59 protein-coding genes (2 of these 59 cut by a window edge) are annotated in these 55,304 nt (G+C 57.7%); 35 read left to right on the top strand and 24 right to left on the bottom strand.

Going from position 1 to position 55,304, the window contains the following annotated elements:
- The 6 genes from purL to grxD all read left to right on the top strand — a co-directional run.
- Window positions 1-917 carry the 3' portion of a phosphoribosylformylglycinamidine synthase subunit PurL gene (gene purL / locus Q0932_RS12285; RefSeq protein ID WP_299353181.1) on the top strand. 1,249 nt of this gene lie to the left of the window's left edge, so only the last 917 of its 2,166 coding nucleotides appear in the window; the start codon falls outside the window, past its left edge; it ends in the stop codon at window positions 915-917.
- A 163-nt stretch (window positions 918-1,080) separates the two neighbouring features.
- Complete coding sequence (locus tag Q0932_RS12280) at window positions 1,081-1,737, top strand: ureidoglycolate lyase (protein ID WP_299353178.1); 657 nt, start codon at window positions 1,081-1,083, stop codon at window positions 1,735-1,737.
- Window positions 1,734-2,216 carry a GNAT family N-acetyltransferase gene (locus Q0932_RS12275; protein WP_299353175.1) on the top strand — a complete coding sequence of 161 codons (483 nt, stop codon included), beginning with the start codon at window positions 1,734-1,736 and terminating at the stop codon, window positions 2,214-2,216. Before Q0932_RS12280 ends, Q0932_RS12275 begins: the two co-directional genes overlap by 4 nt.
- 79 nt (window positions 2,217-2,295) lie before the next feature.
- Window positions 2,296-2,520: a BolA/IbaG family iron-sulfur metabolism protein gene (locus Q0932_RS12270; protein WP_299353172.1), complete on the top strand. Its 225-nt coding sequence runs from the start codon at window positions 2,296-2,298 to the stop codon at window positions 2,518-2,520.
- A complete protein-coding gene (locus tag Q0932_RS12265; protein WP_299353169.1) occupies window positions 2,520-2,750 on the top strand; it encodes a hypothetical protein in 231 nt (76 codons plus the stop codon). Before Q0932_RS12270 ends, Q0932_RS12265 begins: the two co-directional genes overlap by 1 nt.
- Window positions 2,747-3,109 (top strand): Grx4 family monothiol glutaredoxin, encoded by a 363-nt coding sequence (gene grxD, locus Q0932_RS12260; protein ID WP_299353166.1) that lies wholly within the window; start codon window positions 2,747-2,749, stop codon window positions 3,107-3,109. The genes Q0932_RS12265 and grxD overlap by 4 nt, the downstream gene beginning before the upstream one ends.
- A gap of 68 nt (window positions 3,110-3,177) precedes the next feature.
- Here the strand turns inward: grxD and Q0932_RS12255 are convergent, their stop codons facing one another.
- Both Q0932_RS12255 and Q0932_RS12250 read right to left on the bottom strand, forming a co-directional pair.
- Complete coding sequence (locus tag Q0932_RS12255) at window positions 3,178-3,561, bottom strand: cell division protein ZapA (RefSeq protein ID WP_299353163.1); 384 nt, start codon at window positions 3,559-3,561, stop codon at window positions 3,178-3,180.
- On the bottom strand, window positions 3,561-4,214 hold the full coding sequence (locus tag Q0932_RS12250; protein ID WP_299353160.1) for a hypothetical protein: 654 nt from the start codon (window positions 4,212-4,214) through the stop codon (window positions 3,561-3,563). The genes Q0932_RS12255 and Q0932_RS12250 overlap by 1 nt, the downstream gene beginning before the upstream one ends.
- A gap of 261 nt (window positions 4,215-4,475) precedes the next feature.
- Here Q0932_RS12250 and tkt point away from each other — a divergent pair, with 261 nt between their 5' ends.
- Window positions 4,476-6,494: a transketolase gene (gene tkt / locus Q0932_RS12245; protein WP_299353158.1), complete on the top strand. Its 2,019-nt coding sequence runs from the start codon at window positions 4,476-4,478 to the stop codon at window positions 6,492-6,494.
- Window positions 6,495-6,657: 163 nt separating this feature from the next.
- Window positions 6,658-7,113 (top strand): YHS domain-containing (seleno)protein, encoded by a 456-nt coding sequence (locus tag Q0932_RS12240; RefSeq protein WP_299353156.1) that lies wholly within the window; start codon window positions 6,658-6,660, stop codon window positions 7,111-7,113.
- Window positions 7,114-7,137: 24 nt separating this feature from the next.
- Here the strand turns inward: Q0932_RS12240 and Q0932_RS12235 are convergent, their stop codons facing one another.
- A complete protein-coding gene (locus Q0932_RS12235) occupies window positions 7,138-7,986 on the bottom strand; it encodes a LysR family transcriptional regulator (RefSeq protein ID WP_299353154.1) in 849 nt (282 codons plus the stop codon).
- 90 nt (window positions 7,987-8,076) lie between these two features.
- On the opposite strand from Q0932_RS12235, the gene Q0932_RS12230 reads away from it, so the two are divergent.
- Window positions 8,077-8,541: a cytochrome c gene (locus tag Q0932_RS12230; protein ID WP_299353152.1), complete on the top strand. Its 465-nt coding sequence runs from the start codon at window positions 8,077-8,079 to the stop codon at window positions 8,539-8,541.
- 15 nt (window positions 8,542-8,556) lie between these two features.
- Complete coding sequence (locus tag Q0932_RS12225) at window positions 8,557-9,447, top strand: cytochrome c (protein ID WP_299353150.1); 891 nt, start codon at window positions 8,557-8,559, stop codon at window positions 9,445-9,447.
- A 6-nt stretch (window positions 9,448-9,453) separates the two neighbouring features.
- Here the strand turns inward: Q0932_RS12225 and Q0932_RS12220 are convergent, their stop codons facing one another.
- From Q0932_RS12220 to Q0932_RS12205, 4 genes are all read right to left on the bottom strand, one after another.
- Window positions 9,454-10,428 (bottom strand): DUF808 domain-containing protein, encoded by a 975-nt coding sequence (locus Q0932_RS12220; protein WP_299353147.1) that lies wholly within the window; start codon window positions 10,426-10,428, stop codon window positions 9,454-9,456.
- A gap of 101 nt (window positions 10,429-10,529) precedes the next feature.
- Complete coding sequence (gene coaD, locus Q0932_RS12215) at window positions 10,530-11,021, bottom strand: pantetheine-phosphate adenylyltransferase (RefSeq protein ID WP_299353144.1); 492 nt, start codon at window positions 11,019-11,021, stop codon at window positions 10,530-10,532.
- 156 nt (window positions 11,022-11,177) lie between these two features.
- On the bottom strand, window positions 11,178-11,612 hold the full coding sequence (locus tag Q0932_RS12210) for a CBS domain-containing protein (protein ID WP_299353141.1): 435 nt from the start codon (window positions 11,610-11,612) through the stop codon (window positions 11,178-11,180).
- A gap of 60 nt (window positions 11,613-11,672) precedes the next feature.
- Complete coding sequence (locus tag Q0932_RS12205; RefSeq protein ID WP_299353138.1) at window positions 11,673-12,569, bottom strand: LysR family transcriptional regulator; 897 nt, start codon at window positions 12,567-12,569, stop codon at window positions 11,673-11,675.
- A gap of 103 nt (window positions 12,570-12,672) precedes the next feature.
- On the opposite strand from Q0932_RS12205, the gene Q0932_RS12200 reads away from it, so the two are divergent.
- From Q0932_RS12200 to Q0932_RS12165, 8 genes are all read left to right on the top strand, one after another.
- Window positions 12,673-14,172, top strand: coding sequence for a CoA-acylating methylmalonate-semialdehyde dehydrogenase (locus Q0932_RS12200; RefSeq protein WP_299353135.1), 1,500 nt, complete (start codon window positions 12,673-12,675; stop codon window positions 14,170-14,172).
- 76 nt (window positions 14,173-14,248) lie between these two features.
- Window positions 14,249-14,668: a hypothetical protein gene (locus Q0932_RS12195; RefSeq protein ID WP_299353132.1), complete on the top strand. Its 420-nt coding sequence runs from the start codon at window positions 14,249-14,251 to the stop codon at window positions 14,666-14,668.
- 83 nt (window positions 14,669-14,751) lie between these two features.
- Window positions 14,752-15,882: a carboxylate-amine ligase gene (locus Q0932_RS12190; RefSeq protein ID WP_299353129.1), complete on the top strand. Its 1,131-nt coding sequence runs from the start codon at window positions 14,752-14,754 to the stop codon at window positions 15,880-15,882.
- Window positions 15,883-15,979: 97 nt separating this feature from the next.
- The gene (locus Q0932_RS12185) at window positions 15,980-17,125 is read left to right on the top strand and encodes an acyl-CoA dehydrogenase family protein (RefSeq protein ID WP_299353126.1); all 1,146 of its coding nucleotides are present in this window, start codon (window positions 15,980-15,982) and stop codon (window positions 17,123-17,125) included.
- A gap of 15 nt (window positions 17,126-17,140) precedes the next feature.
- The gene (locus Q0932_RS12180; RefSeq protein WP_299353123.1) at window positions 17,141-18,181 is read left to right on the top strand and encodes an enoyl-CoA hydratase/isomerase family protein; all 1,041 of its coding nucleotides are present in this window, start codon (window positions 17,141-17,143) and stop codon (window positions 18,179-18,181) included.
- A 3-nt stretch (window positions 18,182-18,184) separates the two neighbouring features.
- Complete coding sequence (mmsB, locus tag Q0932_RS12175) at window positions 18,185-19,057, top strand: 3-hydroxyisobutyrate dehydrogenase (RefSeq protein WP_299353120.1); 873 nt, start codon at window positions 18,185-18,187, stop codon at window positions 19,055-19,057.
- Window positions 19,057-19,728, top strand: a complete 672-nt coding sequence (locus Q0932_RS12170; RefSeq protein ID WP_299353117.1) for a Crp/Fnr family transcriptional regulator — start codon at window positions 19,057-19,059, stop codon at window positions 19,726-19,728. Before mmsB ends, Q0932_RS12170 begins: the two co-directional genes overlap by 1 nt.
- 70 nt (window positions 19,729-19,798) lie before the next feature.
- Entirely contained in the window at window positions 19,799-19,993 is a 195-nt protein-coding gene (locus Q0932_RS12165; protein WP_299353114.1) for a DUF2892 domain-containing protein, read from the top strand.
- Between the two features lie 44 nt (window positions 19,994-20,037).
- Here Q0932_RS12165 and uvrA read toward each other — a convergent pair whose 3' ends face one another.
- The 3 genes from uvrA to lpdA form a co-directional block, all read right to left on the bottom strand.
- Window positions 20,038-22,896, bottom strand: coding sequence for an excinuclease ABC subunit UvrA (uvrA, locus tag Q0932_RS12160; protein ID WP_299353111.1), 2,859 nt, complete (start codon window positions 22,894-22,896; stop codon window positions 20,038-20,040).
- Window positions 22,897-23,047: 151 nt separating this feature from the next.
- Complete coding sequence (locus Q0932_RS12155; protein ID WP_299353108.1) at window positions 23,048-23,608, bottom strand: methyltransferase domain-containing protein; 561 nt, start codon at window positions 23,606-23,608, stop codon at window positions 23,048-23,050.
- Window positions 23,609-23,654: 46 nt separating this feature from the next.
- On the bottom strand, window positions 23,655-25,049 hold the full coding sequence (lpdA, locus tag Q0932_RS12150; RefSeq protein ID WP_299353105.1) for a dihydrolipoyl dehydrogenase: 1,395 nt from the start codon (window positions 25,047-25,049) through the stop codon (window positions 23,655-23,657).
- Window positions 25,050-25,195: 146 nt separating this feature from the next.
- Here lpdA and Q0932_RS12145 point away from each other — a divergent pair, with 146 nt between their 5' ends.
- Window positions 25,196-25,621, top strand: coding sequence for a hypothetical protein (locus Q0932_RS12145; protein WP_299353102.1), 426 nt, complete (start codon window positions 25,196-25,198; stop codon window positions 25,619-25,621).
- A gap of 10 nt (window positions 25,622-25,631) precedes the next feature.
- Here the strand turns inward: Q0932_RS12145 and Q0932_RS12140 are convergent, their stop codons facing one another.
- The 6 genes from Q0932_RS12140 to Q0932_RS12115 all read right to left on the bottom strand — a co-directional run bounded on the left by Q0932_RS12140 (window position 25,632) and on the right by Q0932_RS12115 (window position 33,502).
- Entirely contained in the window at window positions 25,632-26,225 is a 594-nt protein-coding gene (locus Q0932_RS12140) for a DUF924 family protein (RefSeq protein ID WP_299353099.1), read from the bottom strand.
- Between the two features lie 100 nt (window positions 26,226-26,325).
- Window positions 26,326-27,591: an MFS transporter gene (locus tag Q0932_RS12135; RefSeq protein WP_299353096.1), complete on the bottom strand. Its 1,266-nt coding sequence runs from the start codon at window positions 27,589-27,591 to the stop codon at window positions 26,326-26,328.
- 188 nt (window positions 27,592-27,779) lie between these two features.
- Entirely contained in the window at window positions 27,780-28,568 is a 789-nt protein-coding gene (locus Q0932_RS12130) for a Hint domain-containing protein (RefSeq protein ID WP_299353093.1), read from the bottom strand.
- A 42-nt stretch (window positions 28,569-28,610) separates the two neighbouring features.
- The gene (locus Q0932_RS12125) at window positions 28,611-28,832 is read right to left on the bottom strand and encodes a hypothetical protein (RefSeq protein WP_299353090.1); all 222 of its coding nucleotides are present in this window, start codon (window positions 28,830-28,832) and stop codon (window positions 28,611-28,613) included.
- A gap of 222 nt (window positions 28,833-29,054) precedes the next feature.
- Window positions 29,055-30,101, bottom strand: a complete 1,047-nt coding sequence (queA, locus tag Q0932_RS12120; protein WP_299353087.1) for a tRNA preQ1(34) S-adenosylmethionine ribosyltransferase-isomerase QueA — start codon at window positions 30,099-30,101, stop codon at window positions 29,055-29,057.
- Entirely contained in the window at window positions 30,098-33,502 is a 3,405-nt protein-coding gene (locus Q0932_RS12115; RefSeq protein WP_299353084.1) for an AsmA-like C-terminal region-containing protein, read from the bottom strand. Before Q0932_RS12115 ends, queA begins: the two co-directional genes overlap by 4 nt.
- Before the next feature lie 74 nt (window positions 33,503-33,576).
- Between Q0932_RS12115 and Q0932_RS12110 the strand changes: the two genes are divergently transcribed.
- The 4 genes from Q0932_RS12110 to Q0932_RS12095 all read left to right on the top strand — a co-directional run bounded on the left by Q0932_RS12110 (window position 33,577) and on the right by Q0932_RS12095 (window position 36,864).
- The gene (locus Q0932_RS12110) at window positions 33,577-34,038 is read left to right on the top strand and encodes a peroxiredoxin (protein ID WP_299353081.1); all 462 of its coding nucleotides are present in this window, start codon (window positions 33,577-33,579) and stop codon (window positions 34,036-34,038) included.
- Between the two features lie 20 nt (window positions 34,039-34,058).
- Window positions 34,059-34,883 (top strand): ferritin-like domain-containing protein, encoded by an 825-nt coding sequence (locus tag Q0932_RS12105; protein ID WP_299353079.1) that lies wholly within the window; start codon window positions 34,059-34,061, stop codon window positions 34,881-34,883.
- 168 nt (window positions 34,884-35,051) lie between these two features.
- Window positions 35,052-36,365 (top strand): M23 family metallopeptidase, encoded by a 1,314-nt coding sequence (locus tag Q0932_RS12100; RefSeq protein WP_299353076.1) that lies wholly within the window; start codon window positions 35,052-35,054, stop codon window positions 36,363-36,365.
- On the top strand, window positions 36,355-36,864 hold the full coding sequence (locus Q0932_RS12095) for a polymer-forming cytoskeletal protein (RefSeq protein WP_299353072.1): 510 nt from the start codon (window positions 36,355-36,357) through the stop codon (window positions 36,862-36,864). The genes Q0932_RS12100 and Q0932_RS12095 overlap by 11 nt, the downstream gene beginning before the upstream one ends.
- A 104-nt stretch (window positions 36,865-36,968) precedes the next feature.
- On the opposite strand, the gene Q0932_RS12090 is transcribed toward Q0932_RS12095, so the two are convergent.
- From Q0932_RS12090 to Q0932_RS12075, 4 genes are all read right to left on the bottom strand, one after another.
- Window positions 36,969-37,991 (bottom strand): adenylate/guanylate cyclase domain-containing protein, encoded by a 1,023-nt coding sequence (locus tag Q0932_RS12090; protein WP_299353069.1) that lies wholly within the window; start codon window positions 37,989-37,991, stop codon window positions 36,969-36,971.
- A 126-nt stretch (window positions 37,992-38,117) separates the two neighbouring features.
- Window positions 38,118-39,086 carry a DUF3179 domain-containing protein gene (locus Q0932_RS12085; RefSeq protein ID WP_299353066.1) on the bottom strand — a complete coding sequence of 323 codons (969 nt, stop codon included), beginning with the start codon at window positions 39,084-39,086 and terminating at the stop codon, window positions 38,118-38,120.
- Between the two features lie 85 nt (window positions 39,087-39,171).
- The gene (locus tag Q0932_RS12080; RefSeq protein ID WP_299353063.1) at window positions 39,172-39,741 is read right to left on the bottom strand and encodes a peptidylprolyl isomerase; all 570 of its coding nucleotides are present in this window, start codon (window positions 39,739-39,741) and stop codon (window positions 39,172-39,174) included.
- Window positions 39,728-40,240 carry a peptidylprolyl isomerase gene (locus tag Q0932_RS12075; RefSeq protein WP_299353060.1) on the bottom strand — a complete coding sequence of 171 codons (513 nt, stop codon included), beginning with the start codon at window positions 40,238-40,240 and terminating at the stop codon, window positions 39,728-39,730. The genes Q0932_RS12080 and Q0932_RS12075 overlap by 14 nt, the downstream gene beginning before the upstream one ends.
- Before the next feature lie 124 nt (window positions 40,241-40,364).
- Here Q0932_RS12075 and Q0932_RS12070 point away from each other — a divergent pair, with 124 nt between their 5' ends.
- The 3 genes from Q0932_RS12070 to Q0932_RS12060 all read left to right on the top strand — a co-directional run bounded on the left by Q0932_RS12070 (window position 40,365) and on the right by Q0932_RS12060 (window position 43,275).
- Window positions 40,365-41,555 (top strand): phosphoglycerate kinase, encoded by a 1,191-nt coding sequence (locus Q0932_RS12070; RefSeq protein ID WP_299353058.1) that lies wholly within the window; start codon window positions 40,365-40,367, stop codon window positions 41,553-41,555.
- Window positions 41,556-41,800: 245 nt separating this feature from the next.
- Window positions 41,801-42,136 carry a DUF2846 domain-containing protein gene (locus Q0932_RS12065; RefSeq protein WP_299353055.1) on the top strand — a complete coding sequence of 112 codons (336 nt, stop codon included), beginning with the start codon at window positions 41,801-41,803 and terminating at the stop codon, window positions 42,134-42,136.
- Between the two features lie 245 nt (window positions 42,137-42,381).
- A complete protein-coding gene (locus Q0932_RS12060) occupies window positions 42,382-43,275 on the top strand; it encodes a fructose bisphosphate aldolase (RefSeq protein ID WP_299353052.1) in 894 nt (297 codons plus the stop codon).
- Between the two features lie 4 nt (window positions 43,276-43,279).
- Here the strand turns inward: Q0932_RS12060 and Q0932_RS12055 are convergent, their stop codons facing one another.
- Window positions 43,280-44,215, bottom strand: coding sequence for a hydrogen peroxide-inducible genes activator (locus Q0932_RS12055; protein ID WP_299353049.1), 936 nt, complete (start codon window positions 44,213-44,215; stop codon window positions 43,280-43,282).
- A gap of 130 nt (window positions 44,216-44,345) precedes the next feature.
- Between Q0932_RS12055 and Q0932_RS12050 the strand changes: the two genes are divergently transcribed.
- From Q0932_RS12050 to Q0932_RS12035, 4 genes are read left to right on the top strand one after another with little or no spacing between them, the layout of a single operon-like run.
- Entirely contained in the window at window positions 44,346-44,597 is a 252-nt protein-coding gene (locus tag Q0932_RS12050) for a hypothetical protein (protein WP_299353047.1), read from the top strand.
- Window positions 44,594-44,770 carry a hypothetical protein gene (locus Q0932_RS12045; RefSeq protein WP_299353044.1) on the top strand — a complete coding sequence of 59 codons (177 nt, stop codon included), beginning with the start codon at window positions 44,594-44,596 and terminating at the stop codon, window positions 44,768-44,770. Before Q0932_RS12050 ends, Q0932_RS12045 begins: the two co-directional genes overlap by 4 nt.
- Window positions 44,771-44,820: 50 nt before the next feature.
- Window positions 44,821-45,267 (top strand): YdcH family protein, encoded by a 447-nt coding sequence (locus Q0932_RS12040; RefSeq protein WP_299353041.1) that lies wholly within the window; start codon window positions 44,821-44,823, stop codon window positions 45,265-45,267.
- Window positions 45,251-45,427, top strand: a complete 177-nt coding sequence (locus Q0932_RS12035; RefSeq protein WP_299353038.1) for a hypothetical protein — start codon at window positions 45,251-45,253, stop codon at window positions 45,425-45,427. Before Q0932_RS12040 ends, Q0932_RS12035 begins: the two co-directional genes overlap by 17 nt.
- 77 nt (window positions 45,428-45,504) lie before the next feature.
- Here the strand turns inward: Q0932_RS12035 and Q0932_RS12030 are convergent, their stop codons facing one another.
- Complete coding sequence (locus tag Q0932_RS12030) at window positions 45,505-46,455, bottom strand: hypothetical protein (RefSeq protein WP_299353035.1); 951 nt, start codon at window positions 46,453-46,455, stop codon at window positions 45,505-45,507.
- Window positions 46,456-46,702: 247 nt separating this feature from the next.
- Between Q0932_RS12030 and Q0932_RS12025 the strand changes: the two genes are divergently transcribed.
- Window positions 46,703-47,968: a TAXI family TRAP transporter solute-binding subunit gene (locus Q0932_RS12025; RefSeq protein WP_299353032.1), complete on the top strand. Its 1,266-nt coding sequence runs from the start codon at window positions 46,703-46,705 to the stop codon at window positions 47,966-47,968.
- A gap of 11 nt (window positions 47,969-47,979) precedes the next feature.
- Here the strand turns inward: Q0932_RS12025 and Q0932_RS12020 are convergent, their stop codons facing one another.
- The gene (locus tag Q0932_RS12020) at window positions 47,980-49,605 is read right to left on the bottom strand and encodes an acyl-CoA dehydrogenase family protein (RefSeq protein ID WP_299353029.1); all 1,626 of its coding nucleotides are present in this window, start codon (window positions 49,603-49,605) and stop codon (window positions 47,980-47,982) included.
- Window positions 49,606-49,782: 177 nt separating this feature from the next.
- Between Q0932_RS12020 and Q0932_RS12015 the strand changes: the two genes are divergently transcribed.
- Window positions 49,783-50,085 (top strand): septum formation initiator family protein, encoded by a 303-nt coding sequence (locus Q0932_RS12015; RefSeq protein WP_299353026.1) that lies wholly within the window; start codon window positions 49,783-49,785, stop codon window positions 50,083-50,085.
- 3 nt (window positions 50,086-50,088) lie between these two features.
- On the opposite strand, the gene Q0932_RS12010 is transcribed toward Q0932_RS12015, so the two are convergent.
- Window positions 50,089-51,897 carry an amidohydrolase gene (locus Q0932_RS12010; protein WP_299353023.1) on the bottom strand — a complete coding sequence of 603 codons (1,809 nt, stop codon included), beginning with the start codon at window positions 51,895-51,897 and terminating at the stop codon, window positions 50,089-50,091.
- Window positions 51,898-52,083: 186 nt separating this feature from the next.
- On the opposite strand from Q0932_RS12010, the gene pdhA reads away from it, so the two are divergent.
- The 3 genes in view from pdhA to Q0932_RS11995 are tightly spaced (at most 21 nt apart) and all read left to right on the top strand, a layout consistent with a single transcriptional unit that may run on beyond the window.
- Window positions 52,084-53,073, top strand: a complete 990-nt coding sequence (gene pdhA, locus Q0932_RS12005; RefSeq protein WP_299353020.1) for a pyruvate dehydrogenase (acetyl-transferring) E1 component subunit alpha — start codon at window positions 52,084-52,086, stop codon at window positions 53,071-53,073.
- A gap of 21 nt (window positions 53,074-53,094) precedes the next feature.
- Window positions 53,095-54,459 (top strand): pyruvate dehydrogenase complex E1 component subunit beta, encoded by a 1,365-nt coding sequence (locus tag Q0932_RS12000; protein ID WP_299353017.1) that lies wholly within the window; start codon window positions 53,095-53,097, stop codon window positions 54,457-54,459.
- A 13-nt stretch (window positions 54,460-54,472) separates the two neighbouring features.
- Window positions 54,473-55,304: the 5' portion of a pyruvate dehydrogenase complex dihydrolipoamide acetyltransferase gene (locus Q0932_RS11995; protein WP_299353015.1), read on the top strand. The gene runs 467 nt beyond the window's last position; only the first 832 of its 1,299 coding nucleotides appear in the window; the start codon lies at window positions 54,473-54,475; its stop codon lies beyond the right edge, outside the window.

The following is a 55,304-nucleotide window of genomic DNA, read 5'->3' as shown; positions in this document are numbered from 1 at the left end:
ATGAGCAGTATGACACCATGGTGATGGCCGACAGCGCCCGTCTGCCGGGCCAAGGCGCAGGCGTGATCCGCGTACATGGCACCGACAAGAAGCTGGCGTTCACCAGCGACGTGACCCCGCGTTATGTCAAAGCCAACCCGACTGAGGGCGGCAAACAGGCCGTGGCCGAAGCCTATCGCAATCTTTGTGCTGTGGGGGCCAAGCCCTTGGCAACAACAGACAACCTGAACTTTGGCAACCCTGAAAAACCTGAAATCATGGGCCAGTTTGTGGGCGCGATCAAAGGCATCGGCGAGGCTGTTGCTGCGCTGGACATGCCGATCGTCTCGGGCAATGTCTCGCTATACAATGAGACCGACGGCAAAGGCATCCTGCCCACCCCGACCATCGGCGCCGTGGGCCTGATTGCCGCAAACGAAGAGCCGATCAACGGCGAAGCCCGCGACGGTCATGTGTTGTTGATGGTGGGCGAAAGCGCAGGCCATCTGGGCCAGTCGGCTCTTTTGGCCGAGGTTTTCAACCGCGAAGACGGCGACGCCCCGCATGTGGATCTGGACGCTGAGAGAAAGAACGGCGAATTCATCCGCGAGAACCGTGATTTCATCAAGGCCTGTACCGATATTGCCGATGGTGGCCTGGCGCTGGCCGCGTTTGAAATGGCCGAGGCCGCCGGTGTTGGTGTCCAATTGGACAGCGAAGACACCGCCGAATTGTTTGGCGAGGATCAGGCACGCTATCTGGTGGCCTGTAATTTTGATCAGGCCGAGGCGCTGATGATCAATGCTGGCCGGGCGGGTGTCGCGATCAGCTCTGTCGGAAAGTTCACCGGCGACCACGTCTGGTTTGGCAACTCCGGTGCACCTCTGGAAGAGTTGACCACGCTGTTCCGCGGTGCCTTTGCGGAAGCGGTGGCATAACGTCGAGGGAAGTGAGGGGCGCGGCCCCTCTTGGCTGCAAGCAGCCAATTCACCCCGGAGTACTTTGACCAAAATGAAGGCAGGTGCATTGCGCTTGCCTTTTTTGTTGGTCTGTCATGAGATTTCGGCACAGGCTTTGCGCGAAGAATGAAAAGGATTCGTCATGACCGCCCCAACCTACATGTTTGACGCCAGCGAAAAGCCCAGTTTGCCGTTTCATGATGTGCCCTTGATTGCCGCCACCGACGAGAGTGTGAAGGGATATGGCTGTCTTGTAGACGACCCGGACGGGTTCGACATCGAGATCACTCGGTGGCCGGCGCAAGGATGGCGTGCTATCGATGAAGGAACCGGAGACGAGGGCGGCAGTGTCGAGGGCACGTTCCGCTGCGACTGGAAGGGTGATGTTCTTTATGGGGAGAACGAAGCGGTCAATGGCAACTACGTACTCGGGTGGTCGGTTGATCCTCAAACCGCCAGCACCACCGCACCGACCGAACCGCGTGACAAGGTTCTCTTGTGGCACATGAACTATCACCCAGACGGGGGACAGTTGTTCTTTCCGCTGGATCGCAAACCCTTTGTGGTGCCCCTCGCCCTGCCCGGCGATGACCTGACACCAGACAAGGTGGTGGCGTTCTGGTGCGATGGGTCAAAGGGTCTCTATATTCATGCAAACATCTGGCACGAAGGGATTTTCCCGGTGCACGATCAACAACGCTTCCTTGACCGGCAAGGCGCGGTTCACGCTCGTGTCAGCGCCGATATAGGACAAGAGTTTGGTGTGTACCTGTCAGTGCCATTGAAGGGGACGTTATGAGCAGCTCTGTTCTACGCCCGGCCACAGATCGGGATTTCGCCTTTGTACGCTCTGTCGCAGGACGCCCCGAGAACCAGCACTTTATCGAGGATGCTCCCGAAGACGCGCTGCAGATGATCCTGTCGAACCCGGACGCCGCCTTTGTGATCTGGGAGCACGATGGCCAGCCAGCGGGCTTTGCCATGTTCCACGGCTGCGCGCAGTCCGATGTTCAGATTGAATTGCGCCGCTTGGCGTTGGACCGAACCGATCAGGGATTGGGGCAGCCCTTTTTGCGCGCACTCATTGCCTTTGCCTTTGAGAGCCTTGGCACGCCGCGCCTGTGGCTGGATGTGGCGCCCGAAAACGCCCGCGCCATTCGCTCTTATGAAAAGGCCGGGTTCACGCCTGCCCCGGAAGGCACCGCCATCTGGCACCGGCCGGATGGTGTTGACGTGGAATTGCTGGTTTTTCACATGCTGAAGCCAACCGAGGGGTAATCCGCGCAACGCATCTGCTTGAAGCCCCCTGCCCGCGAGACTAAGTTCAAGAAAACCGATCAACAAGGATACCACAACCATGCTTGCTTCTGACATCGAAGCGATGATCCGCGAAGGCTTCCCCGAGGCCAAGATCACCGTGATGGGCGACGATGGCGCCCATTTTTCAGCCGAAGTCGTTGACGAAAGCTTTCGCGGGATGAGCCGGGTGCAGCAACAGCGCGCGGTCAATGCCACGGTGAAATCAGCCATCGACAGCGGCGCACTTCACGCGCTGGCGCTGACCACCAAAGCACCGGATTGATGACTACGGCGCTGTTGGTTCTTGGGCTGATCGTTCTTTTGGTGGTTGTCACCGCCGGGGGTCAGGCCTATCTGAGGGGCAACAGACACACGCCTTTGTCGCAAAGCCAGCCACGCAATGTTGCGGAACGCGCTTTGGGACAAGACGCCACAACGACCAGCGTTTTTCAGGACATGCTGGACAAAAGACAGCGCCAAGAGGCGCCTATGCAAAAGGACACGCGCAAATGAGCGATACAAAATCCCGGATCGACGAAATCGTCAAAGCCAACGACGTTGTGCTTTATATGAAGGGCACCAAGGAAATGCCGCAGTGCGGGTTTTCCAGCCGCGTGGCCGGTGTGCTGAACTACATGGGCGTCGATTTCGCCGATGTGAACGTTCTGGCCGACGAAGACATCCGTCAGGGCATCAAGGATTATTCCGACTGGCCTACCATCCCGCAGCTTTACGTCAAAGGCGAGTTTGTCGGCGGTTGCGACATCATCACCGAGATGACCCTGTCGGGTGAACTGGACACGATGTTCGACACGAATGGCGTCAGCTATGACAAGGATGCGGCAAACAAGATCCGCGAAGCCAACGGCTGATCTTATCCGAACCCAAAATAGACTAAGGCCGCCCGAAAGATCGGCCTTTTTTCTTTTCTATTCGTGACTTAGCTGGCTTTATCTTCAACTTCCGCGGCCAGAGCTTCGGCGCGGGCGGCCAGTTCGGCCAATGTGTCCGAAACCTCGTTAGGGATCACCGCCACTTCGACCTTTTCAGGTTCCGCGCTTTGCAGGGATTGCAGCATGCCCTCGGTTTCGGCCAGCTTGGCCTCAAGCTCACGCAGGCGGTCTTCGACGCCTGCAGTCTTGTCGGCCAGCATCAGTCCCGCCATCAACAGCATGCGTGGCTCAGTGATGTGACCGATCTGGCTGACCAGAACCTGGGCTTCGTCGTCCAGCATCTTGGCGGCAGAGGTCAGGTAATCCTGCTCGCCTTCCTGACAGGCCACTTCAAACGAACGACCACCGATATGAATTTCCACTTCTGGCATTACGCGTCCTCCCCGCTGTCAGTATTTGCAGGCGCTTCGGTTCCCAACAAGGGACGTAAGGCCGTAACAATAACGTCCATTTCCGCCAATTCCGCAGCACGCATGGATTTCAGATCATCAAGTTCTGCCACAAGCGCCTGATTGATAAGACTTGGGTCTTTCAGACCGCTTTCGGCAGCGGCGCGCAATTGCTGAATGGCCGCGCGCACCATACGGCTGGTACGTCGCAGACGGCGCAACCGGCTGGCAAGTTCGCCAATGGTATCGCGCTGCGTCTCAAGATCGATAGCGACAACCTCAGGCGCGGCATCGGCAGCGGCGGCCTCTTTGGCTTCGACTTCGGCCTTGGCCTCGCGCAGGCTTTCTTCGGCGGCCTCGCGGGCCTCAGCAGCGGCTTCGACCGCCTGACGCGCCGTGGCCAGTTCTGCTTCGCTGTCTTCCAGCTTGGTATTCAGTGTCTTGATGCGTTCTTCCAGCTGAGTATTCGCCAGTTTTTCATTCTCGAGCGCCGCCTGTGCGTCACTGAGTTCTGACTTTGCTGCTGCGTCGGCGGCGTCATCTTCGCCGGCTGGTGCCGTGAGGCCCTCAAGCCCTCGGCTGATGCGGTCCATCGCGGCGCTGATCCTGCTTTCCAGATCGCTGATCTCACTCATGAGCCTCTTTCCCTTTCTTCCGGGCCTTGTTGTCGAGGCGTGTCACACCAGCGCCTCTGCCCTTTGCCTTCTGATCTATCGTCGCTGCCCTGTCCCGACAATCGCCGAATCGCCGATTTGGCCGTCTTTCACCGATATTAGCCAATGAAACTGCAAATTGCGCCCCCTTTGCAATCAGACACTTGGACGCCGCGCTTGATCTTCACCCTCAGCCTGTTATTGAGCGGAAAACCTTCTGCGACCAGTCAAAGGAAACAGCCCGTGGATATCGCTGCCCTTCGTAAAAAGAACCCCGAACACTGGATGAAAGCTGCTGCCATTCGCGCCCTGACGCTGGATGCTGTTGCGGCTGCCAATTCAGGTCACTCCGGTATGCCGATGGGCATGGCCGATGTGGCAACGGTTCTGTTTGAGAAACACCTGAAATTTGATGCGGCGAACCCGCAGTGGCCAGACCGCGACCGGTTCATCCTGTCCGCGGGCCACGGCTCGATGCTGATCTATTCGCTGCTGTACCTTTGTGGCGACCGCCAGGTCACGCTGGATCAGGTCAAAAACTTCCGCCAGATGGGCGCATTGACTGCTGGCCACCCCGAGAACTTCCTGATCGACGCCGTTGAGACCACCACTGGCCCCTTGGGTCAGGGCGTCGCCAACGCAGTTGGTTTTGCAATGGCCGAGGAAATCCAGCGAGCGCAATACGGTCGCAAGATCGTGGATCACAACACCTATGTCATCGCTGGCGACGGCTGCCTGATGGAAGGCATCAGCCACGAGGCCATCGGCCTTGCGGGCCGCCATTCTCTGGGCAAGTTGATCGTGCTTTGGGACAACAACAACATCACCATCGATGGAACGGTTGATTTGAGCGACCGCACCGATCAGGTCAAACGCTTTAAAGCGTCAGGCTGGCATGTGCAGGAAATCGACGGCCATGATCCCGAGGCGATTGACGCGGCCCTCACAGCCGCCAAGAAAGCCAAGAAACCTTCGATGATCGCCTGCAAGACCCATATCGCATTGGGCCATGCCGCACAGGACACATCGAAAGGTCACGGTGCGTTGACCGATGGCGACCAGATGGAAGCCGCCAAAGAGCTTTATGGCTGGACCGGCGGCCCGTTTGAAGTGCCCGCCGACGTCAAAGCCCAGTGGGAAGCCATTGGCGCCCGTGGCGCCGAGGATCGCGCCGCATGGGAAGGTCGTTTCGCCGACGTTTCCAAACAAAAACAAGACCGGTTCAACCGCGCCTATGCACTTGACGCGCCCAAGCGTCTGTCCGCCGTGGTCAAGGCCCTGAAAAAGCAGATCTCCGAGGACAAACCCTCGGTCGCCACCCGCAAATCGTCAGAAATGGCGCTGGCCGCGATCAACCCGATCATGCCGGAAACTGTGGGCGGCTCGGCTGACCTCACCGGGTCAAACAACACCAAGACCGAAGATCTGGGCGTGTTTGACACCGATAACCGCAAGGGTCGCTACGTCTATTGGGGTATCCGCGAGCACGGCATGGCCGCCGCAATGAACGGCATGGCACTGCATGGCGGCATCCGCCCCTACTCGGGCACCTTCTTCTGTTTCACAGACTATGCCCGCCCATCCATGCGTCTGGCGGCCCTGATGAAAGTGCCATCGGTCTTTGTCATGACCCATGACTCAATCGGCGTTGGCGAAGATGGCCCGACGCACCAGCCCGTGGAGCACCTCGCGATCTGTCGCGCGACACCGAACACCTATGTGTTCCGCCCCGCCGACACGGTGGAAACCGCCGAGGCCTGGGAAATCGCCCTGTCGTCCAAAGACACGCCTTCGGTCATGGCCCTGACACGTCAGAACCTGCCGACGCTGCGCACCGAACACAAGAACGCCAACCTCGTCTCCAAAGGCGCTTATGTGCTGGCCGAAGCCGAGAACAAACGTCAAGTCATCCTGATGGCTACGGGTTCAGAAGTATCGGTCGCGATAGAAGCCAAGGCCAAGCTGGAAGCGATGGGTATCGGCACCCGCGTGGTGTCCATGCCCTGTATGGAACTGTTTGCCGCACAGGACGAAACCTATCGCCGCAAGGTTCTGCCTGCAGGCAACATCGTCCGCATCGGCATCGAAGCCGCAGTCCGTCAGGGCTGGGATCAATGGCTCTTGGGCGAACGCGCCCGCCCCGGCAAATCCGACTTTGTCGGCATGGACCGGTTTGGCGCCTCAGCGCCTGCCGGCGAATTGTTCGAAAAATTCGGAATCACAGCAGACAATGTGGTCGAAAAGGCCAAGGCGCTGGTCTGACCCACGCCAGACTGAAACATGTTGTAGAGGGCACCCACTGCGGGTGCCCTTTTCTTTTCAGTGCCTTACATCGCATCTTTCACGGTCAGATCACACAGTCGTCAGGGGGCCTTACACATTGGGGCCGCATAAGTATCTTGGAATGAACACAGGAGGAGAGACCATGCTCACACGCCGTACCGCCCTTGGATTGATTGCCGCCGCGCCAGTGGCCTATGCCTTGACGCCCCACGCAGCGCAGGCTGCGGAACCTCAGGTTTTTCAGAACCCCATTGCCATCAATGGCACCGACCCCGTGGCCTATTTCACAGACGGTAAACCAGTTGCTGGCTCGGCCGATCACACAGTGACCTGGAACAGCGCGGATTGGCATTTTGCATCTGCCGATAACGCTGCAACTTTCAAAGCCAATCCCGAGGCCTATGCCCCGGTCTTTGGCGGTTACTGCGCCTTCGCTGCCTCCAAAGGCTATCTTGCCCCGACGGTGCCCGAGGCTTGGACAATCCATGAAGACCGGCTGTATCTGAACTTTAGCCTGCGCGCCCGTGAATTGTGGCTGCAAGATGTGCCAGGAAACATTGCAAAAGGTCAGGCGAACTGGCCAGGGATCTTGGGTTAACGCGTTTCAGGCCTAATCGAGGGATCACGCCGCGCTGAATTCGGCCCGCATCATCGCGGCGATCTTGGTCCAGACCGCTTGCAGACGTACATTCCCAACAACCTCTTTCTGGGCGGCCATCCACAAGGGCACAACCGGAATGGGGGCAGCATTGTCGAGCCGTTTCAACCGGTTGTCCGAGTCTCCGACAAACCGGGGCAAAAAGGCTTTACCAAGGCCCTCGGCGATCATCTCTTGAATAACCAGAAAGCTGTCTCCGGTGTGGGCAATCTCTGCGGGGTCTAGATTGTTCTCCATCCAATCCGCCGCAACAGAGCGCCCGAGCGGCCCCTTGAGACCTATCCATTGCGAGACGGGATGGGTAGGTCCGTACACCGCGAAGCCCAGCTCGCCAACAATTTCCCCGTCCAAATCATCCTCGAGCTTTTTGGTGGGGCGGATGGCAATATCCGCTGATAGCCGCGACAGATCGTGATATGAGTTGGCGCTGAGCACGGTGAATTCCAAATCCGGATATAGTCCGCTGATTTTGCCCAGTATTTTCGGTAAAACCAGTTGGCAAATACTGTCGGTCGACGCGATTTTCACAGTCCCAAACAAGGTTTGATCGGTGCCCAGAACAGCGCGGTCTATCGAATACATCGCGTCCTCGACATTCTGCGCGGCCTTTAGAATAGTCTCGGCTTCGGGCAGAACTTGGTATCCAGAACCGAGTTTGCGGAAGATCGGTCGGTTGTGGCGGGCTTCAAACGCCGCCACCCGCCGCATCACCGTGGCGTGAGTCACGCCCAGCTTTTTGGCAGCGGCATTCAACGACCCCTCTTGCGCCACCGCCAGCACAAATCGAATATCGTCCCAGTTGTCATTGTTCATATTTTAACAATAAACATAAATTATTCCCAATTGCGAAAATAAATGAGCAGGGTACCTTTGGTGCAGTTCATTTTGTAAGGAGGACATCCGGTGAAGAGAGTATCTTTCGTGACAGCCCTAGGCCTGACGGCGACAATTTTTCTGGGCGCGGCAACTGCGCATGAGACCGACAACCCTGCTGTAACAGCGCGTATGGCGATCATGCAGCTTTATGCAAACAACCTTGGTCAATTGGGTGCAATGGCCAAAGGCAACGTTGAATACAGTGCCGATGCCGCCACCGCAGCCGCCAATAATCTGGGGCTTTTGGTGCAGCTGGATCAATCCACGCTCTGGCCCGCTGGCACGGACACCGACTCGATCTCTAACACCCGCGCCCTGCCCGAGATCTGGCAAAACTTCCCCGATGTGATGGCCAAGGGCAAAGCCCTGTCCGAAGCTGTGACAGCCATGCAGGCCGCCGCCGGAACTGATCTGGCATCCTTGCAGGGGGCCATGGGGGCTTTGGGCGGAGCTTGTGGTGCCTGCCACAAAGCCTATCGTGCGCCTGAGTAACCTAAAGCGAGATCCATGATGAATGGACCTTTGAAACTGGTCCTGATTTTTGGGACCATAGTGGGCGGCGCGGGCTGGATACTGACCGCGCCGTCAACCGTCGAATCGGACATGCTGGCCACCGTGTCAGCGGACGTGGAGCGCGGCAAAACCGTGTTCTATGCCAGTGGTTGCGCCTCGTGCCACGCCACCCCGGACTCGCAGGATGATGCCAAGTTGCGGCTTGGCGGTGGCCACGCTTTCAAGACCGATTTCGGCACGTTTTACGCCCCCAATATCTCAAGCGATGTCACGGCTGGGATCGGAGCATGGACGGACGAGGATCTCGCCAATGCGTTGATCCACGGCACCAGCCCCGAAAAGCGCCACTATTATCCGGCGTTTCCCTACACCACCTACGCCCAAATGACGCTCGAAGACGTGGCCTCACTGCGCAGTTTCCTGTCGACGCTGCCCGCGGTTGCGACGCCGAACACCCCTCATGATGTCAGATTTCCCTTCAATATCAGACGTATACTAGGGGGGTGGAAGCTGATGTTTACCCGTAAGGGCTGGGTTCTGGACGGCGATTTGACCGAGCAACAGATCGAAGGCCGCTATCTGGTCGAAGCCCTTGGGCATTGCGCCGAGTGTCACACCCCGCGCAATGCGCTTGGCGGTATGAAACGAGGCTCCTGGCTCGCGGGAGGGCCAAATCCCGACGGCAAAGGCACGATTCCCGATCTCACCCCTGCCGGGCTTGACTGGTCCGAAGGCGATATCGCTGAATACCTGAAATCAGGGTTCACGCCGGAGTATGACACGGCGGGCGGTCAGATGGTGGATGTAATCGAGAACACCAGCCAGCTGAGCGACGCCGAGCGCGCAGCCATCGCCGCCTATCTGAAAGCGCTTCCTGTGCAATAAGCGCCCTTAGTGCGCGCTGTCACCCTTGCCGAACACCGCGCTCCACGCTGGGGCCAGTACCTTGGTCGCCACAGGGATCAGCACCATGCCAAGCGCCACCCCAAAAATCCCGTCCATCGTCGCCTTGGCGGTCCATTCGACAAAGCCTTCCCAAGCTGCGGGCACCATGTGGCCAGCCGCATAAGCCCAGTCGTGGATGTGATGTCCGAGCCACCCAAAGCCCAGCTCTTCCATGCCGTGGATCACGATCGAGCCACCGACCCAAAGCATTGCGGCCGTGCCGATAATGGTCAGCAACTTCATGAAGTAAGGCATGCCCCGCACCAGCCAGCGACCGATCAAACGGGTCAACGAGAAATTGCCATTGGCATACATCGCCAGACCGACATCATCCATTTTCACAATCAAAGCCACCGAGCCATAGACAGCCACAGTAATGCCCAGACCAGCCACGGCCAGCGTTGACGCCTCCATCCAGAAATTGCTCTCGGGAATGCCAGAGAGGATGATGGTCATGATCTCGGCGGACAGGATGAAATCGGTTTTGATAGCACCGCCAACCTTCTTTTCCTCAAGATGCGCGGGGTCACCAGGGATGTCCTCTTCGAACACATGGTGGTCGTCGTGCGGCACCAAAAGATGATAGATTTTCTCGGCGCCTTCAAAACACAAGTACGCCCCGCCCAGCATCAACAGGGGGGAGATTAGCCAAGGCGCAAAATTCGCCAGCAGCAGCGCGGCAGGAAGCAAAATCAACATTTTGCTCTTGATCGAGCCCTTGGCAATTTTCCAGATGATGGGCAGTTCGCGTTTGGCCTCAAACCCATGCACGTATTTTGGCGTTACAGCGGCGTCGTCGATCACGGCACCTGCGGCCTTGGCGCTGGCCTTGGCGGCGCCGGCGGCCACATCATCAATTGAGGCTGCCGCCACTTTGGCAATGCCTGCTACATCATCAAGAAGGGCTAACAAACCACTCATAAACGCGCTCCTGTATCGTGCTTACTCGCACCCTATCCGATCATTGTATCGGCACAAGCCCCTGCCCCAAAAGGCAGGTCAAAAGCGGGCCGGAAATTTGATCAGCTGAAGCGGTCGTTCAGAGCGTCATTGACCATTGGTGTGACGAATTTCGACACGTCCCCGCCAAGCCGGGCGATTTCCTTGACCAGCTTCGAGGCGATCGCCTGATGTTTCGCTTCAGCCATCAGGAACACGGTCTCGACCGAAGAATCCAACGCGCGATTCATGCCAACCATCTGAAATTCATACTCAAAGTCCGCCACAGCCCGCAGGCCACGCACGATGACCTGTGCGCCAACGTCCTTGGCACAATCGATCAGGAGATTCTCAAACGGATGGGCGATGATCTCGGTTCCGGTCTCGGCACTAAGCTTGGCGCATTCCGCTTCAATCATGGCAACACGCTCTTCTAGCGTGAACAGAGGCCCCTTGTCGCGGTTGATCGCGACACCAATCACCAGCTTGTCTACCAAGAGCGAGGCCCGGCGGATAATATCGATATGGCCCATTGTGATCGGGTCAAAGGTTCCGGGGTAAAGTCCAACGCGCATGGAGGTTCTCCGCATTATCTGTCCTGAGCGCACGCAACAATATTGCGTACTGAATTGCAAGGCTTCTTATCCGCACAGGTATTTCTGCGGGTCGGAAACAGAAAGGGCGCAACCTGATTGGTCACGCCCCTGTCTCTTGCCAAAGAAGTAATCGGGTCAGTGCCCCATGATCATCCCTTGAAGCGCGTCTTTTTCCATCGCCAACTCGCTCAACCGCGCCTTAACGGCGTCACCCAGCGTGATCAGGCCAATCATCTTGTCACCTTCAAGCACGGGCATGTGGCGGAACCGCCCTTCGGTCATCTTGGCCAGCACGTCGTTAAGATCATCTCTCATCGTGCAGGTGACCAACTCGGAGGTCATGTAGGTGTTAACGGGCTCAGCCAGACAGGCACCACCCTGCTTGGCCAGTTCGCGCACAATATCGCGTTCTGACAGGATGCCATCGGCGCTGCTGCCATCAGATGAGACCACCACGGTCCCAATCCGTTTTTCTGCAAGAATCTTGGCCGCATCAGAAACCGAAGTGCCAGGTTTAACGGTTACGACACCTTGGTCGCCCTTGGACTTGAGAATCTGACTAACCAGCATTTGCGAAACTCCTTGAGAATATTGCTTTGATTTCAAGCGTTGCCGCATCAAAAGTTATTGTCAAGTTTTCGCTTCCAATCGGGTCACTTCATCGCGGATTCCCTGACAAAGCGCTTCGGAAAAGCGGTTCATGCGCTCCAGACGCTTGTCATCTTCGTGACGCACAAGGTAAAATCCGCGCGTTAGGCTGAACTGATCTTCCAATATTTTGCGCACACCGCGGTTAAACGGGATCGAGAAATCGTGCACAATTCCGACCCCTCCACCGATGCGCACACAGTTGATCTGAACCGATACCGAGTTTGAGCCAATTGTGGGTTTCTCAACGCCAATTTCACTCAGATAGTCCAGTTCCTTATCGAAAATCATATCCGGAATATATCCGACGATCTGGTGGTTTTTGAGGTCGTCCAGCGTTTCAAGGGGTGGCGCGCTTCGCAAGTACCACCGGGCCGCCGCCAAATGCAGTTTGTAGTCCGTGATTTTTTGCACCATCAGACGCCCCGCCGTTGGCGGGCTGACCGCGACCACCATATCCGCTTCGCGTTTTGACAGGCTGAACACACGTGGCAGAGCCACGATTTGGATTTCGAGATCCGGGTTGCCCTCGGCAATCTTGTGGCAAACCTGGGGTAACAAGTAGTTTGCCGCGCCATCCGGAGCCCCGATGCGAATTTGACCCGAAAGGCCGCCCGGATCACCGCTCAGCTCTTCTGCGGCCTCTTCCAGGGATTGCTCAACCCGCACCGCATGGCTCATCAATCGCTGTCCGGCAGCGGTCAGCGCATAGCCGGTGGGGGATTTCACAAACAAGGGCGTGTCAAAGGCATCTTCCAGACGCGAAACGCGCCGTCCCACGGTCGCGGGATCCACGTTCAAACGGCGCCCGGCCGCTGACAGGCTTTCTTCGCGGGCGACGGCCAGAAAGACGCGCAGATCGTCCCATTGCGGGGCCATATCCGGACCTCCATGAAATTTTGCAAAACTATTTTGAAATCTTGCCTCTTTTCCGATGATTTTTGCAAGTCTATTCTACGCCCGAAATCTGGAGGACTCTTCAATGCAAGAACTGACCCACTACATCAACGGCGAACATGTCAAAGGGACATCGGGCCGTTTTTCTGACGTTTACAATCCCGCCACCGGCGAAGTTCAGGCAAAATGCCCGCTGGCCAGCAAGGAAGAGATGGACCACGCCGTGGCCGTGGCAGCCGCTGCGCAACCCGCTTGGGCCTCGGTCAACCCTCAGCGTCGCGCCCGCGTCCTGATGAAATTCGTAGACCTGCTGAACCGCGACATGGACAAGCTGGCCGAGGCGCTCAGCCGCGAGCACGGCAAGACCTTCCCAGACGCCAAGGGCGACATTCAGCGTGGGCTGGAAGTGGTGGAATACTGCATCGGCGCGCCGCAAATGCTGAAGGGCGAATACACTGACAGCGCTGGCCCCGGCATTGATATCTACTCAATGCGTCAGGCTTTGGGTGTGACCGCTGGCATCACGCCATTCAACTTCCCAGCCATGATCCCGATGTGGATGTTCGCGCCCGCCATCGCCTGTGGCAACGCCTTTATCCTGAAACCATCCGAGCGTGACCCGTCCGTCCCTCTGATGCTGGCCGAGCTCTTGGAAGAAGCAGGCCTGCCCAAAGGCATCCTGCAGGTCGTAAACGGCGACAAAGAAGCCGTCGACGCAATCCTATACGATCCGATCATCCAATCTGTTGGTTTCGTCGGCTCAACCCCGATTGCCGAATACATCTATGGCACCGGTTGCGCCCAAGGTAAGCGCGTTCAGTGTTTTGGCGGCGCGAAAAACCACATGATCATCATGCCCGATGCGGACATGGATCAGGCCGCAGACGCTCTTGTTGGCGCGGGCTATGGCGCTGCCGGCGAACGCTGCATGGCGATCTCGGTTGCCGTGCCGGTTGGCGAAGAAACCGCAGACCGCCTGCGTGACAAGCTGATCCCGCGCATCGAGAAGCTGAAAGTTGGCCCCTATACTTCGGGCGATGATGTGGATTACGGCCCCGTCGTAACGGCCGCAGCCAAAGAAAACATCCTGCGCCTTGTCGCAACCGGTGTGGAACAGGGTGCAGATCTTGTGGTTGATGGCCGCGACTTCAACCTGCAAGGCTATGAGGACGGCTTCTTTGTCGGCGCGCATCTTTTTGACAACGTGACCACCGACATGGACATCTACAAAACCGAGATCTTTGGCCCGGTCCTGTCGATGGTCCGCGCACAGTCTTACGAAGAGGCGCTGGGTTACGCGATGGATCACGAATACGGCAATGGCACCGCGATCTTTACCCGCGATGGTGATGCAGCCCGCGATTTCGCCAACCGGATCAACGTCGGCATGGTCGGCGTGAACGTGCCAATCCCGGTTCCGTTGGCCTATCACACCTTTGGTGGCTGGAAAAAATCTGCCTTTGGCGATCTCAACCAACACGGCCCCGACGCGTTCAAATTCTACACGCGCACCAAGACCATCACATCGCGCTGGCCTTCGGGCATCAAAGAAGGTGGCGAGTTCAACTTTAAACCTATGGATTGATCCACTGGTCAAATTCTGATTTTGTCAAAGGGGCGGCTTCGGGCGCCCCTTTTTCTATCTAGCCAGTCAGGTGCCCATGCCGGTTTCATTTCGTATCCTCAAATCCCATGGGCTGACTTATGTGCGCTACGAAGGCGTCGCGACGCTTGACGAGACGCTGGCCGCCTTTGCCGAGTTTGCCCAGCACCCCGATTGCCGCCCCGGCCTGAAGCAACTTGTTGACCTGACCGCGGTTCAAGAGGTGAAGTTCGACTTTCCCAAGCTGATGGAAATGCAGGCCAAAAAAGCAGATGTCTTCATGGCCGGGCCGGCCGAGACCCTGATCGTCTATCTCACCAATGCGTCCAAGACTTCGAATATGGCGCATATGATCTTGCGCTCGTGGGAGCCCTTCCCCTCTGTCGTCCCGCGCGTGATTGAGGACGAAGCCGCTGCCTTGTCTATCTTGGGTCTTCGCGAAGATTCGATCGAGGCGTTGCTGGCTACGGCTGCCTAACGCGGCAAAAGGCGCATTCTTGCGGTTCCCCTTGCCAGTTTGCCCAGGATTTGCTGAACTCGCAGTCACTTAGGGGGAATGCCATGGTCAAAGAACCGGATTTCACGATCGGCGTCGAAGAAGAGTATCTCTTGGTCGACAAGGACAGCTTTGATCTGGCCCCCGCGCCCGAGGCGCTGATGGATCGCTGCATGGCCGAACTGCAGGATCAGGTGAGCCCCGAGTTTTTGAACTGTCAGATTGAGATCGGCACCAAGGTGTGCCGGAATGTCGGTGAAGCACGCGAAGATCTGAAACGCTTGCGCGCGACCGTGGCGCGTGTCGCCGGGGACTACAATCTCGCGCCCATTGCGGCCTCGTGCCATCCGTTCTCGGACTGGCGGGACCAGCACCATACCGACAAGGACCGCTATAACGCCCTGCGTGATGATCTCGCTGGCGTGGTCCGACGCATGTTGATCTGCGGCATGCATGTGCATGTGGGCGTCGATGAACCTGACCGCCGCATCGATCTGATGGGGCAGTTGCGCTATTTTCTGCCGCATCTTCTGGCACTTAGCTGCTCCTCGCCGTATTGGCAGGGCGAGGACACGGGCCTCAGCTGTTACCGCCTTACGGTGTTTGACAACCTGCCGCGGACCGGCCTGCCCCCAAATATGGATTCGTGGAGCACCTTTGAACGCTCAGTGCAGGCCATGACCGATGTCGGTGTCATCGAGGACAGTTCAAAAGTATGGTGGGATCTGCGTCCCTCATCCCGGTTCCCGACGCTGGAAACCCGCATTTGTGACGTCATGCCCCGGCTGGAACACACGCTGACCCTTGCCGCCCTGATCCAAGGCCTGACCCGCATGTTGTGGCGGTTGTCGACTCACAATCAGCGCTGGCGACTTTATGATCGCTTCCTGATCGAAGAAAACCGCTGGCGCGCGCAACGCTATGGCATGTCCGAAGGTTTGATCGATTGGGGCCTGCGCGAAATTGTGCCCTTTGCGGATCTCACAAATGAGATGATTGAGTTGGTTCGCGAAGATGGTGAGGCGTTGGAGTCGACGCAAGAGATTGAAAACGCGATGAATATCCTGCGAGACGGTAATTCCTCGGACCGCCAGCGCGCGGTCTATGCGGACGCAATTCAGGCCGATTATGACCACCACGACGCCCTGCGCGCAGTTGTGCGCCACTTGACGGACGAGTTCCACACCGACCTGTAATTTTGCCAAGCCATTTTGCAAAAATGGGCGCTGACACATTGGTGCAAGATTTGTATAATTTAACGACCGTTCAATTTCGCGTTTTGGGAGAGACCTGATGGATTTTGCACTTTCCGAAGAACAGACACTGATCTTCGACATGGCCCGCAGCTTTGGTGAAGAGCATATCGCGCCGAACGCGCAAAAATGGGAAGCCGAAGGCTCCATCCCCAAGGAACTCTGGCCGCAACTGGCAGAACTGGGCTTTGGCGGTCTCTACGTGAGCGAGGAATACGGTGGCTCGGGCCTCTCGCGCCTTGACGCGACGCTGGTGTTCGAAGCACTGGCCATGTCCTGTCCCGCCGTGGGGTCCTTCCTGTCGATCCACAACATGTGCGGCGGCATGATCGACAAGTTTGGCACCGAGGAAAACAAGGCGAAATGGCTGCCAGATCTTTGCACCATGGACAAAGTGTTCTCTTACTGCCTGACCGAACCCGGGTCCGGGTCAGACGCCGCCGCGCTGCGCACGCGTGCGGACAAGACCAACGAAGGCTACAACATGAACGGAACTAAAGCGTTCATCTCGGGCGGCAACTATTCCGACGTCTACGTCACAATGTGCCGCACCGGTGAAGATGGCCCAAAGGGTATCTCGACCATGATCGTTGAAGACGGCATGGCTGGCCTTAGCTTTGGTGCTAACGAGAGGAAAATGGGCTGGCAGGCGCAACCCACATCGCAAGTACAGTTCGACGATTGCGTTGTCCCGCATGAGAACCTTTTGGGTGTAGAAGGCAAAGGGTTCACCTATGCCATGGCCGGGCTGGATGGCGGGCGCCTGAACATTGCCGCATCGGCTCTTGGTGGCGCCCAAAACGCGCTGGACCTGACGATGCAATACATGTCCGAACGCAAGGCATTCGGGAAATCCATCAATCAATTCCAAGCCTTACAGTTCCGCCTCGCCGAGTATGAAACCCGCTTGCAAGCTGCCCGCACTTTCCTGCGTCAGGCCGCGTGGAAGCTGGACAATGGCGCGCATGATGCCAGCAAATTCTGTGCCATGGCCAAATTGATGGTCACCGACGCTGCGTTTGACGTGGCCAACGGCTGCCTGCAACTGCACGGCGGTTACGGCTACCTTGCGGACTATGGCATCGAAAAGATCGTGCGCGACCTGCGCGTGCACCAAATCCTAGAAGGCACCAACGAGATCATGCGCCTCATCATCTCGCGCCAGATGATCGCGGATGCGGCGTAAGGACAAATGCAAGACATGAGCGACATTTCCATCCGCAAGGCGGGCAAAACCGGCCGCATCACCTTTACCCGCCCCAAGGCGCTGAATGCGATGTCTTATGACATGTGCACCGCCATAGAAGACGCGTTGGACGCCTGGGCAAGCGACGACGATGTCAAGATGATCGTCATTGATGCCGAAGGCGACAAAGCTTTTTGTGCGGGCGGCGACATTGCCGAGATCTACGAGACAGGAATCAACGAAAATTTCGCATTTGGACAAACATTCTGGGCTGATGAGTACCGAATGAATGCCAAAATGTTCGAATTTCCCAAGCCAGTCGCGGCCTTCATGCAGGGCTTTACGATGGGTGGCGGCGTTGGTGTGGGCTGTCACGGCAGCCACCGCATTGTTGGAGACACCAGCCAGATCGCCATGCCGGAATGTGGCATTGGTCTCGTTCCGGATGTCGGCGGCTCTTACATTCTGGCCCACGCGCCGGGGCGTCTTGGCGAGTATCTGGGCCTGACAGCAGCCCGCCTGAACGCGGGAGATGCGATTCACGCGGGCTTTGCCGACTATTACCTCCCCGAGGCCAAATGGCCCGCCCTGATCCGGCTGCTGGAAGAGACCGGCGACTGGACCATGATCGACAACGCCGCACATCACATTGACCCCGGCCCGATCACCGCACAAGCCTCTGAGATCGACGCCTGTTTCGCAGGCGAAGCTTTGGTGGACATTGTGACCTTGCTGAACACCACCGACAGCGACTTTGCCCGTGACACGTTGAAGAAACTGTCGCGCAACTCGCCGTTGGCCATGGGCTGCGCAGTTGAGATCATCCACCGCGTGCGCGCCCGCGACAACTTCCGCGAAGCACTTGGACAGGAATACCGCTTTACCTATCGCGCGATGGAACACGGCGATTTCCTCGAAGGCATTCGCGCACAAATCATCGACAAAGACCGAAATCCCCAATGGAAACATGATCTGAGCGCCCTGCCCGCCGTGGCGGTCAGCCAGATGCTCATGCCTCTTGGTGATGCGGCACTGACATTCGAAAAGGGAGGGTAAGCCATGAAAATCGGATTCATCGGACTGGGCAACATGGGTGGCCCGATGGCGGCGAACCTGGCCAAAGCAGGCCATGAGGTCACTGGCTTTGACATGGCAGATGTGGCCATTGATGGCGTCGCGATGGCGCCTTCAGGTGCCGAGGCGGCCAAGGGCGCCGACGTGGTCATCACCATGCTGCCCAATGGCGCCATTTTGCGCGCGGTTGCGGCGGACATCATTCCGGCGATGACGGCAGGTGCCGCACTGGTCGACTGTTCAACCGTGGATGTGGAAAGCGCGCGTGCCGTGGCAGATCAGGCCGCGGCAGCGGGTCTGCTGTCCGTCGATGCTCCGGTGTCCGGCGGCATAGGCGGCGCAGCTGGCGGCACGTTGACCTTCATGGCAGGCGGCAGCACAGACGCCTTTGCCAAGGCCGATCCGCTGTTTGACATCATGGGCCAAAAGGCGGTGCATTGTGGCGAGGCCGGTGCCGGTCAGGCGGCCAAGATCTGCAACAATATGATCCTTGGCGCCACCATGATTGCAACCTGCGAAGCCTTTGCTTTGGCTGACAAATTGGGGCTTTCGCGCGATAAGATGTTCGACGTGGTCTCAACCTCATCCGGCTATAGCTGGACGATGAACGCCTATTGCCCGGCCCCCGGCGTTGGCCCGCAATCCCCCGCGGACAACAACTATCAGCCGGGCTTTGCCGCCGACCTGATGTTGAAAGACCTGCGTCTGTCGCAACAGGCGGCCGAGGCCGTGGATGCTGACACGCCCATGGGGCAAAAGGCGCGCGATCTTTATGCGCAATTTGTCGAGAATGAAGACGGCGCTGGCATGGATTTCTCAGCGATGCTGCCACGGTTCGAAAAACGCGGGCGCGACTGATGGAATGGGTTGGTGAGGACACTGCCCTTGCCGCCCTGCCCGTACCGGACAAGGTGCGGCTCTCGCAACTGACTCCGATGAAGCTTCCCAAAGGCGCCCGGCTTTTCCAGCCGGGAGATCCGGTTCAGGGCTATGCCATTGTGCTGGCTGGCCGGGTGGACGTAACTCTGGCAACCGCCTCGGGGCGCGAGATACTGATCTATTCCGTCGTGCCGGGGCAATCCTGCATCCAGTCCACGTTGGGGTTGATGGGGGGAGACACCGATTATAGTGCACAAGCCGAAACGACCGAGGACACGCGGCTCGTGTTGCTGCCTCGCGCACTGTTTTCTGATTTGATGGCAACATCCGACGCCTTTCGTGCGGTGGTGTTCAACGCCTTTGCCGGGCGCATGCAGTTGATGATGGAAATGCTGGAGAAATTGGCGTTTCAGACCGTCGAAGCCCGGCTGGCTGAGCGCTTGTTGAAACTGGAGACGCAGCCCGCTGCACCCATTCACATCACACAAGCTGAACTGGCCGCCCAGCTTGGCACCGCACGCGAGGTTGTGTCGCGTCGGCTTGAAACCTGGGCCAAACGCGGCATCGTCGAGACCGGGCGCGGCACGGTAATGATCCTGGATCGCGAGCGTTTGCGAGCGGCAGCTCTGGCAGAACGCGGCGCTGTGTGACCGCGGTCACAGACAGCCCAAAGGAATCCTACTAGACAGCAGGCAATTCATTGCAACGAAAGGAAAAACCATGCTGTCGAAGAATGTCGGAAGCGTAGACCGTATTGCCCGCCTCGCCCTGGGTATCTTGCTGATCCTTGGTGCTGTTATGGGCTATGGCGCCTGGATGTGGATTGGGGTTATCCCATTGGCCACCGGCCTGATGTCATCCTGTCCAATCTACTCAATCTTTGGCATCCGCACCTGCCCGATGCCAAAGGACTGACAAGACTGAATGAGGCTCTCGGGGGTTTCTATCCCCGAAAGCCCTTACTCAGCGGCGACCTTACGCGCGTTCAACATGTCTTTGAGGTAGTGACCGGTATGACTGCGCTTGGCCTTGGCCACATCCTCGGGTGTGCCGACCGCGACGATCTCACCGCCGCCGTCCCCACCTTCGGGGCCAATATCAATGATCCAGTCGGCGGTCTTCACTACGTCGAGGTTATGTTCGATCACGATCACTGTGTTGCCCTGATCAACCAGTTCATGCAGCACCTCTAAGAGCTTTCGCACGTCTTCGAAATGTAGACCCGTCGTGGGTTCATCAAGAATGTAGAGCGTGCGTCCCGTAGACCGTTTGGCCAGCTCTTTTGACAGTTTCACCCGCTGTGCTTCACCGCCAGAGAGCGTGGTCGCTTGTTGGCCAACCTTGATATAGCCAAGGCCCACGCGAGCCAGCGCATCCATCTTGTCCCGGATGCTGGGCACAGCCTTGAAAAACTCTTGTGCGTCCTCGACGGTCATATCCAAAACGTCGGCTATGCTCTTGCCTTTAAACTTAATTTCCAAAGTTTCGCGGTTGTAACGTGCGCCCTGACAGGTTTCGCAGGTGACATAGACATCCGGCAGGAAGTGCATCTCGATCTTGATCAAACCATCGCCGGAACAGGCCTCGCAACGCCCACCCTTAACGTTGAAGCTGAAGCGGCCCGGCTTGTAGCCGCGCGTCTTGGCCTCGGGCAACCCAGCAAACCAATCGCGGATGGGCGTAAAGGCACCGGTATAGGTTGCGGGGTTGGATCTCGGCGTACGCCCGATGGGGCGTTGGTCGATGTCGATCACCTTGTCCAGATGCTCGAGCCCCTTGATGGTTTCGCAAGGCGCCGGTGTCTGGCGTGCGCCGTTCAAACGCATTGAAGCAGTCTTGAACAGGGTCTCAATCGTGAGGGTCGATTTGCCCCCGCCCGATACGCCGGTGACGCAGACAAATTTACCCAGAGGGAAATCCGCGGTCACGTTCTGCAGGTTGTTGCCGGTCGCTTTGACCACGCTCACCGATTTGCCGTTGCCCTCGCGCCGATCCAAAGGAATCGCAATCTCGCGCTGGCCAGACAGGTATTGGCCGGTCAGTGACGCAGCATCTGCGGCGATCTCTTCCGGTAATCCTTGGGACACCACCTGCCCACCGTGAACCCCGGCGCCGGGACCGATGTCAAAGACATAATCCGCCTCGCGGATCGCTTCTTCGTCATGTTCAACGACAATCACTGTATTGCCCTGATCACGCAGGTTCTTGAGCGTCCCCAAAAGCCGGTCGTTGTCGCGTTGATGCAAGCCGATTGAAGGTTCATCCAAGACATAGAGAACCCCGGTCAGACCTGAACCGATCTGGCTGGCCAAACGGATACGCTGGCTCTCGCCACCCGACAGGGTTCCACTTGAACGTGACAGCGTAAGATATTTTAATCCCACGTTATTCAGGAACCCAAGGCGCTCGCGAATCTCTTTGACGATGGCGCGCGCAATCTCTTGTTTCTGGGGAGTCAGATGGTTGGGAACATCCTCGATCCAGGCCAAGGCCTCGCGGATCGACATCTGCACCACATGACCCACATGCAGCTTGGCAATCTTGACCGCCAGCGCCTCTTCGCGCAGGCGGTGACCCCGGCAGGTGCCGCAAGGACGATTGTTCTGATAGCGTTCAAACTCTTCGCGAATCCAGTTCGAATCCGTCTCGCGATAGCGCCGCTCCATGTTGGGGATCACGCCCTCGAACACACGTGTCACCTGATAGACGCGCCCACCCTCGTCATAGCGGAACTCAATCTCTTCTTCACCCGAGCCATACAAGAACACCTGCTGCACCTTTTTCGGCAGTTTTTTCCACGGTGTGTTGCGGTCAAACTGAAAGTGTTTCGCAATGGCTTCAATGGTTTGCAGGAAATAGGGTGACTTGCCTTTGCGCCACGGCGCCAAAGCGCCGTCGTAAACCTTCAGCGTTTGATCCGGCACGACGAGGCGTTCGTCAAAGAACAGCTCCATCCCCAAACCGTCGCAATCCGGACAGGCCCCAAAGGGGGCGTTGAACGAGAACAGGCGCGGTTCGATCTCGGGAATGGTAAAACCGCTGACCGGACAGGCAAAATTCTCGGAAAAGGTGATGCGTTCAGGATCATCATCTTTCGGCGCGGTCTCCAGAACGGCAATGCCATCCGCCAGATCCAAGGCGGTGCGCAGACTGTCGGCCAACCGGGTTTCCAGCCCTTCGCGCACAACGATCCGGTCCACCACGACGTCAATGTCGTGGCGAAACTTCTTGTCCAGCGTGGGCGGTTCATCGAGCTCAAAAAATACGCCATCCACCTTGACGCGCTGAAAGCCCTGCTTGCGTAACTCCAGGAATTCTTTGCGATATTCCCCCTTTCGATCGCGCACGATCGGGGCAAGAAGATAGCCACGCGTGCCCTCTTCCAAGGTCATGATCCGGTCCACCATGTCCTGCACCTGTTGCGCCTCGATGGGCAACCCGGTGGCCGGGCTGTAGGGCGTGCCAACACGGGCAAACAACAACCGCATATAGTCATAAATCTCGGTCACTGTGCCGACGGTCGAGCGCGGGTTCTTCGATGTGGTCTTTTGCTCGATCGAAATCGCCGGAGACAGCCCGCTGATATGATCCACGTCGGGTTTTTCCATCATGTCGAGAAACTGGCGCGCATAGGCCGACAGGCTTTCGACATAGCGCCGCTGGCCCTCTGCATAGATCGTGTCAAACGCCAGTGAGGACTTGCCCGAGCCGCTGAGGCCGGTAATCACAACCAGCTGATCGCGCGGGATATCCACATCGATGCTTTTGAGGTTGTGTTCGCGCGCGCCGCGCACTTCGATATTCTTCAACTCGGCCATAAACGTCCCCGCACCCGCGCGCCATCCAACAGTGGTGGGCGCATCTCTTAGAAATAGGCAAGCTAGAGCAGAAGGCCAAGAAGAAAATGTGAACAAAGTGTGAACAAGCGCAGCGCCGCTGACGAAAACTGTCAGCAGGATGCCTCAGGCGTCAGCTTTTTTGCGCCAAGGCCCATGCGCAGATGGGCATCTCGGGGTCATTGTCCAGCGGATCCTGTGCTTTGTCATACTCCGGCGGCCACGGCACTTCGAGGTTTCGCTGCGCGGCGTGTCGATTGCCCCATTGCTCGGAATAGACGTCACGCTCATCAAACCCGCATTCAATCATCAGGTTTTTGAGACCCCGAGCCGACCAGCGGGAACAGTCATTTGGTGCCGCGTGGAACGGGATGAAAAACGGCACTGCGACCCAGAAGTGCCCACCCTTGCGCAGCATCTTGCGGATGTTCTTGGTGGCCGCATAGGGCCGGTCCAAATGCTCCCAGACCTGATTGGCCATGATCAGGTCGAACTTGCGAACACGGTCGTCTTTGTCACGGAAGGGTCCGGCGCAGATATCATGACGGGGATAGCGGTACTGTTCGTAAGTCTTGAAGTTGAAGTTTGCACCCCATCCTCCTGATATTTCAGCAACATCCAACTTGTGAGGGCGCAAGGATCGGATCATTTCCCGGCTCGATGCCGACATGACAATCCGGTTGAGACTGGCCATGGCTGACCCCCTTTTGACTGATTACCGACCCGCGCAAGAGCAGCGTTTACATGTGGATCACGCGGCCATATGCGTCGAGCACGCTTTCGTGCATCATCTCGCTTAGCGTGGGGTGTGGGAAGACCGTATTCATCAGGTCTTCTTCCGTGGTTTCCAGCTGACGGCCCACCACGTAGCCTTGGATCATTTCGGTGACTTCTGCACCAACCATATGGGCGCCCAAGAGTTCCCCGGTTTTGGCGTCAAAGATGGTTTTCACCAGCCCCTCAGCCTCACCTAAGGCGATGGCCTTGCCGTTGCCGATGAACGGGAAGCGACCGACTTTGATGTCATAACCCAGTTCCTTGGCCTTGGCCTCGGAATAGCCGACGCTGGCCACCTGTGGATGGCAGTAAGTGCAGCCCGCAATGCTTTCGGGCTTCACTGCATGGGGTTTCCCGCCTGCGATCAGTTCGGCCACCATTACCCCCTCGTGTGACGCCTTATGGGCCAGCCACGGCGCCCCCGCGATGTCTCCAATCGCATAGAGCCCATCCACTCCCGTACGGCAGTAAGCATCTGTCACCACATGGGTGCGGTCGACTTTGACGCCCAAGCCTTCCAGCCCCAGCCCTTCGACATTGCCGACAATGCCGACGGCAGAGATCACCGTGTCAAAGTCGTGTTTTTCGACCTTTCCTTTGACCTCAATATGCGCGGTCACTTTGCCTTTGCCGCGATCCAGCTGTTTGACCATCGCCTTTTCCATGATGGTCATGCCTTGTTTGACAAAGGATTTCTTAGCAAAGGCGCTGATCTCAGCGTCCTCAACTGGCAGCACCCGATCCATCACCTCGACCACAGTCGTGTCTGCACCCAAGGTGTTGTAAAAGCTGGCAAACTCGATACCAATAGCACCCGATCCGATGACCAAAAGCTTCTTGGGCATGCGCACCGGGTCGAGAGCATGTTTGTACGTCCAGACCAGATCACCATCCGCTTCAAGCCCTGGAAGCTCGCGTGCCCGTGCGCCTGTGGCCAGTACGATGTTTTTCGCTGTCAGCTCTTCCGTACCCTTTTCGGTTTTGACTGAAACCTTGCCCTTGGAGGGCAGCGTCGCTTCACCTATGACCACTGTGATCTTGTTCTTTTTCATCAGGTGACCAATGCCACCAGACAGTTGTTTGGCCACACCACGCGAGCGTTTTACAACCGCGTCAAGGTCATAGCCGATATTGTCCGCCTTAAGGCCAAACTCACCGGCGCGCTCCATGAGATGGAACACCTCTGACGACCTCAGCAGCGCTTTGGTCGGGATACAGCCCCAATTCAGACAGATGCCACCCAGATGCTCGCGTTCGACAATCGCCACCTTGAGCCCAAGCTGCGCGCCACGAATGGCTGCCACATAGCCTCCGGGGCCTGCACCGATCACGATCATGTCGAAAGATTTGGCTGCCATCTGTTTCTCCCTGGTCTCTTTCAGGCGAGCCTAGAACAGAAGCCGGGGCACTTCAACGAAACAGCCAGCCAGAGACAATCTTGATGTTTTCCTGAAGCCTGCCTTGGTCCATGATGCGTCTGGATGTCTGGCAAAGGAGCGGATGGATGAAAACTGTAAAGAACTTGTTGTTGGCGATGGTGAACGCCACGCTGATCCTGATTGTCCTGGCGTTGTTTCTGATTTGGCAGATCTCGAACACCGCAGAACGCGTTGCGGGCAATTTCGCTGAGAACCTGGACGTTTTGAAACCCGTCACATCCGGCGTTGGTGATTTGCAGACCGAGGTTGCGGCGCTGCGGGCAGATGTGGCGGCCCTTGCGACGGGCTCTCAGGTGGGATTGGGGCAAAGACGCGCAGAGATCGACAGGCGCCTTGGCGCACTTGATCTCAAGTTAGAGGGTTTCAACAGCTCGCTGGCACAGATCGCCGAGACACCCGACAGGCTGATGGAAGCCGCGATTGAAACCGCCGCGGACAAAGCTGCCAGCACGATCATTGACATGCGAAACTGTCAAAAACCCGAAGCCTAGGTCGCGCGCTTTAGGCGGCGGCGACCTGACATTTATGCTGCAATCCCTGCACGGTGTAGCCATACCCGCCGAGATCGATGTATTCCTTCTCGGGTCCGGTATAGTTCCGCGACAACGCATCATTGCGATACGGGAAGCGACCAAACTGACGGATCACTTCGCGATGCGCCTTGGCATGAAGCATGTTCGAGGCACCGGTTTCCGGCATCCTCTCCATCATCATGCGCACGCAACGCTCCTGATCACACAGATTCTCGGAATGCATCAACGGGAGATAGAAGAACTGGCGTGCCGGTTCGTCGATCCTGAGATCCCATTTCTGATGTATCGAGGCCTTGGCGGCTGCCAAAGCGATCCGATCCGAGCAAAACGCCCGCGCCGTTCCTCGGAACATATTTCGCGGGAACTGATCTGTCAGGATGATGTAAGCCAACGCGCCGCTTGGGTATGTCAGCCACTGCGCAAAACTGCCCTCTTGCGCTTCTTTCCAGGTATCCAGAAAACGATCGCGGATCTTTTGATCCAACTCTTCGGATACTTGATACCAACCTTCCGGACCGACGTCGTCGAGCCAGAACTTCAAGATTTCTTCGGGCCCTGCCATGCCCAAACTCCTTGTATGAGTCACCCACCACGGTGACATAAAAATGTTACACACGAACCTATGGTTTTTTTAAGTAACAAATTGCGACAAGTGCGACATATTATTGAGCGTTTTCCGCTTCTTCCTCTTCCAGAGCCGTTTCAATGGCGAATTCTTGCGCAACTTCGACCGCGAACGGTGAAGATGTAGGCAGAACCGCAGCATAGCTGCTGGTGTCTTCAACAGCGATGGCCGGGCGACGCGTCATGCGGAACGCCGCATAGGCAGCTGTCGCAAGCATCAGGATAGCTAGGAACAGGAAGTATCCGGAGGATCCGGAAACCCCCATCAACCACCCTGTCAGAACCGGACCGGCAATTGCGCCCAACCCATTGATAAAGACCATCCCGCCCGAGGCGGCGGCCATATCATCATGCTCAAGATAGTCGTTGGCGTGCGCAATCAGCAGTGAGTAAAGCGGATTGGAGAACCCCCCAATCAGGGCGGCGGCCATCAAGAGCATGGCAAAGCTTGACCCCAACAACATGCCGATGATCGCGCCAGCACCACCAATCAACCCGGCAAACATGATCAGCACACGGCGGTCCATGCGATCCGAGAGCCACCCCAGCGGGTATTGCACGAGCATGCCGCCGACATAGAAAGACGCAACAAAGATCGAAATCTCGGTCACCGACAGGCCGATTGAGGCAGCATAAACCGCCGACATGCCGAACTGTGCGGAAAAGATACCGCCCAAAAGGAACATCCCCACCACTCCAAGCGGCGAGATAAGGAACAGCTCTCGCAGGCTCATCGGTTTGGTTGCCTCGAAGGCAGGGGTTGGCGAGATGCTGAGGAGAATGGGCGCAAACGAGATCGAAACCAGAACCGAGGGAATCACGAACAGCACAAAGCCCGAGGGGTCTGCCGTGACCATGATGGCCTGCGCAGTGATCACGCCGATCATCTGGACAATCACATAGAGCGACAGCGCCTGACCGCGCGTCTCGTTGGTGGCTGCGTTGTTCAGCCAGCTTTCTGCGGTGACATACACGCCCGAGAAACAGAACCCCAGCATGACGCGGCAGAGGAACCAGACGGTTGGGTTGGCGAAGGTCGGAAAGATGATGATCATCGCCGAGATGAATGATGCCAGTGCGGCAAACACGCGGACATGGCCAACGCGCCGGATCATTTCAGGCGTCACTCGCGAGCCGCCGAGGAACCCAAGAAAGTAGCCCGACATCACCAAAGACATCTCAAAGGTCGAAAACCCTTCGATTTCGCCACGAATGCCCAAGAGGGTCGATTGCACACCGTTGCCAAGCGTCAGCAACAGCATTCCCAACAACAGCGCCCATGCGCCCGACAAGAACTGGAACATCTCGCAACTCCTTGCGCGAATCTTTCACTTAGAAGGCCCAGATCACATGGCCAGATGACGGCTGTATGCTCCGTCTACGACGAGGCTAGCACGTTTGCGGCAAGAAAACGGTCTTTCGTTCTGTGCAAAGTGGAAAAGCGGTCGTTGGCGCCTACGCTTTGTTGCGCCGCGCGCATAAGAGCCAGCGTTCAAATATGCGCCAAAAGTGGTTTTTGGTTCTTGATGTGGCGCCCGACCAATTCCCTGACATGTTTGCCTTTTTCCGGGATGTGGCGGGCCGCAACCGGCGTGAACTCAGGACTGCAAAGCTCTGGGAACAGGGTCATCACCTCTTCTCGGGCCTCAGCACCTATGGCGTTCAACGCCTCGCGCCCGGCAAACAGGCTCTCGGTTGGGGCGCCTTCGGAAAACACGATCCCATGTTTGTCAAAGAGCATGTGATAGTACGAGACAGACTGAGCCTGCTCATCGACAAAGATACCGGGAATTTCGGTCAGCTTTTTGGCCGCAATCAGAGTTTCCTGTTCCCCGAAGATACGCTGCGCGATGGGGGACCGGACTAACACCCGATGCTGTGGTGATAAGGTCAAGTCGCGTTTGGGCAAACCATGACCCAAGGCCCCTGCCATGACCTGAATCGGTCGCAGCTTCGGATTGATCGCCAATTCACTTTGCTGAACATCGCGGCAACCAATCCAGCGAATAGGTTGCGCACCACTGTCCATCGTCAGAACAAGATCACCGACCTTCAGGTCGTCAATCGACCGCGGCCCCTCTGGGGTGTCAATCAATGTCTCGCCGGCAAAACACGGCACAACAGTGTCTGTCGGTATCCAGTTGTCGTTCTCAACGATGCCATTAATGGTAAGCGTGGTGTTGAGTGGCGGAATGTCTCCGTCCAAAAAGGCGAGGAAGTATCCCTGCTCTGCAGTCGGCCAATCAAAATCACCATCCCCGTTCAAATCATAGTCAAACACGCCGATATTATAGGTGTTTGTGCCGTCGCTGACCTGAATGGTTTAGTCCCAGGCGATAACCTCGCCGTTATAGGTCTGGCTGGTGTCGTTGGGGTTTTCGTTGGAAAAGTTGTCGCCGGCAATTTGCGTCGGATCAGCCCCATCCGTGATTGTAATCTCGGTATACGCACTGATCTGAAATTGCGTGCCCGGCGACGAATACGTCACCGAGTTATTGTTCAAATTCGTGTTGCCGCGCAAAGCGCCAAACAGGGTGATACTCATGAACCCGCCCACGTCGCCTGCAGTCTTTTGACTGTCTATCTCGACGAAATGTTACCTCAATGGCCAGAGAAACCTCTGGCTGCCTCAGGCAATAAGGCGCAAATGTGGCAACAAAATGGCAAAGCGCCTTTTTTGCCAGTTTGAAGCCCCCCGCACGGACTGTCTCGGAATTATTTGTTCAATAATTCAGCGGGATAGAGAAGTTTTCTCGAAAACCACCAATCATGGCAACAGCAAAGACGCATCGCCGTATGAGAAGAACCGGTAGCGGTTTGAGATTGCGTGGGCATAGATTTCAGCGATCCGATCCTGCCCCATAAGAGCCGACACCAGCATCATCAGTGTGGACTTGGGCAGGTGGAAATTGGTCATCAACGCATCCGCGACGTTAAATTGAAAACCGGGATAGATGAAGATGTCCGTGCCACCTTGCCACGGCGCAATCGTTCCGATGCGCGCTGCACTTTCGATCAGACGCAACGCGGTTGTGCCAACCGGGATTATACGCCCCCCATCTGCCTTGGTTTTGGCGATCTCCGCCGCGGCTTCGGGCGTCACCTGCCCCCATTCGGAATGCATTTTGTGCTGGGTTACGTCATCCACTTTGACCGGCAAGAAGGTTCCCGCCCCGACATGCAGCGTGACATAAGAAAACTGAACGCCGATCTCTGACAACCGATCCAACAAGGGTTGGTCAAAGTGAAGCGAAGCTGTTGGCGCGGCCACGGCGCCCGAATTTTCGGCCCAGACGGTCTGGTAGTCGGTTTTGTCCTGCTCGTCCGCTGCACGTTTGGCGGCAATGTAAGGGGGGAGCGGCATGGCCCCAGCCTCGGCCAGTGCCGCGTCAAAATCTTCCCCCTCCAGATCAAACTGCAAAAGCGCCTGACCATCTTCGCGCGCAACCAGCTGTGCTGAAAGGCGGTCCGAGAACACAATCTCTTCCCCGTCGCGTACCTTTTTCAATGGTTTGACCAAAGCGCTCCACTGGCCGCTGGCGCGTGGCTCAAGCAGGGTGACTTCGATCCGCGCTCGTGTCGTACCCTCTGCACCGGTGCGCGACCGATACCCGCTCAGCCGTGCCGGGATCACGCGCGTATCGTTCAGCACCAATCGGTCGCCCGGATGCAGCCAATCGGTCAGGTCGGACACCACGCTGTCGGTCATCCGCGCACCTTCGGCCACAAGCAGACGTGCGGACGAGCGCGGGTTGGCGGGCCGGGTCGCAATCAGCGCCTCGGGGAGGTCAAAGTCAAAATCTGAGAGTTTCATCGAAGATCGCTATCTTGGCCGCCATCGCCATCGTCAACATTCAAAGGCGTCGGATTCGGCGCAGTTCCGTCAGGTGTGCGGAAAATTCCCCTTAAAAAGCCCGGCGTCAAGGCCGAGAGCGGGTTGACCGAAATGCTATAGTCATCCGGCGGCCCTGTGAGCATGTAATTAAAGGCAATCAACCCTTCCCCTTTCTTGGAAATCACCCGCCCAACCGCGTTCAGCAAGTAGACTGGCGAAAACGCACCTTGGAAGTTCATACGGCTGTCACTGAGATTCATGGTTCCGTCCAGCGAAATCCCCATAGCGGGACCAACGGCGCTGCCTTGGTCGATGTGCAGTGTTGTGGGGGTCAGTCGAAATTCTGACGCGATTTCCGTCAGCGGAATACCCGGACCGTTGAGCTGATCCAGCAGTCCAACCACGCTGACTGTGTTCAGCATTTCTGCAAATGCGGGTGCATCCAGAACTTTGACGTTTCGAATGGACAATTGGCCCTGGAAATTGCCCGCACCGGGATCTTGCGCCAACCTTAAGGTCATCGCCCCCGGGCCACTTGTTTTGGCAATCCCAATTTCGCTGATCACATCTCCGCCGCGATCTGATGTGATCAGGAACTCTGAACCGGAGGCATTTGGGGACATTTCACCCTGAACCGTTGCCCCTCCGTTGAAACGACCCGTGAAGCTGCCAGAAATACCATTCTGATCGACGAACTGCCCTCGGAAGTCCGTCAGATAGTAGCTTTCAGTGATCTGGACCCTTTGCAGCTCTGCATCGATTGGGCCCAGTGCCGCATCACTGCCCCCGTCGCCCCCACCAGTTGGCAGTCCGCGAACGTCAAAACTGCCGCTGGACATCACCATCGCGGGTACCTGGCCCTCGCCCCGCCCGACGAGGGCACCTGTGCCACTCAGCCAGCTGCCGACTTCGAAGGATTGAAACTCGACCCGCTCAAGCCCCCCTTCAGGCCGTAACGCGACGGACCCGAGCACGGCCATTTCAGGGGCTTCAAATTGAAACCGGTCGACTGACACCGGTGAACTCAAAGTCATGTCCACCTCAAGCACTCCGGCGGCTTCAGGGGCCTTGCGATACCCAAGCGGCGCATAGTCCAGCCCCAAGCCGACCACGTCCGACCGCAGCGTCAGCGCCGGCGGTTTTCCCTTAACCAAATCAATGCGAAATGTTGCCGGGGCCTTTTCAGAAAAGGTTTCAAGTGGCAAGCCAACATCAAACTCTTGCACCGCAAGGCGGCTGATCTCAGCCTCTCCGGTCAAAACGCTCCGGCCGGTTGTCGCAGGTCCGATCGGGGACTCCCATCGCGCCTGAACAGGCAAGGCACCAACCGTGCCAACCCCGTCAATCCTGATATGATTGCTGTCCACAAACCCGGTCAGATCTGCCGCGATTTCTTTGCCCGGCAGGAAATGCGACGTGCGCACGTCGGTGCCCTCAAGATTGCCGGCAAAGACAATCTCATGCGGTTGTAGTTTCGGCTTGAGGATCAGGTCAATTTCGCCAAGCGCTTTGACCGTTCCCGTGGCAAAATCAACCGGCAGGCTGGCCTTGTCCATCACCTTGAGCGGCGGGCGGTTCAGGATAGACAAAGCTGCTGTGATCGGCCCCTTTGCGGCAAGCTGCACGCGTGCAGGGGATTGTTTGACACGCGTGTTTTTTATCAAGAACCCGGTGCCGGCGATGTCGAGTTTCCCACCAACATCCGCCTCCATATAGCCGGCTTCTGCCCCAACCATGAACTGGTTTTCCACAAAAGTCGCGACACCGCGGGCGGACTGGACAGGCGGCAAGGTCGGCACAACTGTCATGTCCAGATTATGGAATTGGAAATCGGCGAATACGTTTGGTGGCTGCGAGCCCCGAGATCGTACCGCGACATTGATATCGCGAATGTCGACGTTGTGGATGCGCTCGGCGATAACTTTGCGCAATCCCGGTTTGGCCTCAACAGGCCAGACTCCCAAAACCGCATCCCGCTTTAGCTGGGTCATAGTGCCGTCGATCGCATAGTCCCAATAGCGATTATCCGGTCTCAGATGGCCGCTGAGGCGAAGGCGCTGCCCCTGCTGGCTGAGAACAAGCTGACCAAGGCTGAGTTCGAACGGGTCCAGCCGCAACCGAAAATCGGCAAACGCGCTGTCCAGCGCAATCGGGCTGTTCTCAAGGACACGCGGGTTGACCTCGAGCTTGGTGAACTCCAACTGCCCCAATAGCTCTTGCGGGATGCCCAGATCGGGTCGGCGCAACATGACCCTGCCCTGTGCCGTTGCCGACACCAGATCCGCAGTCACGGAGAATTGGTCAAGGGTTAACAATTGGTGCTTGGGATCGTAGGTCAGATACGTGTTGGCACCCTCAAACGGGATCGGAAGAACCTGATCGTTCGGTTGCAGCGCGCCTTGGCCAATTTGCAGAGCAACCGCTGTTGGCCCCAACTCGCCTGCCTCGTTGGTCGACGCCCGCAATGAACCGGAAATCGGCGCATTCAAAATCTCAAGCCAGCCCAAAGCTGGCGTCTGTGTTGCAATCTCGCGAGCGGGCATGTCCTCAAAGGTTAACCCAAAATGCACACCGCTGGATTCAAGAGACAAATCCATTGAGGCCTCAATGGCCGAGACATAGGCCCGAGCTCCCAAGGCGACAAGATTGGCGCGAAAGGACACATCTTCGCGGTCGCGCGTCAACCGGGCCTGCCCGCCGTCAATGGTCCACCCCTGTCCTGCGCGCACATCCTCATAGCGCATGTTCAGGCCAGTGATCCGCACCTCTTGCAGTTTAGCCAAGCCCGGTCGATTGAGAATGCCGCCCACCACCTGGCCAATATTGGCAAGACTTGCCTGCATATTTGCACGCGATCCATCTTGGCCACCTTCGCCGAGCGTCAGGTTGAACGAGCCGTCATCCAGCCGCCGCACGCTCAGGAACACTTCCGCGATCTCAATGCTGGTTGGCGCAATCTGGCCGCTGATCAGACTATCGAAGGACAGGGCGACATTCACATCAGCCAGACGGATCACGCTTGAGCTGTTCTCCTCGCGCAATTGCAGGTCCTGCGCCCGAATGCGCGGGTGAAACCCCTCTTCGATGACGACCCCAAGTTTGCCCAAGGTAATGTCGAGATGCGGCAACTGCCTTGCCAGCAGCAATTCTGCGCGATTGGAAATCCACGAAGGCACCGTGATCGGGCGTCCCGTCGAAAGGAACAGCCCCAAGACCAACACGCCGACCAGCATCACCAGGCTGGCCATGACCCACAGGCCAACCTTGCGCCCGCGCGATCTAGGTCGGGGCGACTTCTCGGTGTCGGTCGGTGCCGGAGAAGTCTCTGGCTCGGGCTGGTCCGGTTCGCTCAGGGGAACCTCGTCTGGGTTATGTGTCACATGGTGACAAGATAGGGCTTGCCGCCCCGATGGGTCGCAATACTTTATGCCTGCCAAAGCAAAGGAATCTCAAGATGTTTGACCTCTCAGACCCCGCCCCCGACTTTACCCTGCCAGCCTCGGACAGCACAGAGGTCACACTGTCCTCATTGAAAGGACAAAACGTCGTGCTGTTTTTCTACCCGCGCGACAACACAGCCGGTTGCACCAAAGAGGCAATTGGCTTTACCGAAGCCTTGGATCAGTTCGCAGCGTCCGGGACAAAAGTCTTTGGGATTTCCAAGGATAGCCTTGCGTCGCATGAGCGGTTTGTCGCCAAGAAAGAACTGGGCATGCCGCTTTTGTCAGACGAACACGGCACGACTTGTGAAGACTTTGGTGTCTGGAAAGAGAAAAAGATGTACGGCAAGGTCTTTATGGGCATTGAGCGATCCACGTTTTTGATCGACGGTGACGGCAAAATGGCCGGGATCTGGCGTAAAGTAAAAGTAGACGGCCACGTGGCCGAAGTTCTGGAGGCAGCACAAGCGTTGTGACAATACATCAGGAAACACCAATGACGCTCGCAGAGATGGCGGTGGAAGTTTTGACCACCGCCGACGGGCGCGAAAAAACCGCGCTCAGCCACAAATACGCTGCCGCATGGTTTGCTGCGCGCCAGTCTGAGACGCCGCTTGAGATCGGCGTCGCTACGCCGCCCGTGCAGCCTGCCCGCCCCGAACGGCCTGAGTTGTTGTCCCCGCGTGATGTCCCACGCCGCCGCCCCGGCAGCCCTCAGGGGCGTATTGCTTTGCTACATGCAGTGGCGCATATCGAGCTAAATGCGGTTGATCTGCATTGGGACATTATCGCCCGCTTTACTGAGCATCCGATGCCGATTGGGTTCTATGATGACTGGGTCAAAGCCGCAGACGAGGAATCAAAACATTTCAATATGATATGCGATTGCCTTGAAGCGATGGACAGCCACTATGGCGCCTTGCCCGCGCATGCCGGCATGTGGCGCGCCGCCGAAGATACGGCGGAAGATTTTATGGGCCGCCTCGCGGTGGTGCCCATAGTGTTGGAAGCCCGTGGGCTGGACGTGACCCCGGGTATGATCGAGATTTTTCGCAAGGCCAAGGAAGACGACACCGTCGCAGCGCTTGAGGTCATCTATGCCGAAGAAGTCGGCCACGTGGCCTATGGATCAAAATGGTTCCACTTCTTGTGCGGGCGGCACGAAATGGACCCCAAAGACACGTTCCACGACCTTGTGCGCCGCTATTTCCATTCCGCATTAAAGCCGCCGTTTAACGAGGAAAAACGCGCTGAAGCGGGCCTGCCGCCAGACTTTTACTGGCCCTTGGCTGAGGAAACCCCAGCCAAGGCCAGAGGCTAGGCGAACCTTGGCGAAAATGGCAATTCCTCGCCGAAACACCCCTGCGCGCCCATGACGCTCCGTTTTTGGTCTCAAACAGCTTGCTCCAAACGGTCGCAATCGTTAAGAAATCCGGGCCGGACCAGAAGAAGTCTGGAAGTTTGGGTTGGGACTAAGGACTAGGGTCACGTGCGTTCACGTCTGGCAATCAAGATACACACGCTGCTTGAGCGGCGCTTTCCGGAACGGCGCTTGTTTCTGCGCTCAGAAGATGACACGCGTTTCATACGCCTGCGTCCGGCCACGCAACTGATCGCCTTTCTGGGTGGATCGCTGATCGTTGCATGGACCATCGTCGCCACTGCGATCCTGCTGATGGACTCGATTGGGTCAGGCAATTTTCGCGAACAGGCCAAACGCGATCAGCTGACATATGAACAGCGTCTGAACGACTTGTCCTTTGAGCGTGATGCCCGCACTGAAGAAGCGCTGGCGGCACAGGAACGGTTTAACTCGGCACTGGATCAGATTTCCGAGATGCAATCCGAGTTGCTGGCATCAGAAGCGCGTCGCCGCGAATTGGAAACCGGGATCGAAGTTATTCAGGCCACCCTGCGCCGCACGATGAAAGAACGTGAACTGGCCTTGGCCGAAGCCCGGTCTCTGAATGAGGTTACGGCAGGTGCTGGCGAGCAAGTTGCCGGATCATCACCGCTGGGCAACGACATGCTGGATACGCTGTCGACCGTGCTGGCCGAAACCACCGCAGAACGCGACCAGGTTCTAGAAGATGCGCAAGCGGCCTTGGAAGCCGCACGCGAAATGCAGCTTGAGCTCGCGTTGATGGAAGAAAAGAACGACCAGATTTTCCGCCAGCTCGAAGACGCCATGACCATCTCGGTTGAACCACTTGAAAACATGTTCAAGGCCGCAGGCATGGACACCGACTCAATGCTTGAGCAGGTGCGCCGCGGCTATAGCGGACAAGGTGGGCCATTGATGCCCCTGGCGTTTTCGACCAAGGGCGGGGAACTGACCAAAGAGACCGTGCGCGCAAACCGGCTGTTGGATCGCATGGATGAATTAAACATGTACCGCATCGCGGCTGAAACCGCGCCCTTTGCCATCCCGATCAAAAGCGCCTTTCGCTATACCAGTGGATTTGGAACACGCTGGGGACGGATGCACAATGGCACAGACTTTGCTGGCAAACACGGTACACCCATTCTGGCAACGGCTGACGGGGTCGTCATTCACGCCGATTGGCTGTCGGGGTATGGACGCCTGATCAAGATCAAACACGAGTTCGGAATCGAGACCCGCTACGCCCACTTGGCGAAAATCCGCGTGAAGGTTGGACAAAGGGTCTCGCAAGGCCAACATATTGGTGATATGGGCAACTCTGGACGATCAACCGGCACCCATTTGCACTATGAGATCCGCAAAAACGGAAGCCCCCTGAACCCGATGAAATTTATCAAGGCTGGAAGAAATGTTTTCTAAGAGCAAAATCAACGAACCCGCACCGAAATCCGCTGATCCGGCCAAACCTGCGACCGATGCCACCGCATCCGCTGTGCCGCCTAAGCCAACCAGCGATTTCAAGACATCGACACCGCCAAAGGCCAAGCCGCCGGCATCGATTCTGTCGTCGGACCTGCACATCACCGGCAACCTCAAAACCACTGGAGACATCCAGGTTGAGGGCACTGTCGAAGGCGACATCCGCGCGCATCTGCTGACTGTTGGCGAAAGCGCCACGATCAAAGGCGAAGTGATGGCTGATGACGTTGTCGTCAATGGCCGTATCGTGGGCCGGGTACGTGGCCTCAAGGTTCGCCTGACATCGACCGCGCGTGTTGAGGGTGACATCATCCACAAGACCATCGCCATCGAAAGCGGCGCGCACTTCGAAGGCTCGGTGCAGCGTCAGGATGACCCGCTGACCAAAAAGCCGGCCCCTGCCCCAAAAGCAGCGCCCGCGCCCAAAGCTGACGCCTAATCAACGGCATCCCTAAGATCGAAAGAAACGCTGCCCCTTTGGGCGGCGTTTTTTTGTGCGCCGATTTAGCTGGCGCACCGCTGATCAAGTTTTTCTGGCTTTGATCACTTTGTTCGAGACAAGGCCGCTATCTCGGTTGTGTTTTTGTGCCCCCGCAGCGTCACCGCTTCAAGGTTGTGGGCCACAACGCCTTGGGACAGCGTCAAGTCGTCCAGCAAGGCACGGGTAATCACAAGGTCTTGCTTCAGAGCCTTGGCAACCCCTTCGAGGCGCCCCGTCGTGTTCATCGTATCGCCAAAGTAAACCACGGACTTTTTGAAGTCCCCGCATTCACTGACGATGACAGGACCACCGTGCAGCCCTGCCCGAATTTGCGGACGCAGGCCAAACTCTTTTTCGTACGATTTCGCATTCTTCTCCAGCGCATCTTGAATGCCAAAGAAACACCGCACACAGCGCGCGTTGTGAAGTCCTTTTTCGTAAGGCCATGTAATGATGACCATATCGCCGACATAGGCGTGAATTTCGCCACTGTTGTCTGCCACGGGCTTACCCAAGTCAAAGAAGAACCGAGTCAGCAGGCGCTGCACCCCCATGTCGCCCAGTTCTCGCGCCATTGCAGTCGAGCCAACAAGATCCACAAACAGGAACACGCGGCGCTCTTCAGCGGGCTTGTGGTAGCGTCCAGCCAGAAAGTTGACCAAAATCCGCGGACCAATGATGCTGGCAACCTCGATCACCACCAATGCGCCAAACACAATCACCAAAATATACAGGAACAGCGAGAGGCCCGGATCAAAATCGTTCAGCGGCGCGGTTTGATCTGAGTGCCACAAACCGCCAACAAACTCAGTGAAAGGAATGCTCAGGGCTGTGTAAACCAACAGCATGAGCACATGCCACGGTACTGCAAGCCGCCGCAGGGGCGCACAGATCTTGCTGGGCCAAAGCAGGATCACGCCAGACCACAGGAATGTGCCACCAATCAAGCCGTCCAGAACATAGCTGAAAATCGGGCGATCAGAAAAATCGGGCACAAAGATCACGCCATAGAGCGGCGCAAAAGATGCGGACACCAGAACAAGAACTGCGAACAGAGTCAGATTTCTTTTGGTGCGATATCGCAAGTCGAATGATCCTTATGCGTCAAAGGAGCCACCGGCCAAAGCCCATAGCGCCGCGCCGTGTTATCGCATCATCGGTACAGTTGGCAAAGTCTCATTCACCAGCGCCGCTGGCGCTGTCTAACGGCCTTATTTGCCCAGCATCCATTCCCCATCTGGCCAGAAGGCATGATAGGCAAAAGCAAACATCACGTCATGTGGCACATCACGACCCTGCCCGTCACGCACCCGGATTGAGCCGACATCGCGGCCCCGCGCAATGGTTCCTGCATCTAGCGCCGAGGCTTGTCCCGCCTGCCATGTGATCTCAACCCCGGCCTCACGGATCACACCGGCGTCCCGCAGTCGTTGCATGGGCCAGGCCTGATCGCCCACCCGCACCACGCGCGACAGGGCTGGAATGTCATGTGGAGGCAACTCGCCATTATAAAGGAACGGACGTTTAAAGCTGTCATAGTTTTGATAAGGGTTCTGGCCATATCGGCGGTTATAGGCCGGCTCGGCCATCACCAATCCTTGTGGGTTGCGGGCTTTGAACTGGTCCCAGCTTTCCATCCAGCTCGCCACCAGCGTCAACTCCGAGCCTGTCAAATCGCCGACAATGGCCGTGCCAAGCGCCTGCTGCCACCAGCTTTGGGTTTCGCGGTCATACATCACCATATCGGAATTGCGCAGCTTGCCCGAGACACCCAGCGTCAGCGTGCGCCCGGCGGCACGACGATCAAAGGTCAGTGCCGAATTGCACAAAGGACAAAAGGTCACGGCAATCGGCACACCGCCAACGCTGTCATTCACGATCTCATGCCACGTGAGATAGCGCAGCGGATAGGCCCTCGGTTCTGCGCCTTTGATCTCGACCGTGATCACCGGTTCCATGCCGTCAATGCGGCTTTCCTGACCGGCGCGGATGAACTGCGGATCACTGAGCGCCGGAATACCATCTTTGGGCGGTCCCCCCGAGAGGATCTCAACCCAATTTGGCACGGTGGTCTTGCTAAAATCCGTATCCGGCCATTCTTGCTTCCAGAACTCAGGATTGGCCGCAGCGGACAGCGCCCAGGTCAGGGAACAAATGGCGATGACGAAAGATCGGAACATGCGGTGACCCCTTTTGTAATTGGGGACAGGCTCGCAAATAGTAAGGGGGGCCGGATAGCCCCCCTCACAACAGTTTGAAGGTCGGTTACTCGACCACGGTCACTTTCATCATCACGTCCGGCTCTCCGGTCACATTGAAAGTGCTCGCATCGCCGCGCTTGATCCTGTCCAAAATCTCAAGACCCTCGGTCACACGACCCACGACCGTGTAGAGACCATCCAGGTTGTCGTTTCTGTCAAACATGATGAAAAACTGGCTGTTGGCGCTATCCACGTCACGGCTGCGGGCCATTCCGACAACACCGCGCTCATAAGGGATCTCCGAAAACTCGGCCTTGATGTTTGGCAACTTCGAAGCGCCGGTCCCTGCGCGGCCAATGGCTTTGGGCGCCCATTTTTCGACTTGCTTGCCGTGCTGACCGTCGCCGGTCTGCGCCATGAAGCCATCGATCACGCGGTGGAAATAGACGCCGTCATAGTATCCGTCTTCCGCCAGCTGCGTGATCTGGGCGACGTGATTGGGGGCGACATCTTCCAGAAGATCAATCTTGATCGTACCTTCTGTGTACGCGCCGACAACTTCTATTTCCAGCCCTGTTGCCAGAGCTGGAGCCGCCAAAACCGCAAATGCCGCAGCTAGCTTAAGCGTCGACATCAGCCGCAACCTTCACAGAGACCATGCGGTCAGGATTGGCGGGTGGTTCACCTTTGACGATGGCGTCGACATGCTCCATGCCCGAGATCACGCGGCCATAAACCGTGTACTGACCATTCAGAAAGCTGTTGTCTTTAAAGTTGATAAAGAACTGCGAGTTTGCGCTGTCGGGCATCTGGCTACGGGCCGCGCCAAGGGTGCCACGGTCGTGCGGAATGCGGCTGAACTCGGCCTTGAGGTTTGGCAGGTCGGACCCGCCGGTCCCTGCGCTGCGGAGATTAAAGTTGTTTTCCATGTTGCCGTTGGCAACGTCGCCGGTTTGCGCCATGAACCCGTCGATCACGCGGTGAAAGCAGACGTTGTCATACTGACCAGACCGCGCCAGTTCCTTCATGCGCTCGCAATGGCCGGGCGCAATGTCCGGCATCAGTTCGATAACGACGGTGCCGTCTTTCAGTTCCATCAGGATGGTGTTCTCGGGGTCTTTGATATCAGCCATGGGGCTCTCCTGTAAAAGTCGTTGCGAGATAGTTAATGTCGGCAGAGCAGAAAGCCAAGAGACCGCATTGACGAGGACGCAGTTTCCGCTAGGAACAAGGCAACTCACGCTGACGGAGATGACAATGGGCTGGAAAACGCTGGACGAAATGGACTTGAGTGGCAAACGCGTGCTGACGCGCGTGGATATCAACGTGCCGATCGTGGATGGTGTGGTGACCGACGCAACCCGGATTTTGCGTATTGCCCCAACCGTCAAACATATCCTAGCCGAAGGCGGGCGCCCGGTTCTGCTGGCGCATTTTGGCCGCCCCGGCGGAGAACGTCGCGAAAGCCTGTCACTCAATCAATTGATCCCGACCCTGACCCAAGCCTTTGAAGCCCCCGTGGTCTTCGCCGCCGATTGCGTTGGACGCGAGGCTGAACTGGCCGCTGAAACCCTGCAACCGGGTCAAGTGCTCTTACTGGAAAACACCCGCTTTCATGCGGGCGAAACCAAGAACGATCCCGATCTTGCGGCGGGTATGGCCAAGCTGGGCGACATCTACTGCAACGACGCCTTTTCCGCCGCCCACCGCGCGCACAGTTCGACCGAAGGTCTGGCGCGGCTTTTGCCAGCCTGTGCCGGTCGCCTGATGCAGGCAGAATTGCAGGCCCTGGAAAGCGCGCTGAGCAAACCGCAACGCCCGGTGACGGCCGTGGTTGGCGGTGCCAAGGTGTCGACCAAGCTGGAGTTGCTGTCGAACCTCATTGAAAAGGTCGACAATCTGGTGATCGGCGGCGGCATGGCCAACACGTTTCTGGCGGCCAAAGGTTATGACATCGGTATTTCGCTGGCAGAACGACTGATGACCGATACCGCGACCGAGATCATGGCCAAAGCCACCAAAACCGGTTGCAACATCATGCTGCCGCAGGACATCGTCGTCGCCCGCAAGTTCGAGGCCCATGCCGAGAACCAGACCGTGGCGCTGGACAAGTGTCCGGACGACGCGATGATCCTTGATGCCGGACCGGAAAGCGTTGCCGCCATCGTTGCGGTCCTGCAGACCAGTAAAACATTGATCTGGAACGGCCCCTTGGGCGCCTTTGAGATGGAGCCTTTCGACACCGCAACCAATGCCGCGGCCCTGCAGGCGGCCGCCCTGACCCGCTCGGGTCAGTTGATCTCGGTGGCCGGCGGCGGTGACACAGTGGCTGCGCTGAACGCCTCAGGGGCGGCCCGCGACTTCACCTATATCTCGACCGCAGGGGGCGCGTTCCTTGAGTGGATGGAAGGCAAGACCCTGCCCGGCGTCGCCGCGCTGGAAGGCTGAGGAACGGCCACAGGTCGAAAGTGGGCTAAACGCCCGCTTTGCGGGACAAAGCCGCCGCCAACACTCACCCTTCGCATTTCTAGCGGAGCGACAACATTGCCAGTTGGACAAACTTTGAAAGCTGATCGATAGTACGACGGCTTAAAATGAGAAAATGACAAATGCTCAGACGCCGATTTCTTTTCGCTTTCGCCAGCCTCGCTACTTTGACCGCCTGCATGGGTGGGCAAGAGGCGGGAACCGTAATGCAGACCGGTTCATCTTTCGAGGCTCCCGCAGGTAAGGCGTTGGTGGTGTTCTACCGCCCTGCAGCGTTTGCCGGCGGCGCAATCCGCTTTCAAGTGCAGCATACAGACGGGCCTGTAGGCCAACTGACCAGCGGTGCTGTGCTACAGAAAGTGGTCAGTCCAGGCGAACATACTTTCTGGGCACAAGCGATAAGTCAGGACGCCATTACCATTCAAACGCAGGCGGGCCAAACCTATTATGTGCGAGGTGATGTTCGCATGGGGATCTACGCAGGTCGTCCACAGTTCACGCAGGTATCCGAGACTACAGCGCGTCAGGATATGTCGCGTTAGAGTGACGACCAATTCTTGTTAGCCCAGCCAACTTCTGAAAAGGGCTCAAACCAGACATTCACGGCCTTTACACACCTCGCGTCCGCCGACCACCCATTAGAATGGCAAAACCCACCGCACCTTTCCTCCTGAATCCACCCGCAGTTAGCGCCACCAAGATTGCAACCCGCGCACGGCTCGCTTAGAAGCGGATCAAACGCAGATTCCGGCGGCAAAACCTCATATTTTCAAAGGCGGATATTCAGATGGCCAATCAAGCACAAATCGATCAGATGACCTCGGGCGAAGGTTTCATTGCCGCGCTGGATCAATCCGGTGGCTCCACCCCTAAAGCGCTGCGCTTGTATGGTGTCGAAGAGGATGCTTACACCTCGGACGCTGAAATGTTCGACCTGATCCACGCGATGCGCGCGCGCATTGCCACCGCCCCGGCCTTTACCGGCGACAAGGTGGTCGGCGCGATCCTGTTTGAAATGACCATGGACCGCGAGATCCAGGGCAAACCTTCGGCGACATTTCTTTGGGAAGACCGCGGTGTCGTGCCTTTTCTGAAGGTCGACAAGGGTCTGGCCGATGAGGAAAACGGCGCCCAGGTGATGAAACCGATGCCGGAACTCGACGCGCTCTGTGACCGCGCCGTCAAGGCCGGTGTGTTTGGCACCAAGATGCGCTCGGTCATCAATGCCGCAAACCCAGCGGGCATCGCCGCGGTTGTTGCCCAACAGTTTGAGGTGGGCAAACAGATCCTTGGCCACGGGCTGATGCCGATCATCGAGCCCGAAGTCACGATCACAATCACCGACAAGGCCGCGGCAGAAGACATCCTTTTGGCCGAGATCACCAAGCAACTGGACGCCCTGCCCGAGGGTCAACAGATCATGCTGAAACTGACCCTGCCCGAGGGCACCAATCACTATCAATCACTGGTCAACCACCCCAAGGTGATGCGCGTTGTGGCGCTGTCCGGTGGCTATAGCCGCGAAGAGGCCAACACGCGACTGTCCAACAACACCGGGATGATCGCCTCGTTCAGCCGGGCGTTGACCGAAGGTCTGTCGGCGCAGCAAAGTGATGATGCCTTTAACGACACCATCGCGGCGTCGATTGGCAGCATTCACGCAGCGTCGGTTGCGGGATAACCTCTCAGCCCGAGGGCTGGACGCGGCTGCCAAACTCACGACGCACAACGGCTTCGGCCGCTTCGGCAAACTGCCCGATCAGGCGCGGTTTGCCAGTTGATTTGCGCCACACCAGCCCGACCTGACGATAAAACCCGCCTTTGACCGGAATCAGAACCACGTCGCCCGCGGTTTTGGGCACTTCTGACTGCGCATAGAGCGCGGGCAGGAACGTCACCCCCATGTTCATCGCCACCATCTGGCGCAAAGCATCAAGGCTGGTGCCGATGTAGTCGTGCCGCAGATGGGCACCGACATCGTGGCACAGCTGGGTCAACGGCGCGTGCAGCGTCAGCTTGGCCCCTAGGGACAGCACATCCTGCCCGGCCAGATCTTCCCGCGCGATCTGTTTGCGGGCTGCCAAAGGGTGATCGCGCGCGACAGCCAAGTGCATGGGCTCGCGGTAAAGCGGATGGGTGATAAAATCAGACGCCGCGACAGGGATCTGTGTCAAGATCAGGTCATGTGTCCCGGCCAGCAGTTCTTCGAGCAGGTCCTTGGGCAGACCATCGCGTGACACCAGCCGCAAGTCGGGCAGGCTGTCGTGCAGATGGCGCAGGAACCGGGGCAGGAAATAGGGGCCGATCGTGACGGTTGAGCCCAAGTGCAGCGTGCCCGCCCCGCCCCGTGCCATTTGGCCCGTAACCTCCATCAGACCTTCGACATCGTCGAGCACCTGTTGCGCGCGCTCCAACACTTCGCGCCCACCCGGCGTGAGCTGTGCGCCGCGCCGTCCGCGTTCCACCAATTTCAGGCCCAACACGTCCTCGAGGGCCACGATTTGCTGGCTCAGCGAGGGCTGGCTAAGCCCCAACCGTTCTGCGGCACGCCGGTATTGCCCGGTCTGGGCCAGTGTCACGAAATACCGCAGTTGTCGCAGTGTCGGCATGTTCTGAGCCATGTCTCACCTTTGATTGGTTTTTCCTATCAAACATAAAAGAACTTATGCCTACTTTTTATATTGGCAACCCCCATATCCGTCTTGACCGAGGCAAACGCGCTACAAAACAGGACAACAACGAGGTCCCGACATGACGAACAGCATCTTCAAACGCATCGCGCTCATCCTGCCGCATATCAAGACCCTGCGGCAGCGTAAGGTCGAGCTGGACGGCAAGATTGCCCATGAACAATCGCGCCTCGCGCCCGATTACCAGCAGCTGCACTGGCTGAAGGTGCGCCGTCTGATGATCCAGGACCAACTTCGGCGTTACGACGTCATCCTTCAAAACCTCAAAGCCACATTAACCAATAGCAACGCCCGAAAGGTAGGTGTCGCATGACCAGAATGCTCCGTACTCTCAACCCAACCACTTGGTTCCGTGTTCCCAGCCTTGAGCACTTTGTGGCGAGTTTGGACCGTGAGAATTACCTCAATGGTCGCCTTACAGCTGCTGAACGTCCGTTTCGCTCAGCACCGGATCGCCCGGCCCTCTATCCATTTGCGCCGCTCTAACGCGAACCTAAATAAGGGGAAAAGCCACCACTCAGATCACCGTAGTTGCCATGCCCTTGCAGCGCAGTTGCGGTGATTTCCTCAGGAGGCCCAAGCTTCGCGCGTTAGCATCCATTGGTTTTTCCTATCAAACCAAATGGCAGCGCTACCTCCAAACTTTCACCAATCGACCCATCTCACAAACACGGCGCCCAAGCCGCCGCGAATACATCAAAAAAAAACCGGGAGGCCCTATGTCCAACATCATTCTGCAACGTACCGCCACTCTTGTCGCTCATGTGAAAGCTCTGCGTTCACGCAAGACCGCGCTTGAGGATCAAATTGACGACGAGCAGGCCCGGCCCCTGCCCGACACGGTGCGACTGCGCAAGCTGAAAACCCGCAAACTGGCGCTACGCGACCGGCTCCGCCAGCAAGAACAACGCCTGGCCAGATTGAAACCTTTGGCAGGACACGTTGCCGCAAAACAAGGGGACTGGCATGAAAGTGCAATTTGAATTGATGCGGACACAGCCGCTGTTTCAAAGCCGCCAGATTTCTGAGCTGGCGGATGCTTTGTGCGAAGACGATGACGGGCCAGACGGCGGCACGTTCAATCGCCCAACGCGACTGTCCAAACCTGCAGCAAGACCTGCAGAGGCACAACGCGCAGCCTGATACAAATCTCCGGGCCCGGCCCCTACTGTCCCAAAACTCTCAAAGCCGGGTCCGTGCTGTTGCGGCCTACCGTGATTTCAGGTTGGTTTGCGCAGCACCAGAACGTCGCGCACGATGGATTCACTCATGCGATGCGCGACGTTCCTTTCCAACACTTCCAGCCCCAACCCGTCAAACGCTGCGAACATCTCATCCCGTTTGGGAATGTTGCAGTTATAGGCAATGGCCATGACACCCCCCGGCGCGAGACACGCGGCCCAGCCCGCTGCCGCCTTTTGGATCACTGCCAAGGGGCTGCGCGCACCATCGGCCCCACCCATGTGTTGAACACCATAGGGAATGTCGGTCACCAAGAGGTCAAACGGGCGTTTACCCAGCAAGTCACGCGCTTGAACGGTGTCTCCGGTGACAATCCGCACGCTTTGACCTTCGGCCTGAAAGTCGAGGTATTTGCCAATGCCCTTCTTGTTGGATTTCTGAACCCAACCATCACTCAGCTTGTGCTTTTGACGATGCAGTTTGGTCCATTTCTTCAGGCCCCGCCTCACCTCGTTCAGCGCTGAGGGGTCCTGCTCAATCCCGGTAGCAGACAGCCCATAGCGCATTGCCCAGAATAGCGAAGTGCCACGTCCACACATCGGATCAATCACGCGCAAAGCGTCGTTGCCGGTGTCGGCCTCTTGTAAAGCAATATTGACCAAGAGCTGCGTCAGCATCTCGTTGGTTTTGCCCCGGTATTTCTCACCCGACACAAAATCAGGATGCAAAAGGAAGCCAGCCGAAGCCTCAATCGGCTGCCAGTTCGGGCCATCAACCCGAAATATCCCTTGGGCAAAGGACAGGCGCATCAGGTCGGCAAGACGTGCCTCGCCACAAGACGCGAATAGGAAATCCATTCCGCCAATGGTTTCAATCTCTCCCAGATCGACCCCTGCCACGCCTGAGGCCTCTTGGCGTGCCACGGCATGGGTGTCGGCGAAATACGCGCCACGCGCTGCGGGCGAGATCAGCAAGGCAAAGTTGGTCATGACGGGTCCGGTCTGTAAACGTTGCCGGACCCTACCCCAGCGGCTTGGGCCTGCCTAGAGGGCCGACAGTCTGTCAGGACAAAGGAACATCAGGCCTGGTCAGGCAGTAGGCGGCCCAATTTTCGTTTTTAAGCTGCTGCATCTGTCTGAAGGGGTGCGAAAACCCAAATCCACGCTTTCAGAGTTTGACAAATGACCGGCACTAAAACAGACCATTAAGGAGAGATTAACAGATTCAAAGATTCACATGCGCATTCTCCTAGCCCTCATTGTACCTGTTTTTGTGATTGTTCTTGTCGTTTTACTCATCAATAGCCTTACACCTCCTGAGACCATTCGGTTGGCGACAGGACCAAAAGGCGGCGGATATTGGCAAATTGGCCTCAAGTATCAGTCGAAACTCGAACGCGACGGGATCAAGGCAGAGCTGGTTGAGACCGCCGGGTCCGTTGACAACATTCAACGCCTAGTGGACGGCGAAGTTGATGTCGCTTTTGTGCAAGGTGGGCTGGCTTTGCCCAAAGGTCATACCTTGGAATCTCTCGGCGCCCTTTTCCCCGAACCTCTGGTTATCTTCCGGCATGCCTCTGAGTATGTGGGACCTTACCCGGAAGACTGGAAGGGCATCCGTTTGGCCGCAGGTAAGGAAGGGTCAGGCACGCGGGCCGCGGCACGTGCGTTGATTGAGACAGCCGGCTTACAGGACTCTGGGATTACGCTTCTTGAAATAGGTGGGTCAGACGCAATCGCGGCTCTGCGTGACGGTCAAACCGACGCGGCATTGTTTGTCGCTCCGCTGGACGCGCCTTACTTGCGCGAAGCCATCGTCGACCCGAAACTCGCCTTGGTAAGAATGGCCTTGGTGGATGCGCTGTCGTTCAAATTCGCAAGTGCACATTCGGCCGTTGTGCCAGCTGGCTCAACCACACTGGTTCCGCCGAGACCCCTTGAAGACGCAAAGATTTTGACTTTGACAGCCTCAATGATTGCGCCAAGTGACCTGCATCCGGCAATCATCGACAGGCTGGTCCACACCGCGAACAAACTTCACGGCGACCGTACAATCCTGCAAGAGGCCAAAGAGTTTCCAAACACCAACTCACCGCCCGCGCCGATCAACGATGTTGCGTGGCACATGATCACCTCCGGGCCCAACATCCTGCATGATATTTTCCCCTACTGGATCGCGGCCCAGTTTGGCCGGGTGCTGCTGTTTCTCTTGCCACTGGTGTTTCTCGCCCCGATCTTGCGCATTGTGCCTTCCAGCTACACGTGGTTCCAGAACAGGCGCGTCTGGCGGCACTATCAACGCATCGTGTCTTTGGAAGAAGAAATTGAGAGGGCTACTGATCAAGACGAGATCGAAGCGATCGCACAGAAACTGGATGAAGTGACCGCGACCTTGGCCAACTTGAAACTTCCAATGGCTTACCGACAGAAAGCCTATGACGCGCGATTGCACATCGATCTTATCCGCCAAGAGATCAACCGCCGCAATTCCCAAGCGGGCTAAGTCACGATCCTTTATGCGGGGTCCAACCGGGCCAGGATCGCCGAAGTTTCCAAACCGGCGACCGTGCCAGCCATCTGACCACGGTCAGCGGCAACGCGGCTTGTGATATAGCCCGAGACCACCGCGTCCGGGGCCACGCGCATCAGGGCGGCGGCGGTCAGCAGACTTGCGAGGCTTTCCGCGAACCAGCGCGCCTCGTTCTCTGGCGGTATCGAGGACCAGCGAGCACGATGGGCCGCGAGCGCCGCATCAAAACGCGCATCACGGCCGCGCGCGGCGTCCAGTACAGATGCCAGCGCCTCGCCCGCGAGAGGTTCGCGAGACAGCGTCCGTAAAATGTCGAGGCAGATCACGTTGCCCGAGCCTTCCCAGATCGAGTTAAGCGGCGCTTCGCGATAGAACATGGGCATCGGTGTGTCCTCGACATAGCCCATACCGCCCAGCACCTCCATCGCCTCACCTACAACGGGGATGCAGCGCTTGTTCGACAGGTATTTGGCCAAAGCGACACCAATCCGCGCCAAGGCCCGTGAGGCATCATCGTCACGGTCAAAGCTCTCGGCCATGAACATCGACACGGCCAGCGCGCCCTCCATGTCCAGCGTCAGGTCTGCCAGCACCTCGCGCATCAGGGGCTGGTCAATCAAGCGTCGCTGAAAAGCGGACCGATGCGACACCCAGTGGTGCGCTTCGCTGAGCGCCGCCCGCATCAGAGCCGCCGGGGCAATGGCGGTGTCCAGCCGGGTGTGGTGCACCATCTCGATGATGGTGCGCACGCCTGCCCCCTCGTCGCCAAGCCGATAGGCCAGCGCATTGTGGTATTCAATCTCGGAGCTGGCATTGGCCTGATTGCCCAGCTTGTCCTTGAGCCGCTGCAGTCGGATCGCATTGCGCTCGCCCTCCAGCCAGCGCGGCACAAGGAAACAAGTCAAACCACCCGGCGCCTGTGCCAAGGTTAGAAAACCGTCACACATCGGCGCGGAACAGAACCATTTGTGGCCCGTCAGGCGATAGGCGTCGCCATCGCGCACCGCTTGCGTCGTGTTGGCACGCACGTCCGAGCCGCCCTGTTTCTCGGTCATGGCCATGCCCAATGTAGCACCCCGTTTTTGAGAAATAGGCCGGGTTGAGGGATCATAGACGCCCGAGGTAAGCCGGGGCGCCCAGAGGTCATGCAAAGCCTTGTCATGGCGCAGAGCGGGCACCGCGGCGTAAGTCATGGTCATCGGACAACCTGCGCCCGGCTCTACCTGCATCTGCATGTATACAAGGGCCGCGTGGGTGACATGCCCGCACGGTTTGCCATCCCATGCCACCGAGGCATAGCCTGCGCCGAGCCCTGCCTGCATGACCTTGTGATAGCCGGGATGAAACGTCACCTCGTCCAGTCGGCGGCCACCCCTGTCGAACAACTTCAGACGTGGCAGATCGCGGCGGGCCTCCTCGGCGGCTTGCTGGATATCTTCGGACCCATAGACCTGCCCGGCGCTGGCCAGTAGATCGACCCGGGCGCCTGCCGTTGCAGCGGCATCCCGCAAGGGCTGATCCTGCGCCCACAGATCACGTGCGCCGCGCGGACCCGGTTGATTGAGAACCTCGTGGCTGCCCAACTGGCTGGCGGGTGCGGATGTGGTCATGACTTGGCCTCCCTCTTCATCACAAGACTAGCGGTCGGTTCCTTGGTCAGGCCAGAAATCCGTGACGTCAGAATTAGGAAAAAAACGCAAATAACTGACTCAAAAGGGATTCACACGGCGAATCACTTGTGGCATACTCTCTTGAGATGCCCGCAAAGGGCACGTTTGAGGCAGAGTATGACATCACAGAAATCCAGACCCGCCCTTGGTGCGCTCTTGTTTTTCGGAGTGTGTTCCGCGCTTGGCGTGATTTTTACCTTTGCCGCCGTTCAGGGCGACTATGGCGTGTTCCGCCGCGTGGAAATTGACGCGGACAAAGTGGCCCTGCAGCAGGAACTGGCCGTGCTTCAGGCCGAAGTGACACGGATGGAAAACCTCACCCAGCGCCTGAGTGACGACTATCTTGACCTCGACCTGCTCGACCAACAAGCCCGCGATGTGCTGGGCCTGATCCGGTCCGATGAGATCGTTATTCGCTAACCCTTATTCGATCGCTTTCACCGCACGGTACATGCCGTTTTGTAACGCTTCGAGCGCGTGATGATCGCCGAGCTCGGGCTGATACTCGGTCTTTTGTACAGCGCCATCCGTCTCATAGATCATCTCGTCTTCTTTGATCGTGACCAGAACATCGAGCTGATCCAGTGTTTCCGGATCAATCGCGGTTGGGTCCTCTGACAGGATCACGAAATCCGCCAGTTTACCGATGCGGATTGACCCTTTGCTGTCTTCTTCAAAATGCTGGTACGCAGGCCAAAGCGTCATTGCTTTCAGGGCTGTCATGACATCGACCCGCTGGTCAGGCCCGATGATGTCGCCGGACCGCGAACGACGCGTCACGGTCGCATCCAAAACCCGCATGCTGTCCGGAAAGGCGACCGGCGCATCGTGGTGCGATCCGAAAATCATGCCACGCTGCCTCAACCAGCCGGTCGGAGAGATGTCATCGGCACGTGCTGGCCCCACGGTGTGATCCCGGTGCCAGTCACCCCAATAGAATGTGTGCATTGGGAAAAGCGACGGGAACACCCCCAGCCGTTGATAGGCGTCCACCTGATCCGGACGCATAAACTGGCCATGGATCAACACAGGGCGCCGATCCGCTTGGCCATGTTTCAGCGTTGCCGCCTCGAGTGCGGCAATCAATCGGTCCGAGGCCCCTTCACCGTTAGAGTGCACAATGATCTGCACGTCATTGGCAAAGGCCCAATCCACCATGTCAACGATGCGCTCCATCGTTTCGTAGGCCAGACCGACGTAGCCAGGAGCGAACTCACCAACCGGGTCGTAGTATGGGCGATCCCGCAGCGCCGTGAACCCTTGAGGAGACCCGTCGATCGTCAGCTTACCACCTGCAACGCGAACCCGTGCCTCGTAGTTGCGCGATTGCGCTTGCGGAACAAAGTCCCGGTCGATGGTCAGATCCGGATAGACCGCCACATCGAGCTTTAAGTGTCCTTGCCGCGACAACTCCTTTAGGACGTCGACCGTATCGGGCGAAGCACGCCCCTCTTGCGCAGTGGTGTAGCCATAGCGCGCCCAAAGCTGGGTGCCTGCCTTGGCAAAGGCCAGAAATCCCTCGGGGCCCAATTGCCCCAAAAGTCGGGACAACGCCGGGAAATGCGCATTGCCCTGTAAAACACCATTCGGGTCGCCGTTATCTTCGCGCTGAATGACGCCACCTTGCGGATCTACTGATGCTGCATCCAATCCCAGCCATTCCAGACCTTTTGTGTTCGTCACGCCGATGTGACCCGATTGGTGCACGATGTAAACCGGCACCTCGGTTGAGACCTGATCAAGATCCTGCCGCGTCGGGTGGCGCTGTTCGGAAAGTTGTGCGGGGTCATAGCCAAAGCCGACGATCATACCCGCCTGCGCGACCGCAGCCTGATTGTCCTCGGTCCATGTTTTTAAAACATCGATCAAGCCGGCAATGTCCTGCACATCTCCATCTGGTGGCGCCAAAAGATTGCCAGCAAGCGCCTGCAGGCCGCCCAGAACCACGTGACCGTGGCTGTCAACAAACCCCGGCAGCATGGCGCGCCCGTCCAGATCAAACACCTTTGTGGCCTCACCCTGATGCTGCATCACCGCCGCAAGATCGCCTATTGCCAGTATTTTACCATCAGCCACGGCCACCGCTTCGACCCGAGGGACGTCGTCTTCCATCGTCAGGATTTCACCACCAAAATAGATCGTGTCCGCAATTTCTTGTGCCAAGGACATCGTGGAAACAATACTGAAAATCGTGGCAAGCGCGGCTGAAGAGATGCGTGACTTAGTGGGCATGAGAACCTCTTTGACTGTGGCACGCGCGCCAATGCGCGATCTATGAGAGCTTAGCGTGGTTTGCCCATTCCGCAAATTTCCGTCTTACGTGAGCAATCATGAGGCAACTTTCTGCTCGCCTGCCTAAAGCTAATCGGCTAACATTTTGTTTAACGCTAAACTATTTCTCATTCCGGGAGGGTTGGAATGGCTGCCAAGAAGCCCGCCAAAAAGACCAATGTGTCTGGCGACGAACTCAAAAAATACTACCGCGAGATGCTGTTGATCCGGCGCTTTGAAGAGAAAGCCGGCCAGCTTTATGGCATGGGCTTGATTGGCGGATTTTGCCACCTCTACATCGGTCAAGAGGCTGTCGTTGTGGGGTTGGAAGCCGCTGCCGAAGAAGGCGACAAGCGCATCACATCCTACCGCGACCACGGCCACATGCTGGCCTGTGGCATGGACCCCAATGGCGTTATGGCTGAGCTGACGGGCCGCGAGGGTGGGTACTCCAAGGGCAAAGGCGGCTCGATGCACATGTTCTCTAAAGAGAAGCATTTCTATGGTGGGCACGGCATCGTGGCGGCGCAAGTTCCGTTGGGAGCCGGGCTGGCCTTTGCAGATAAATACAAAGGCAACGGCCGTGTGACCTTCACCTATTTCGGCGATGGCGCGGCGAACCAGGGACAGGTCTATGAGACCTTCAACATGGCCGCGCTCTGGGACTTGCCGGTGATTTTTGTCATTGAAAACAACCAGTATGCCATGGGGACGTCACAGCAACGCTCGACCTCGACCAAGGACATCTATCACCGCGGTGAGGCCTTTGGCATCCCGGGTGAAATGGTGGATGGGATGGATGTTCTGGCCGTCAAAGACGCGGGCGAACGCGCTGTCGCCCACTGCCGCAAGGGCAAAGGGCCCTATATCCTTGAGGTGAAAACCTATCGCTACCGCGGCCATTCCATGTCGGATCCGGCCAAGTACCGCACCCGTGAAGAAGTGCAAAAAATGCGCGAGGAGCGCGACGCGATCGAACATATTCGCGCTGTGATCCTTGAAGGTAAGTTCGCCACCGAGGACGAGCTGAAGGCGATCGACAAAGAGCTGAAAGCCATTGTCAACGCCAGCGCCGACTTCGCCAAAGAATGCCCCCTGCCCGCAGCCGAAGAGCTGTGGACGGATATTTACGCGTGATCTGACAGAGGAGTTTGAAAGATGGCTATTGAAATTCTGATGCCCGCCCTGTCGCCCACGATGGAAGAAGGCACATTGGCAAAATGGCTCGTGAAAGAGGGAGACACCGTCTCCTCTGGCGACATCATTGCCGAGATTGAAACCGATAAGGCCACGATGGAGTTCGAGGCCGTGGATGATGGCGTAATAGGTCATCTGCTTGTAGCTGAGGGCACCGAGAACGTGGCGGTGAACACCGCAATTGCCACCTTGCTGGAAGACGGAGAGGAAGCCGGCGCGGCGCCCACACCCTCAGCCTCTCCGGCCGCGCCCGCGCCGGCACAGGCCACTGCGCCCGCCGAGGCGGCGGCGCCACCGGCTGTAGCCGCCGTTGATCTGACACCGGACTGGCCCGAAGGCACGCCGATGAAGCAACAAACCGTGCGCGAAGCCTTGCGCGATGCGATGGCCGAAGAGATGCGTGCGGACGAAGACGTCTATCTGATGGGCGAAGAAGTGGCCGAGTATCAAGGTGCCTATAAGGTCAGCCAGGGCATGCTGGACGAGTTTGGCAGTAAACGCGTGATCGACACGCCCATCACCGAGCACGGCTTTGCCGGGATCGCCGTGGGGGCTGCCTTTGGAGGGCTGAAGCCAATCGTCGAGTTCATGACGTTCAACTTCGCCATGCAAGCCATTGATCAAATTATCAATTCCGCCGCCAAAACCCTCTATATGTCGGGCGGCCAGATGGGTGCGCCAATGGTGTTCCGGGGGGCAAATGGTGCCGCCGCCCGCGTGGGCGCGCAGCACTCACAGGACTATGCCGCATGGTATGCACAAGTGCCGGGATTGAAAGTGGTCATGCCTTATTCTGCCTCGGATGCCAAAGGCCTCTTGAAAACTGCGATCCGCGACCGGAACCCGGTGATCTTTCTGGAAAACGAGATCCTTTATGGCCGCGCTTTTGATGTGCCAGCAATGGACGATTTCACCATTCCTTTCGGCAAGGCGCGCATCTGGCGTGAAGGGACTGACGTGACCCTCGTGAGTTTCGGCATCGGCATGCAATACGCCCTGGAGGCCGCCGAAAAGCTGGCCGAAGATGGCATCAGCGCCGAAGTCATCGACCTGCGCACGCTGAGGCCCATCGATTATGACACGGTGATCACTTCGGTCATGAAAACCAACCGTTGCGTGACCGTTGAAGAGGGCTGGCCTGTCGGCTCAATCGGCAACCATATCTCGGCCACGATCATGGAACGCGCCTTTGACTATCTCGACGCGCCCGTGATCAACTGTACCGGCAAGGACGTGCCAATGCCCTATGCCGCGAACCTTGAGAAACTGGCGCTGGTGACCACCAACGATGTGATCGCCGCCGTCAAACAAGTGACCTATCGGTAAGGAGGACCAGAGCATGGCGATTGAAATTCTGATGCCCGCCCTGTCGCCCACGATGGAAGAAGGCACGCTGGCCAAATGGTTGTTCAAAGAAGGAGACACTGTGCAATCCGGCGACATCATCGCCGAGATTGAAACCGACAAGGCCACGATGGAGTTCGAGGCGGTGGATGAAGGCACGATGGGCCCAATCTTGGTTGCTGAAGGCACCGAAGGGGTCAAAGTCAACACCGCCATCGCCATGATGCTGGAAGACGGTGAAGATGCCAGTGATGTGACCGCACCTTCGGCCCCGGCACCAGAGGCTGCGCCTGCCGCAGCTGACGCGGGTACGGAGGCGGCCCCCGCTGGGGGCTCCGACACGCCCGTCGCCCCTGCCCCACAAGCCGCCGATGGCAGCCGCATTTTCGCGTCACCGCTGGCGCGACGGATTGCAGCCGACAAAGGTCTTGATCTCAGCACGATCCAAGGGTCGGGTCCGCGTGGGCGGATCGTCAAGGCTGACGTTGAAAGCGCAAAGCCCGGCGCCGCCCCTGCAGTCGCGGCGACCGGGGCTGCGCCCGCCTCCGCTGCCATGCCGCAAAGCGCAGACGCGGCCAGTGTGGCCCGCATGTACGAAGGGCGCGACTATGTCGAAGTGCCGCTGGATGGCATGCGCAAGGTCATCGCCGCCCGTCTCACCGAGGCCAAGCAAACCATTCCGCATTTCTATCTGCGGCGCGACATTCGCTTGGATGCGCTGTTGAAATTCCGCGCTGATCTGAATGCCCAGCTGCAAGCACGTGGCGTTAAGCTTTCGGTGAACGATTTCATCATCAAGGCCTGTGCACTGGCGCTGCAGGCGGTGC

The sequence above is a fragment of the uncultured Shimia sp. genome (genome assembly GCF_947498095.1).
Lineage (GTDB): Bacteria > Pseudomonadota > Alphaproteobacteria > Rhodobacterales > Rhodobacteraceae > Shimia.
The sequence above is the reverse complement of the archived record's forward strand: the minus strand, read 5'-3'. Positions and strand labels throughout refer to the sequence as shown.

What these genes read in the sequence shown, in the direction of transcription:
- Q0932_RS12020 (WP_299353029.1), bottom strand. Translation starts at nt 49,605, where the DNA reads ATGACCACATCCGCACCCGCCAGCCAGTTGGGCAGCCACGAGGTTCTC.
- Q0932_RS12040 (WP_299353041.1), top strand. Translation starts at nt 44,821, where the DNA reads ATGCCCTTGCAGCGCAGTTGCGGTGATTTCCTCAGGAGGCCCAAGCTT.
- Q0932_RS12220 (WP_299353147.1), bottom strand. Translation starts at nt 10,428, where the DNA reads ATGAGTGGTTTGTTAGCCCTTCTTGATGATGTAGCAGGCATTGCCAAA.
- Q0932_RS12025 (WP_299353032.1), top strand. Translation starts at nt 46,703, where the DNA reads ATGCGCATTCTCCTAGCCCTCATTGTACCTGTTTTTGTGATTGTTCTT.
- Q0932_RS12275 (WP_299353175.1), top strand. Translation starts at nt 1,734, where the DNA reads ATGAGCAGCTCTGTTCTACGCCCGGCCACAGATCGGGATTTCGCCTTT.
- Q0932_RS12180 (WP_299353123.1), top strand. Translation starts at nt 17,141, where the DNA reads ATGAGCGACATTTCCATCCGCAAGGCGGGCAAAACCGGCCGCATCACC.
- lpdA (WP_299353105.1), bottom strand. Translation starts at nt 25,049, where the DNA reads ATGGCAGCCAAATCTTTCGACATGATCGTGATCGGTGCAGGCCCCGGA.
- Q0932_RS12185 (WP_299353126.1), top strand. Translation starts at nt 15,980, where the DNA reads ATGGATTTTGCACTTTCCGAAGAACAGACACTGATCTTCGACATGGCC.
- Q0932_RS12110 (WP_299353081.1), top strand. Translation starts at nt 33,577, where the DNA reads ATGTTTGACCTCTCAGACCCCGCCCCCGACTTTACCCTGCCAGCCTCG.
- Q0932_RS12250 (WP_299353160.1), bottom strand. Translation starts at nt 4,214, where the DNA reads ATGAGTGAGATCAGCGATCTGGAAAGCAGGATCAGCGCCGCGATGGAC.
- Q0932_RS12050 (WP_299353047.1), top strand. Translation starts at nt 44,346, where the DNA reads ATGACGAACAGCATCTTCAAACGCATCGCGCTCATCCTGCCGCATATC.
- uvrA (WP_299353111.1), bottom strand. Translation starts at nt 22,896, where the DNA reads ATGGCCGAGTTGAAGAATATCGAAGTGCGCGGCGCGCGCGAACACAAC.
- Q0932_RS12165 (WP_299353114.1), top strand. Translation starts at nt 19,799, where the DNA reads ATGCTGTCGAAGAATGTCGGAAGCGTAGACCGTATTGCCCGCCTCGCC.
- Q0932_RS12190 (WP_299353129.1), top strand. Translation starts at nt 14,752, where the DNA reads ATGGTCAAAGAACCGGATTTCACGATCGGCGTCGAAGAAGAGTATCTC.
- mmsB (WP_299353120.1), top strand. Translation starts at nt 18,185, where the DNA reads ATGAAAATCGGATTCATCGGACTGGGCAACATGGGTGGCCCGATGGCG.
- Q0932_RS12075 (WP_299353060.1), bottom strand. Translation starts at nt 40,240, where the DNA reads ATGGCTGATATCAAAGACCCCGAGAACACCATCCTGATGGAACTGAAA.
- Q0932_RS12055 (WP_299353049.1), bottom strand. Translation starts at nt 44,215, where the DNA reads ATGGCTCAGAACATGCCGACACTGCGACAACTGCGGTATTTCGTGACA.
- queA (WP_299353087.1), bottom strand. Translation starts at nt 30,101, where the DNA reads ATGAAACTCTCAGATTTTGACTTTGACCTCCCCGAGGCGCTGATTGCG.
- Q0932_RS12170 (WP_299353117.1), top strand. Translation starts at nt 19,057, where the DNA reads ATGGAATGGGTTGGTGAGGACACTGCCCTTGCCGCCCTGCCCGTACCG.
- grxD (WP_299353166.1), top strand. Translation starts at nt 2,747, where the DNA reads ATGAGCGATACAAAATCCCGGATCGACGAAATCGTCAAAGCCAACGAC.
- Q0932_RS12145 (WP_299353102.1), top strand. Translation starts at nt 25,196, where the DNA reads ATGAAAACTGTAAAGAACTTGTTGTTGGCGATGGTGAACGCCACGCTG.
- coaD (WP_299353144.1), bottom strand. Translation starts at nt 11,021, where the DNA reads ATGCGCGTTGGACTTTACCCCGGAACCTTTGACCCGATCACAATGGGC.
- Q0932_RS12195 (WP_299353132.1), top strand. Translation starts at nt 14,249, where the DNA reads ATGCCGGTTTCATTTCGTATCCTCAAATCCCATGGGCTGACTTATGTG.
- Q0932_RS12210 (WP_299353141.1), bottom strand. Translation starts at nt 11,612, where the DNA reads ATGCTGGTTAGTCAGATTCTCAAGTCCAAGGGCGACCAAGGTGTCGTA.
- Q0932_RS12015 (WP_299353026.1), top strand. Translation starts at nt 49,783, where the DNA reads ATGACATCACAGAAATCCAGACCCGCCCTTGGTGCGCTCTTGTTTTTC.
- Q0932_RS12255 (WP_299353163.1), bottom strand. Translation starts at nt 3,561, where the DNA reads ATGCCAGAAGTGGAAATTCATATCGGTGGTCGTTCGTTTGAAGTGGCC.
- Q0932_RS12030 (WP_299353035.1), bottom strand. Translation starts at nt 46,455, where the DNA reads ATGACCAACTTTGCCTTGCTGATCTCGCCCGCAGCGCGTGGCGCGTAT.
- Q0932_RS12135 (WP_299353096.1), bottom strand. Translation starts at nt 27,591, where the DNA reads ATGTTCCAGTTCTTGTCGGGCGCATGGGCGCTGTTGTTGGGAATGCTG.
- Q0932_RS12010 (WP_299353023.1), bottom strand. Translation starts at nt 51,897, where the DNA reads ATGCCCACTAAGTCACGCATCTCTTCAGCCGCGCTTGCCACGATTTTC.
- Q0932_RS12125 (WP_299353090.1), bottom strand. Translation starts at nt 28,832, where the DNA reads ATGAGTATCACCCTGTTTGGCGCTTTGCGCGGCAACACGAATTTGAAC.
- Q0932_RS12060 (WP_299353052.1), top strand. Translation starts at nt 42,382, where the DNA reads ATGGCCAATCAAGCACAAATCGATCAGATGACCTCGGGCGAAGGTTTC.
- Q0932_RS12080 (WP_299353063.1), bottom strand. Translation starts at nt 39,741, where the DNA reads ATGTCGACGCTTAAGCTAGCTGCGGCATTTGCGGTTTTGGCGGCTCCA.
- Q0932_RS12280 (WP_299353178.1), top strand. Translation starts at nt 1,081, where the DNA reads ATGACCGCCCCAACCTACATGTTTGACGCCAGCGAAAAGCCCAGTTTG.
- Q0932_RS12085 (WP_299353066.1), bottom strand. Translation starts at nt 39,086, where the DNA reads ATGTTCCGATCTTTCGTCATCGCCATTTGTTCCCTGACCTGGGCGCTG.
- Q0932_RS12065 (WP_299353055.1), top strand. Translation starts at nt 41,801, where the DNA reads ATGCAGACCGGTTCATCTTTCGAGGCTCCCGCAGGTAAGGCGTTGGTG.
- Q0932_RS12105 (WP_299353079.1), top strand. Translation starts at nt 34,059, where the DNA reads ATGACGCTCGCAGAGATGGCGGTGGAAGTTTTGACCACCGCCGACGGG.
- Q0932_RS12140 (WP_299353099.1), bottom strand. Translation starts at nt 26,225, where the DNA reads ATGGCAGGGCCCGAAGAAATCTTGAAGTTCTGGCTCGACGACGTCGGT.
- Q0932_RS12035 (WP_299353038.1), top strand. Translation starts at nt 45,251, where the DNA reads ATGAAAGTGCAATTTGAATTGATGCGGACACAGCCGCTGTTTCAAAGC.
- pdhA (WP_299353020.1), top strand. Translation starts at nt 52,084, where the DNA reads ATGGCTGCCAAGAAGCCCGCCAAAAAGACCAATGTGTCTGGCGACGAA.
- Q0932_RS12205 (WP_299353138.1), bottom strand. Translation starts at nt 12,569, where the DNA reads ATGGCCCCGCAATGGGACGATCTGCGCGTCTTTCTGGCCGTCGCCCGC.
- Q0932_RS12000 (WP_299353017.1), top strand. Translation starts at nt 53,095, where the DNA reads ATGGCTATTGAAATTCTGATGCCCGCCCTGTCGCCCACGATGGAAGAA.
- Q0932_RS12200 (WP_299353135.1), top strand. Translation starts at nt 12,673, where the DNA reads ATGCAAGAACTGACCCACTACATCAACGGCGAACATGTCAAAGGGACA.
- Q0932_RS12095 (WP_299353072.1), top strand. Translation starts at nt 36,355, where the DNA reads ATGTTTTCTAAGAGCAAAATCAACGAACCCGCACCGAAATCCGCTGAT.
- Q0932_RS12070 (WP_299353058.1), top strand. Translation starts at nt 40,365, where the DNA reads ATGGGCTGGAAAACGCTGGACGAAATGGACTTGAGTGGCAAACGCGTG.
- Q0932_RS12240 (WP_299353156.1), top strand. Translation starts at nt 6,658, where the DNA reads ATGCTCACACGCCGTACCGCCCTTGGATTGATTGCCGCCGCGCCAGTG.
- Q0932_RS12235 (WP_299353154.1), bottom strand. Translation starts at nt 7,986, where the DNA reads ATGAACAATGACAACTGGGACGATATTCGATTTGTGCTGGCGGTGGCG.
- Q0932_RS12045 (WP_299353044.1), top strand. Translation starts at nt 44,594, where the DNA reads ATGACCAGAATGCTCCGTACTCTCAACCCAACCACTTGGTTCCGTGTT.
- Q0932_RS12225 (WP_299353150.1), top strand. Translation starts at nt 8,557, where the DNA reads ATGATGAATGGACCTTTGAAACTGGTCCTGATTTTTGGGACCATAGTG.
- Q0932_RS12155 (WP_299353108.1), bottom strand. Translation starts at nt 23,608, where the DNA reads ATGGCCAGTCTCAACCGGATTGTCATGTCGGCATCGAGCCGGGAAATG.
- Q0932_RS12265 (WP_299353169.1), top strand. Translation starts at nt 2,520, where the DNA reads ATGACTACGGCGCTGTTGGTTCTTGGGCTGATCGTTCTTTTGGTGGTT.
- Q0932_RS12270 (WP_299353172.1), top strand. Translation starts at nt 2,296, where the DNA reads ATGCTTGCTTCTGACATCGAAGCGATGATCCGCGAAGGCTTCCCCGAG.